This window comes from Ancylomarina longa, assembly GCF_003996985.1.
GTDB classification, from domain to species: Bacteria; Bacteroidota; Bacteroidia; order Bacteroidales; family Marinifilaceae; genus Ancylomarina_A; species Ancylomarina_A longa.
In genome coordinates this window covers 1-41,988 of record NZ_RJJX01000029.1, presented here as the reverse complement: position 1 = coordinate 41,988, position 41,988 = coordinate 1, and the positions used below count along the sequence as shown (strand labels likewise).

The 41,988-nt window shown below is 36.5% G+C and carries 35 protein-coding genes and 2 CRISPR repeat arrays; of the genes, 16 read left to right on the top strand and 19 right to left on the bottom strand.

Annotated features, from left to right (window positions below; all coding sequences use genetic code 11):
- Positions 1-617: 617 nt before the first annotated feature.
- A complete protein-coding gene (gene rlmD, locus DLK05_RS15040) occupies positions 618-2,027 on the bottom strand; it encodes a 23S rRNA (uracil(1939)-C(5))-methyltransferase RlmD (RefSeq protein WP_127344833.1) in 1,410 nt (469 codons plus the stop codon).
- A gap of 1,498 nt (positions 2,028-3,525) precedes the next feature.
- Between rlmD and DLK05_RS15035 the strand changes: the two genes are divergently transcribed.
- Positions 3,526-4,641: a hypothetical protein gene (locus tag DLK05_RS15035; RefSeq protein ID WP_127344832.1), complete on the top strand. Its 1,116-nt coding sequence runs from the start codon at positions 3,526-3,528 to the stop codon at positions 4,639-4,641.
- Between the two features lie 58 nt (positions 4,642-4,699).
- On the opposite strand, the gene DLK05_RS15030 is transcribed toward DLK05_RS15035, so the two are convergent.
- Positions 4,700-5,131, bottom strand: coding sequence for a hypothetical protein (locus DLK05_RS15030; protein ID WP_127344831.1), 432 nt, complete (start codon positions 5,129-5,131; stop codon positions 4,700-4,702).
- Positions 5,132-5,316: 185 nt separating this feature from the next.
- Between DLK05_RS15030 and DLK05_RS15025 the strand changes: the two genes are divergently transcribed.
- From DLK05_RS15025 to rlmB, 3 genes are all read left to right on the top strand, one after another.
- The gene (locus DLK05_RS15025; RefSeq protein ID WP_127344830.1) at positions 5,317-6,051 is read left to right on the top strand and encodes an AAA family ATPase; all 735 of its coding nucleotides are present in this window, start codon (positions 5,317-5,319) and stop codon (positions 6,049-6,051) included.
- 59 nt (positions 6,052-6,110) lie between these two features.
- Positions 6,111-8,048 (top strand): ABC-F family ATP-binding cassette domain-containing protein, encoded by a 1,938-nt coding sequence (locus tag DLK05_RS15020; RefSeq protein ID WP_127344829.1) that lies wholly within the window; start codon positions 6,111-6,113, stop codon positions 8,046-8,048.
- A 216-nt stretch (positions 8,049-8,264) separates the two neighbouring features.
- The gene (gene rlmB / locus DLK05_RS15015; RefSeq protein ID WP_127344828.1) at positions 8,265-9,008 is read left to right on the top strand and encodes a 23S rRNA (guanosine(2251)-2'-O)-methyltransferase RlmB; all 744 of its coding nucleotides are present in this window, start codon (positions 8,265-8,267) and stop codon (positions 9,006-9,008) included.
- A 42-nt stretch (positions 9,009-9,050) separates the two neighbouring features.
- Here the strand turns inward: rlmB and DLK05_RS15010 are convergent, their stop codons facing one another.
- The 5 genes from DLK05_RS15010 to DLK05_RS14990 form a co-directional block, all read right to left on the bottom strand.
- Positions 9,051-10,412, bottom strand: coding sequence for a 4Fe-4S dicluster domain-containing protein (locus tag DLK05_RS15010; RefSeq protein ID WP_127344827.1), 1,362 nt, complete (start codon positions 10,410-10,412; stop codon positions 9,051-9,053).
- Between the two features lie 354 nt (positions 10,413-10,766).
- Complete coding sequence (locus DLK05_RS15005) at positions 10,767-11,852, bottom strand: 3-oxoacyl-ACP synthase III family protein (RefSeq protein WP_127344826.1); 1,086 nt, start codon at positions 11,850-11,852, stop codon at positions 10,767-10,769.
- Positions 11,853-12,115: 263 nt separating this feature from the next.
- Positions 12,116-12,670: a chalcone isomerase family protein gene (locus tag DLK05_RS15000; RefSeq protein ID WP_127344825.1), complete on the bottom strand. Its 555-nt coding sequence runs from the start codon at positions 12,668-12,670 to the stop codon at positions 12,116-12,118.
- A gap of 156 nt (positions 12,671-12,826) precedes the next feature.
- The gene (locus DLK05_RS14995) at positions 12,827-13,120 is read right to left on the bottom strand and encodes a PQ-loop repeat-containing protein (protein ID WP_127344824.1); all 294 of its coding nucleotides are present in this window, start codon (positions 13,118-13,120) and stop codon (positions 12,827-12,829) included.
- A 32-nt stretch (positions 13,121-13,152) separates the two neighbouring features.
- A complete protein-coding gene (locus DLK05_RS14990) occupies positions 13,153-14,397 on the bottom strand; it encodes a mechanosensitive ion channel family protein (protein ID WP_127344823.1) in 1,245 nt (414 codons plus the stop codon).
- Positions 14,398-14,597: 200 nt separating this feature from the next.
- Here DLK05_RS14990 and DLK05_RS14985 point away from each other — a divergent pair, with 200 nt between their 5' ends.
- On the top strand, positions 14,598-15,875 hold the full coding sequence (locus tag DLK05_RS14985; RefSeq protein ID WP_127344822.1) for a M64 family metallopeptidase: 1,278 nt from the start codon (positions 14,598-14,600) through the stop codon (positions 15,873-15,875).
- 81 nt (positions 15,876-15,956) lie between these two features.
- Here DLK05_RS14985 and DLK05_RS14980 read toward each other — a convergent pair whose 3' ends face one another.
- Positions 15,957-16,295 carry a DUF6249 domain-containing protein gene (locus DLK05_RS14980; RefSeq protein WP_127344821.1) on the bottom strand — a complete coding sequence of 113 codons (339 nt, stop codon included), beginning with the start codon at positions 16,293-16,295 and terminating at the stop codon, positions 15,957-15,959.
- A 361-nt stretch (positions 16,296-16,656) separates the two neighbouring features.
- Here DLK05_RS14980 and DLK05_RS14975 point away from each other — a divergent pair, with 361 nt between their 5' ends.
- A complete protein-coding gene (locus DLK05_RS14975) occupies positions 16,657-17,232 on the top strand; it encodes an RNA polymerase sigma factor (protein WP_127344820.1) in 576 nt (191 codons plus the stop codon).
- 31 nt (positions 17,233-17,263) lie between these two features.
- Positions 17,264-17,695 carry a hypothetical protein gene (locus tag DLK05_RS14970; protein WP_127344819.1) on the top strand — a complete coding sequence of 144 codons (432 nt, stop codon included), beginning with the start codon at positions 17,264-17,266 and terminating at the stop codon, positions 17,693-17,695.
- A 120-nt stretch (positions 17,696-17,815) separates the two neighbouring features.
- Here the strand turns inward: DLK05_RS14970 and DLK05_RS14965 are convergent, their stop codons facing one another.
- The 6 genes from DLK05_RS14965 to DLK05_RS14940 all read right to left on the bottom strand — a co-directional run bounded on the left by DLK05_RS14965 (position 17,816) and on the right by DLK05_RS14940 (position 22,574).
- Positions 17,816-18,190, bottom strand: coding sequence for a DUF3127 domain-containing protein (locus DLK05_RS14965; RefSeq protein ID WP_127344818.1), 375 nt, complete (start codon positions 18,188-18,190; stop codon positions 17,816-17,818).
- Positions 18,191-18,211: 21 nt separating this feature from the next.
- Entirely contained in the window at positions 18,212-18,646 is a 435-nt protein-coding gene (locus tag DLK05_RS14960) for a peptidylprolyl isomerase (RefSeq protein ID WP_235832018.1), read from the bottom strand.
- A 258-nt stretch (positions 18,647-18,904) separates the two neighbouring features.
- The gene (bamJ, locus tag DLK05_RS14955) at positions 18,905-19,621 is read right to left on the bottom strand and encodes a BamJ family beta-barrel-assembly machinery protein (RefSeq protein ID WP_127344816.1); all 717 of its coding nucleotides are present in this window, start codon (positions 19,619-19,621) and stop codon (positions 18,905-18,907) included.
- Positions 19,622-19,654: 33 nt separating this feature from the next.
- Positions 19,655-20,257, bottom strand: a complete 603-nt coding sequence (bamJ, locus tag DLK05_RS14950) for a BamJ family beta-barrel-assembly machinery protein (protein ID WP_127344815.1) — start codon at positions 20,255-20,257, stop codon at positions 19,655-19,657.
- Positions 20,258-20,404: 147 nt separating this feature from the next.
- Positions 20,405-21,082, bottom strand: coding sequence for a tRNA (5-methylaminomethyl-2-thiouridine)(34)-methyltransferase MnmC2 (mnmC2, locus tag DLK05_RS14945; RefSeq protein WP_127344814.1), 678 nt, complete (start codon positions 21,080-21,082; stop codon positions 20,405-20,407).
- Entirely contained in the window at positions 21,057-22,574 is a 1,518-nt protein-coding gene (locus tag DLK05_RS14940) for an MATE family efflux transporter (protein WP_127344813.1), read from the bottom strand. The genes mnmC2 and DLK05_RS14940 overlap by 26 nt, the downstream gene beginning before the upstream one ends.
- A gap of 181 nt (positions 22,575-22,755) precedes the next feature.
- Here DLK05_RS14940 and dinB point away from each other — a divergent pair, with 181 nt between their 5' ends.
- The 4 genes from dinB (at position 22,756) to DLK05_RS14920 (ending at position 26,621) form a co-directional block, all read left to right on the top strand.
- Entirely contained in the window at positions 22,756-23,820 is a 1,065-nt protein-coding gene (gene dinB / locus DLK05_RS14935) for a DNA polymerase IV (protein WP_127344812.1), read from the top strand.
- A 158-nt stretch (positions 23,821-23,978) separates the two neighbouring features.
- On the top strand, positions 23,979-24,761 hold the full coding sequence (locus DLK05_RS14930) for a 5'-nucleotidase C-terminal domain-containing protein (protein WP_127344811.1): 783 nt from the start codon (positions 23,979-23,981) through the stop codon (positions 24,759-24,761).
- Positions 24,736-25,683, top strand: a complete 948-nt coding sequence (locus tag DLK05_RS14925) for a bifunctional metallophosphatase/5'-nucleotidase (RefSeq protein WP_209319904.1) — start codon at positions 24,736-24,738, stop codon at positions 25,681-25,683. Before DLK05_RS14930 ends, DLK05_RS14925 begins: the two co-directional genes overlap by 26 nt.
- A gap of 41 nt (positions 25,684-25,724) precedes the next feature.
- On the top strand, positions 25,725-26,621 hold the full coding sequence (locus DLK05_RS14920) for a cation diffusion facilitator family transporter (RefSeq protein WP_127344810.1): 897 nt from the start codon (positions 25,725-25,727) through the stop codon (positions 26,619-26,621).
- Between the two features lie 70 nt (positions 26,622-26,691).
- Here DLK05_RS14920 and DLK05_RS14915 read toward each other — a convergent pair whose 3' ends face one another.
- The 3 genes from DLK05_RS14915 to DLK05_RS14905 form a co-directional block, all read right to left on the bottom strand.
- Positions 26,692-27,051, bottom strand: a complete 360-nt coding sequence (locus DLK05_RS14915; protein WP_127344809.1) for a helix-turn-helix domain-containing protein — start codon at positions 27,049-27,051, stop codon at positions 26,692-26,694.
- A 506-nt stretch (positions 27,052-27,557) separates the two neighbouring features.
- The gene (locus DLK05_RS14910) at positions 27,558-28,484 is read right to left on the bottom strand and encodes a DMT family transporter (RefSeq protein ID WP_127344808.1); all 927 of its coding nucleotides are present in this window, start codon (positions 28,482-28,484) and stop codon (positions 27,558-27,560) included.
- A gap of 298 nt (positions 28,485-28,782) precedes the next feature.
- A complete protein-coding gene (locus tag DLK05_RS14905; protein ID WP_209319903.1) occupies positions 28,783-29,487 on the bottom strand; it encodes a LexA family transcriptional regulator in 705 nt (234 codons plus the stop codon).
- A gap of 232 nt (positions 29,488-29,719) precedes the next feature.
- Between DLK05_RS14905 and DLK05_RS14900 the strand changes: the two genes are divergently transcribed.
- From DLK05_RS14900 to DLK05_RS14885, 4 genes are all read left to right on the top strand, one after another.
- Entirely contained in the window at positions 29,720-31,360 is a 1,641-nt protein-coding gene (locus DLK05_RS14900; protein ID WP_127344806.1) for an acetolactate synthase large subunit, read from the top strand.
- A gap of 23 nt (positions 31,361-31,383) precedes the next feature.
- A complete protein-coding gene (locus DLK05_RS14895; RefSeq protein WP_127344805.1) occupies positions 31,384-32,775 on the top strand; it encodes an aldehyde dehydrogenase family protein in 1,392 nt (463 codons plus the stop codon).
- Positions 32,776-33,004: 229 nt separating this feature from the next.
- The gene (locus tag DLK05_RS14890) at positions 33,005-33,718 is read left to right on the top strand and encodes a pirin family protein (RefSeq protein ID WP_127344804.1); all 714 of its coding nucleotides are present in this window, start codon (positions 33,005-33,007) and stop codon (positions 33,716-33,718) included.
- 193 nt (positions 33,719-33,911) lie between these two features.
- Positions 33,912-34,931 (top strand): LacI family DNA-binding transcriptional regulator, encoded by a 1,020-nt coding sequence (locus DLK05_RS14885; RefSeq protein WP_127344803.1) that lies wholly within the window; start codon positions 33,912-33,914, stop codon positions 34,929-34,931.
- Positions 34,932-34,985: 54 nt separating this feature from the next.
- On the opposite strand, the gene rlmN is transcribed toward DLK05_RS14885, so the two are convergent.
- Both rlmN and DLK05_RS14875 read right to left on the bottom strand, forming a co-directional pair.
- On the bottom strand, positions 34,986-36,029 hold the full coding sequence (rlmN, locus tag DLK05_RS14880; protein ID WP_127344802.1) for a dual-specificity RNA methyltransferase RlmN: 1,044 nt from the start codon (positions 36,027-36,029) through the stop codon (positions 34,986-34,988).
- Between the two features lie 42 nt (positions 36,030-36,071).
- Positions 36,072-36,746, bottom strand: a complete 675-nt coding sequence (locus tag DLK05_RS14875) for a ferredoxin--NADP reductase (RefSeq protein WP_127344801.1) — start codon at positions 36,744-36,746, stop codon at positions 36,072-36,074.
- A 184-nt stretch (positions 36,747-36,930) separates the two neighbouring features.
- Here DLK05_RS14875 and DLK05_RS14870 point away from each other — a divergent pair, with 184 nt between their 5' ends.
- The gene (locus tag DLK05_RS14870) at positions 36,931-37,908 is read left to right on the top strand and encodes a DUF4097 family beta strand repeat-containing protein (protein WP_127344800.1); all 978 of its coding nucleotides are present in this window, start codon (positions 36,931-36,933) and stop codon (positions 37,906-37,908) included.
- A gap of 376 nt (positions 37,909-38,284) precedes the next feature.
- Positions 38,285-41,351: direct repeats of the CRISPR family, unit length 30 nt; unit sequence ATTTCAATTCCACTTTGGTACGATTGAGAG.
- A gap of 92 nt (positions 41,352-41,443) precedes the next feature.
- A CRISPR array of direct repeats spans positions 41,444-41,936; the repeat unit is 30 nt; unit sequence ATTTCAATTCCACTTTGGTACGATTGAGAG.
- Positions 41,937-41,988 lie beyond the last annotated feature (52 nt).

Below are 41,988 nucleotides of genomic sequence, written 5' to 3'. Positions count from 1 at the left end.
AATGCAACTTCTTTAGATTTGCGTCCACTTAAGCATAAATTCACAACCATTGTCTTGAACTCTTTATCATACTTCCTTCTAACTTTTCCTCTCATAACGTAAAGATAAGGGCTTAATTTAATGTCTAGTCAAATGTACCTATTCCAGGTTTTGTTATGAATACCAATAAGGTGAAGTTTATCTTTTTTCGAGTGATTGAAAATGCAAGCGGCTGTCCTAAATAACTATTTATAGATCCTGAAACAAGTTCAGGATGACGATAGAATAACTGTTTATAGATCCTGAAGCAATATTGTCCTATTATAATGGCGCTTCGACCAAAACCGAATATAAATAATAAACCCGTCAGGTTTTTGAAACCTGACGGGTTTTGTTATGAATACCAATAAGGTAGTGTTTATCTTTTTTCAAGTGATTGAAAATGCAAGCGGTTGTCCTAAATAAGTATTTATAGATCCTGAAACAAGTTCAGGATGACGGGAGAATAACTGTTTATAGATCCTGAAGCAATATTGTCTAACTAAATTGGCGCTTCGCCCAAATCCGAATATAAATAATAAACCCGTCAGGTTTTTGAAACCTAACGAGTTTTGTTTTGAATATCAATAAGGTGGAGTTTATCTTTTTTCCAGTAGTACAATATTCTCCACATGATGTGTGTGGGGGAACATGTCCACGGCTTGTACTTTGGTAATTTTATAGGCTTCGTCCATCAGAGCCAAATCGCGTGCTTGTGTGGCAGAGTTACAGCTCACATAAACAATACGCTTTGGTGCAGCGTGTAAAATGGTTTCTATCACATCGGCATGCATTCCTGCACGTGGCGGATCAACAATAATGATATCCGGAGCACCGTGCAACTCAATAAATTCGCGGGTAAGTACATTTTTCATGTCGCCAGCGAAGAATTTGGTGTTGGTTATTCCGTTGATCTCGGAATTTACCTTCGCGTCGGCAATGGCTTCGGGCACATATTCAATACCTATTACTTTCTTTGCTTGTTTGGCTACGAAATTGGCAATGGTTCCTGTTCCGGTATAAAGGTCGTAAACTACTTCATCACCTGTTAATGCAGCAAAGTCGCGGGTTTTGCAATATAAGTTGTAAGCTTGCTCCGAGTTGGTTTGATAGAATGATTTTGGTCCGATTTTGAATCGCAAGTCTTCCATTTGCTCAAAGATATGATCGTGTCCTTTGAAGAGTACTACTTCCTGATCGGTAATGGAATCGTTGGGTTTTTCGTTGATTACATACATTAGCGAAGTAAGATCGGGAAAAAGCTCAGACAGATGATTCAATAAGCCTTCGCGTTTTTCCACATCTTCGTGATAGAAGGTTACGATTACCATATTTTCACCTGTTGAGGCGGTGCGAATAATTAAAGTGCGCAAAAAACCTTCGTGATTTCGGATATTGAAAAAAGGAAGATCGTTGGCAAAGGCATATTCCTTAATAGCCAAACGAACCGCATTGGATGGTTCGGGTTGCAGATGACATTTGTTGATGTCGACCACCTTATCGAATAGTTTTGGTGCATGGAATCCTACAGCCGGAGTTTTATCCATATTCTCACCACTAGCAATTTCTGCTACGGTAAGGTAACGCTTGCTGGAGAAAGTGTATTCCAGTTTATTCCGATAGAATTTAGTTTTTTCGGAAGCTAAAATGGGGGCGATTTCCGGAAGTTCTACTTTTCCGATTCTTTCCAGATTATCTACCACTTCCTGTTGTTTGAATTTTAGTTGTTCTTCGTAGGGTAAGTTCTGCCATTTACAACCACCACAAACTCCAAAATGCTCGCAAAACGCATCAATTCTCAAGGAGGAATATTCGTGATAAGTTATGGGATAACCTTCCATATAGCTTTTGCGTTTTTTGGTAACCTGCACATCTACCACATCGCCAGGAATTACATTGGTTACAAACAACACTTTGTCATCTACCTTTGCAATAGCTTTTCCTTCGGCTGCTAACTTTTCTATTTTGATGTTTTCCAGAATTGGTTTTTCTTTTCTTCTTCGTCCCACAATTTCATTTTTTTAATCCGGGGACAAAGATACAATTTTCAGATTGTTGAGGTCTATGAGCATGCATTTTTAACAGGGCAATCGTAAGAATCTATTATATTTCGGTGCGCTGCACCTTATACTTCAAACAATAACAAGATTGCTATAAAGATTTAGGTACGCTGTACCTGGCATTTCTTCTCTTCAATTACAGATACAGCAACAGCGTTGCGTGATATTTATAGCCTGACATGCTAGGTGAATTGAAAGGTGCAACGCACCGAAATATTAAAAATGAAATTGCAACAAAATATGGTGCAAAAAATTGATGCGAGCCCCTGCCAATAGAGCGTGCCACGTGCTACTGAAGTTGATTTGGTAAGCCAAAGAGCTTTCTATTGGCTTGATTCTTTTGCTTACTTTTCTCATTTAAGGAGAAAAGTAAGAGCCAGTCCGGCTTGAGGACAAATAAAACCTAAGCAATGTCACCTGAATTAGAAATGATTGATAAGTTTTAATGAAATATTATTCTATTAAATTGACATTATTAAAGCTGCTGAGAAATTAACCTTTTATTTGTATACTATTCTATCCTCCAGCTAAAGCTGGGGGCAAGTAATATGCTATTTAGATTGCGAATGGCAGCATCCTTTTTCAAAATTGATATTCAATTACGCAGAATTGTATTAATTCACTCCTGCTTTAGTTTGAGGTATTGATAATAAACCAATACTGTCCTAATTAAATTGGCGCTTCGCCCAAACCCGACTTCATTTTTTGGCTTAATCCCAAAAACGGAAGCAAAAAAAATCAAGGCTACTTATTAAATACCTTTCTTATTTGTCTCAAGCTTAAGTGCGGCCGGGTTATTTTCAACTTGTTGAGGTATGTGAGCATGCATTTTTAACAGGGCAATCGTAAGAATCTATTATATTTCGGTGCGCTGCACCTTATACTTCAAACAATAACAAGATTGCTATAAAGATTTAGGTACGCTGTACCTGATATTTTTTCTCTTTAATTACAGATATAGCAACAGCGTTGCGTGATATTTATAGCCTGACATGCTAGGTGAATTGAAAGGTGCAACGCACCGAAATATTAAAGCTGTCCGATTAAAATTCAGACTGAGGTAGATAAAGATAATAATATTAGGTTTTTAAATTATATCACCACCTACGGGGCTCTCTTTATTGTTACGAATTTGGTTCTACTATACTATCGCTCCTAAGGGAGCTAAAAACAATCCCAGAGGGATGGAAGTATGGTAGATATCAATTTCTTGCAAAAGCAATAAGTACCGTAGGTACGACAGAAAATTTAGTAGAACACAATTTAACCGGACACCAGTGAAGAAATATCAATCTATTTTGAATTTTTAAGCGTTAAAATTATAGGAACAGCTTCAGCTTGCTATTTTTTTATTGTTGTTGGTTTGGTATTCATTCGGTGTAATTATCACTATTTGTCTATATTTACTGCGTATTCCAAAGCCCAATTTCATTTCTTAAAATATCGTATGAATAAACTATTTGCAATTTTTGCCATGTTTGTTTTGCTGTCGTGTGGGACAAAACAAACTAAAATACCATGTTTTGCATGGATGGGTGGTCCTGGTGAGGCCAGTGATGTTGAATTGTCCGAAACATTTACTGATTTAAAAGAAAAAGGAATAGATGGATTGCTCTACAATGGAGGACACGATCCTGCCGTTTATCAGCGGGTTGGTAAGATTGCGAAGAAGGCTGGTTTGGAATTCCACGCATGGATACCTACTATGGTTCAGGGGAAGGAAACCGGTTTATCTGCTGATTTGTATGCTGTGAATGGGAAAGGGGAATCGGCCTATGATAAGCCTGCTTATGTTGATCATTATACTTTCTTGTGTCCCAATCACGAGGAGGTATATCAATATCTGTCGGATTTGTATTCCCGCATTGCCGCCTTGCCCGAAGTGGATGGCATTCATTTGGATTATATGCGTTTTCCGGATGTTATCCTGGCTAAAGGACTATGGGATAAATACAATTTGGTGATGGATAAGGAATATCCGGCTTTTGATTATTGTTATTGCGATAAGTGTGTGGCTGATTTTAAAGCTAAAACGGGAATTGATATTAAAAAGGAAAAAGATCCTTCGCAGATTCAGGAATGGAAACAGTTTCGACAGGATTTAATTACAAAGCTGGTAAATCGTTTGGTGGAAGATGTTCATTTAGATGGCAAAGAAATTTCGGCTGCTGTATTCCCCGGGCCACATTCTCATGCGGTAAAAATGGTTCGGCAGGAATGGGATCGGTGGAATTTGGATGCTTTTTTCCCAATGAATTATAATGATTTCTATCTGGAAGGAACTGATTGGATTGGTAAAATGTGTAAGGAATCAGCAACTAGTTTAAATGGAGAAAGACCTTTCTACAGTGGTTTATTTATTTGTCCCAATCCCGATTCTAAAGCGAAGGAAGCTGATCCTGAAAATCATGGTTTATTACCAGATGAAATTGGAGCAGCCGTTCGGGAATCAATGGAGAATGGAGCAAAAGGAATTTGTCTGTTCACTCCGGATAGAATGACCAAAGCGCACTGGAAAGCTTTTGAAAAAGCAATTCACAAAAAGTATAGTCTTAAAAACTGATGTATGATGTCGGTTGATTTATTGTATAGAGAGTCTTGTAATAAGATTCTCTATTTTTTTATGCTGATTTTTTTCTGAAATTGCCCAGAATTTTATCTGCATCATCAAGACAAATTCCTGTACAAAGCCATGTTATAGCAGGTTTTATTGAACTGAAAATACGAATCTCGTGATCAGATTTTTCTGCTCCATCTTTAAATAGCATGGCTTGTACCACTTGATCGGGAGTATTTGTGAGGAATGCAATTTTTCGAATCTTTTCTTTGCGCTTTGAATTGGTAAAATATTGAATGTAATTCTGATTAGCTGCCAGATTAGTTTGTATGTCCCAATCACGAATGTCAATTAAAAGACTGTAATTGTTTATGGTGTCAACTTTTGAAGAAAATTTTTCATGTAGATCCAGAAAGCTTTCATGCCCATCTGCTTCACTAAAATACTCAATAAGGAGATCACATTTTTTTAAATAGTAAGATCTTGATTCGTTCATTTTTAACCTCTATCTCTCTTCTTTAATTCTGTCTCTTGGGTGCACTAAGGTTAAATTTTTATTGGGGTGTGCAAATGTAATTTATTTTTTAAAACTACAGCATGATCTTTTTCAGTTTTAGGATAAAGTGCTAGGTTTGCATCGGAATTTCCAAAGTTATTTTATACTGAAAAACAAATAGTAACATGAATCATCTCTTTATCCCAAACACTGGTAAGGTAGCCATAGCCGACATTGTTTTTGAAGCAACTTTAGCAGGACAAATTCATCAATTTTTAAGAGAATATGAGCATCTGGATATTTTGATGAAATATCATTTACCTGTTGTGAATAAATTGCTGCTTTTTGGAAAATCGGGTTGTGGGAAGAGTATGACCGCAAAGGCAATTGCTTGCAGTTTAGGGAAAAAATTGAAGACTATAAATCTTGGAAATATTGTCTCTTCCAAACTAGGGGAAACATCGAGAAATATTGCCTCGGCATTTAAGATGGCGGAGAATCAGGAAGCCGTTCTGTTTTTCGATGAATTCGATTCTTTGGGAAAGGAAAGGGACTACGACAATACGGACAGCAGTGAAATGAAAAGAGTAGTGAACAGCATGATTCAAATGATGGATAATCTGCCTAAAACTTCTATTATTATTGCTGCTACCAACCAGATTAATTTGATTGATGAGGCTTTGATTCGAAGATTTGAAATGAAGCTTGAGTTTCACAATCCAAGTCCGGAACATCTCGATCAGCTGTATGATCGCTTGATTTCAAAATTCCCACCTGAGTACCAACAGGTCAATCGTGTTTACGATATTTCCTTTGCCGAAGCAGAGAACATAGTAATGCAACAAGTGAAAGAAAATATTATTAGGTCAGAAATAAGGAAAAAGGAAGAAAGTCTCTCTGTGCACAGATCTGCCGTATAAGACTTTTTCCAATTTGTTTGTATTATCTTTGTCGCTTTAACGGAAAAATCAGAATAAGCATGATCTCTATAAACAATCTTACGGTTGAATTTGGTGGATTCACTCTTTTTAAGGGAGTGAGTTTTATTGTAAATACGCGCGATCGAATTGGTTTGGTTGGGAAAAATGGAGCAGGTAAATCTACTTTATTAAAGATTTTTGCAGGTTTTCAAGGTCCTACTAAGGGTAATGTTTCTGTACCGAATGATGTCAAAATAGGATATCTTCCTCAGCAAATGAACCATGTAGATGGGAAAACTGTAATGCAAGAGGCGCTTTTGGCATTTGATGAGGTATTGGAATTAGAGAAGGAGATTGCTAAAATAAATACTGAGATTGCAGAACGTACCGATTATGAATCGGAGTCTTATATGAATCTGATTCATCGCCTTACAGAGAAGAACGATAGATATCATATGATGGGCGGGGAGAATGTGGATGCCGAGGCAGAACGAACATTACTGGGACTAGGTTTTATGCGGTCTGATTTCACCCGCCAAACCAACGAGTTTAGTGGTGGATGGAGAATGAGAATCGAATTAGCAAAGATATTGCTTCGTCGCCCTGATGTATTTCTTTTGGATGAGCCTACCAACCACCTGGATATTGAATCTATTCAATGGCTGGAAGACTTTTTGAAAACCTATCCTGGTGCAGTGGTGCTGGTTTCTCACGACCGTGCTTTTTTAGATAATATTACCAATAGAACTGTAGAAATTTCTGTAGGTAAAATTTACGATTATAAGGTTTCCTATTCTCATTATGTGGAATTACACGCCGAGCGCAGGGAACAGCAGATGAAAGCATATACCAATCAGCAAAAGCTGATAAAGGATACCGAAGATTTCATTGAGCGATTTAGATACAAACCAACCAAATCGGTTCAGGTGCAATCCAGAATTAAACAATTGGAGAAATTAGATCGGATTGAGGTGGATGAGGAAGATATGTCCAAACTTAATCTGAAATTTCCTCCTGCTCCTCGTTCCGGAGATTTGGTTGTAGAAGCGAAAGTACTGGGAAAAGCATATGGCGATCATCAGGTGCTTAGCGATTTGGATTTTGTGATTGAACGAGGCGAAAAAATCGCTTTTGTTGGAAAGAATGGAGAGGGAAAATCAACTTTGGTGAAAATCCTCATGGGAGAGTTGGAACATTCTGGTTTGTGTAAGATAGGGCATAATGTAAAAATTGGATATTTTGCTCAGAATCAGGCTCAATTGCTGAATGAAAACAAAACAATTTTAGAAACCATAGATGATGTTGCTGTAGGAGATGTGAGAACTAAGATCCGTGATATTCTGGGAGCTTTCATGTTTCGTGGCGAAGAGGTGGATAAAAAAGTGAAAGTGCTTTCGGGAGGAGAACGATCCCGATTAGCAATGATTCGTTTGTTATTGGAACCAGTGAATTTGTTAGTTCTGGATGAGCCTACCAACCATTTGGATATGAAATCGAAGGATGTGCTAAAGGAAGCGCTATTGCAATTTAATGGAACTGTAATTGTTGTTTCACATGATCGTGAATTTCTGAATGGATTATCCTCGAAGGTGTATGAGTTCCGAAATCAGAAAATTAAGGAACATTTGGGTGGTATATATGATTTCCTTCAGGCTAAAAAGATGGAGTCGCTGAAGGAATTGGAAGTGAAAAAAGTGAGCCGTCAGGAGAAAGTTGCGGAGCCTGCATCAGAAAATAAACTGAATTATTTAGAGCGGAAGGAGATGAGCAAGAAGATTTCTAAGATGGAACGAAATGTTACGTCTTCCGAAGCTAAAATTGCAGATTTTGAATCTCGTATAGTAGAAATGGAAACCCTGCTGGCTAAGCCAGATCAGATGCAGGGTACTTCTCTTTTTTCAAAATATGATGAAACGAAAAAGCTACTAGAGGAGGAATTGTCCAATTGGGAAAACTTCAATGAAGAATTGGATAAATTAATTGCAGAAAAAGATTAATAAGCCTGGGAAAAAGAAGCTTTTTAAAAAAGTAAATTTGAAGTTGTTGGTGGACTGATTTTTACAACTAACTTTGTGGATTCGGTATGGACTTCTTTAGAAACCTATTTTACTTGATTTTAGAGGTGTATACTTTCTTATAGTTTGCGGTAAATTCTTCATAATTCCTGCAACTCTCAACAATGAAAATAAAATTATTATATAGCGAATAGATCAATGGCAAAACAAAGACAAGAAATGTTGTTCGGAATACGGGCAACTATGGAAGCAATAAAAAGTGGTAAGGAAATTGAAAAAGTATTAATCCGTAAAGGATTGACTGGACGTTTGTATCAGGAATTGTTTGATTTAATTCGTGAGGAAGAGGTGGATTATCAATTTGTTCCTGTTGAAAAAATCGATTCGTTAAATCAAAAAAATAACCAGGGTATAGTTGCCTTGATTGTACCAATTCCTTATCAGGAAGTTGAGGATGTCATTCCTCAGATTATGGCTGAAGGTAAGAATCCATTGATTTTGATTTTAGATCAGATTACTGATGTAAGAAATTTTGGAGCTATTGCTCGTTCTGCGGAATGTGCTGGTGTAAATGCTATCATTATTCCATTTAAGAATTCTGCTAAAATTACTCCGGATTCTATTAAGACTTCTGCTGGTGCTTTATACCAAATTCCGGTTTGTAGAGTGCAAAATTTAAAAACGATGGTTCGCGAACTTAAAAAAGAAGGAATTCGAATTGTAGCATCAACCGAAAAGGCAGAGAAAAATTATACGGAGGCCGATTTTAGCTTGGCAACGGCCATTATTATGGGATCGGAAGATACTGGTATTGAAGAAGCCTTATTGCGCCTAGCGGATGATCAGGTAAAGCTACCGATTCTGGGTGCTATAGAATCGCTAAATGTGTCGGTTGCCGCTTCACTGATGGTTTACGAGGCAGTTCGGCAACGAGGATTGTAGCACTAAAAATAGAAGAAGAGCGAACTTTGGTTCGCTCTTCTTCTATTTTTTATCTAAGATCCATTTTGGCATTTTTGCTGATTTAGGTTTTCTGCCATAAAAGAAATCATCCAATGGAACGGCTATTCTTCTGAATAGGGGGGAATGTTTGATTCCCCAACGAATGGAATTGTGCAATAGATTATCTGGATGGGAATAGGGACAAGTAGCCATACATCTTCCACAATCCGTTCCCGCTTTACACCAATAAGTGAAACAAGACTCCGAGTTTATCTGCCAGCGCTTTACTCCATTGATCTCTTTTGGGGGATTCCAGGATATTGATTTACTGGGACAAACATCTGCACACTTTTTACAGCGATTACAAAAATCCAACAGGCTATGGTTTTTATTCCATTTATGGACTGGAAATTCAAAATCAGTTGTGATGACTCCTAATCGTACTCTAGGTCCTTTTCTGGGAGTCATTAATAAGCCCATTCTTCCTATTTCTCCTAATCCTGCATCTCTTGCAACCAAAGGGCATACAACCTGGTAGTTGCCATCAATATGTGCTCGGGCTGGATATCCCAGGTTTCTCAGAAATTGTGCTATCTGAACTGCTATCCTACCAGCTTCGAGATATTGTTGTCCTGATTCCATAACAATAGAGGCTTGTGGTGCTGCTGTAACCATTTCCCGAGTCATTTCTACCGTAAATGCAATGGCATATTTATGATGATTGGTTATCTCTTTTCCGTATGTTTCGCCACGCCCTTTGTGGGAATAATAATGATAATCTGATAATTTGGTGAAACCAATCTCCATCGCTCCTAGTTTTTTTCCCCATTCCTGAAGAAAGGTTGCCATATATTTCGAGGATATATCCTGCTTCTCTGGATGAACCGTATCTTCAACGGCATTTCCTAACTGACTTATCGTATAGAAACTAGCATTTGCAGCAGCAAAGGCAAGCGTATTGTAAAAGATAGACCTTTTTGATGTGAGTCCTGCCTCCTTCCTGAATGCATCATCTAATATTTTTTTTTCGGGGTATTGTTTGTAGTAATCCTTATATCTATCACTCCCAGGTTCCAACTCATTTCTAGAGAACATGGTGTTTCGTTCATCGATTTGATGATTTGGGAAATCCTCTGTAATATTTTTAGATGTTGGAAATGGGAGGAAGAAGAGAATTGTGGTAAGCAGTAAATCCAGACTTAATATTAATGCAAGTATTTCCCAATTATAGATCCAGGAAAAAAGGTAGGGGAGAGGTAATATCACTGCGATAGCAATTGATTTGAGGGCAGCATTATTTTCCTTTTCACTCCAAAAGATCAAGCTGGCATAGAACATTAAAATGAAAAATATTGCGGAACTTAAAAGGCAAATTACTAAGGAGGTAGAATATATTAAATCCATATACTTATTGTTTTGGAGCAACAAGATAAAGTTATTTTTTTAGCTTATTTGATAGGAATACTAATTTGGAATCTTTCTCGGAAAAAGAAAAAGGGAGTGTAAAAAATTACCCGATTCAAAAAAATGAATCGGGTAACTGTTATAGTAATTTTAGGGTTAGAATGCAGTTTGAATAACAAATCTGAAATACTTCTTACTCTCCTCCATCTCCCTAATAATCTAGTCTGTATCAGATTTTGCTTTGCTAATTTAGAAAAATTATTTTTGAATTCAAGCTTTTTACAAATTTCTTTCCTTAAAATCCCATTTTTAAAGGCTATTGCCCATCTATTCCTGGGATTTAGGTATATTTAGCTACACTTTATAGACGAAAGAGTTGATATTCATTCCAGCACCAATGGATGTAAATACAACAAAATCACCCTTTTTTAATTCTTGATTTTCTACTTTCCCTTTTACAATCTGATCATAAAGAATTGGTACCGTCGCCACTGAATTATTTCCCATTTTTTGAATAATCATAGGCATAATATCTTCAGGATAACTTTTTTGATGATAAAGCCGGAATAATCTCTTTATAATAGCTTGATCCATTTTTTCGTTTGCCTGATGAATCAGTATTTTTTTAATATCCGAAATATCTAAACCGGCTTTATCAATACTTTCTTTTACTACACCAGGAACATTTGTAATAGCATATTCGTAAATTTTACGACCATACATTTTAATGAAATGGTTCGTGCTATTGCCTTCATATTCTTGGTTATCTGATTTGTCGGCTCTTAGGAAAAAGGCTTCATCTTTTGTATCTGTTCTCATCGCATGAGCAATAATTCCTGAAGGTTCTTCTCCTTCAAATCCTTCCAAAATTACTGCACCGGCTCCATCAGAATAGATCATGCTATCCCTGTCGAATGGGTCACAAACTCTGGATAGAGTTTCGGATCCTATCACCATTATACGCTTGGCATCTCCGGATTTAATATAGTAGTTTGCTTGAATCATACATTGTACCCATCCCGGACATCCAAAAAGAACATCGTAACAAATAGTATTTGGATTTTCTATTTGAAGATGATTTTTCACTTTTGCAGCTAAACAGGGCAATTGATTTGAAAGTGTTGAATTTGGTTGAACATCACCAAAGTTGTGTGCCACAATTATATAATCTAAGCTCTCCTTGTCAATCGCCGAAGATTCTATCGCATTTTTAGCAGCTTGATAAGCCAAATCTGATGATATTTGTTCATCAGTTGCATATCTTCTTTCTTCAATACCAGTAATTTCCTTGAATTTTTCAATTATTTCCTGATTTGGAGTTTCAATTTTTTGACCATTTGGCTCAAAAAAATCATGATTTAAGAAATGATCATTTTTTATTTTAACTGTTGGAATACAGCTGCCAGATCCAACAATTTTTGAAAATCTTTTGGTACTCATTATTCTTGTTTTTGTTTTACAAAATGATGTCTAGTTAATTAGACATAAATTTTATCTTTAAGAATCCAATTGCTTGTTGTTCGAAAGATTTAATGTAAAGTGTTCGTCATAACAGACGACGTATTAGGTATGTGGCTAAGGTAGGAAAAATAATGAAACGGTGAATTTATTTTCCCTAATTTAGATTCTTTGAAAGTCAGAAATAATAAAAGGGAATAATGTGATATGTACATATATTCCCTGGAGTATTTCTGTAAGCAATCTTATTTTAGCAGATTCTTTTTAAGATTTTTATCTGCTGGTTTATTACAAAGCCAGATACCAAAAAGTGCTTGTTTAAAAGGCAAACCTGCAATGCTGGTTTTTAAATCTCCATTTTTGTAAACCATCGTACCATCATTGGGGATATAAACAAATTCAAATATGTCCTTTTTATCAACACCTGTTTTAAAAACTGAGATAAAATCTTCGATTTCTGTTTTTATACTTTTAGTATTTCCTTTCGTAGCATTCTCAAACCCTTCACGAGTGGCTTTTTCCATTTTTTCAGAGGAAATTAATCTTGAAATTATTTCTAAACGAATACCCATGCTTTCATCTGAATTGATAATTTGTTCCGCCTGGTTCATGTCTTCGGTTAAATACAACCCCATTGCATACATATCCATCCAAAGTTTTACCCTAGTGCCTGAACCATGTAATTGCATCTGGTAATCTTTAATTACAATTTCATTTGGCAATTCCACATTCCCAATTTTTGTTTGAGAAAATGAATAAAAGCTTATTAATGTTAAGGCTAGTGTAAGTAATTTTTTCATTGGAAAGTTGTTTTATAAATAAGATGGAATTGCTTCTAAAGGTCAACGATGGATTTATATATTCAAGGAGCACCTACCAATATCTTCAATCCATATGTTTATTAAGATTTAGTATTTAAAATTTAAAAAAGAAATCATCTTTAGCAATTGATTTACTTATGCATATATTAATTTGGCATAGCACAAGTAAAAAGTAGCAAGGATGTTTACCATATAGTTTAACCATAAAGGGAACTGCTTTTTGCCCGATTTTAAATCTCCATGTACAATATAGATAAAAGTGAAGAAGACACCAAAAGCCCACATCAGTAAAAATGGCCAGTTAAAACTTCCCACATCGTGGGTTTCCCAAGTCTGAACTACTTGTGGAATAACACCAATGCTGAGTATGATATTTCCGAACCAACCGAGGGATTCAAAAAAGTCAAGTTTACTTAAAGCAGTTTTCATAGTATATTAGATTTAGTTTTTTTAATTTTTCATCAAAACGATTTTGTCAATTTTTGAAAATCGTCTCCGGTAGGATTTTGAAATACACTTAAATTAAATTCAGGAACAACCGCCAAAATGTGATCGAAAATATCCGACTGAATCGCCTCATAATTAATCCATTCCTGATCATTAGAAAAGACATAGATTTCTAAGGGCAATCCTTTTCCTGAGGCTTGCAGCTGGCGAACCATTAGGGTCATATTATTATGAATTTTAGAATGCGCTTTAAGATAGTATTCTATATATTTTCGAAAAGTTCCAATATTTGTTAATCTTCTTTGGTTGGTAGGAATCTCATTTTCGGGATTGGCAGAACGAATTTCTACCTTTTTTTGGGATATATATTCTTTAATCAATTTAATTTTCTCAAAATCAGATATTTCTTTTTCTGATAAAAAATGAATAGACTTTATATCAATATTGATGTGACGCTTGATTCTTCTTCCACCAGAATCCTCCATGCCTTTCCAATTATTGAAGGATTCAGAAACCAGGGCATAAGTAGGAATTGTACTAATTGTTTTATCCCAGTTTTGAACTTTTACAGTATTTAAACTGATATCTATTACTGTTCCATCAGCTTCTTTCGAAGGCATAGTAATCCAATCACCAATATTTACCATTTTGTTTGCCGATAACTGAATGGATGCAACAAATCCAAGAATGGTATCTTTAAAAACCAAAATAAGCACGGCAGCAAAAGCTCCCATACCAGCAATAATTTTAAATGGAGATTCATCGAAAAAAATGGCGATGATAGAAATAGTTCCCATCGCATAAAAAAATATTTTAACGATTTGCAGATAACCTTTAATTGGTCTGGTTTTGCTTACAGGTAAGGTATTGTAAATATCATTGCTGGCATTTAAAAAAGTATCAATGAGTAAAATGGATAAAATAATCATGTACACAAATGCTCCATTTTGTACAAAATTACTTAAGCCTTGATGATCTATCATTTCTGCACTTATATAAATGATAATTGCAGGAGCAAAATGGGAGATTTTGTTAAAAACTTTGCGTTCCAACAGGATATCATCCCAATGGGTTTTGGTTTTTCTCACCACTTTCGTGATAATAGAAATGATAACCTTCTTTGAGATTAAATCAGATAAGACTGCAATAATTAGAACAATAATGATGGCAATAATCGATTGTAAAATTACCGCCCAATAATTATTCAGTCCATAACTGATTAAAAATTCTTTTAATTGAATACCTAAGAGTTCTTTCATTCCTTCATTTCTTGATTTGGCAGTATTCTAAATTGGGATATGATATTTATCCTACTTATTGTTTTAATAATTTAGCTTATTTACTGCCGGGATTTCTGATTTAAAAATCTAAGATATCTATTCCTATGTTGAAAAGGAAAAGACAATTATTAATAATTTGTATTTTTAGACCTAAACATTTCAAAACAACTGACATGACTATGAAAACTTTATTGACAACCTTACTGATTCTACTAGCAGAATTTGGTTTTGGACAGAATCTATTCGAGAAGAATTTTGAGAATAAGACCTTGAGAATTGATTATGTGATGGGGGGAGATGCTGATACCCAAACAGTATTCCTAAAAGAAATGAAAAAGGAGCCATTTTGGGGAGGAAGTAAAAAAAATCTGATTGATCCTTTTGGATACGGGAATTTTAGATTCAAATTATTAGATGCTGAAAGTCATGAATTACTTTACTCAAAGGGTTTTAATTCTTTGTTTCAGGAATGGCAGACAACTGCCGAAGCAAAAGAATTGAAACGAGCTTTTTACCAGGTTAATGTTATGCCATTTCCTAAAAGACCTGTTTTATTCGTATTGGAATGGAGAAATAAACAAGGAAAAATGAAACAGATATTTCAGTATAGGATCGATCCGAAGAATTATTTCATTAGGAAGGAAGTACCGACACCTGTTCATTCAACGCTTGTGAGTGGGAATGGAGATCCATCTGAAAGTATTGACGTGGCTTTTATTGCTGAGGGATATACAGCCAATGAAATGGATAAATTCAAAGCAGATGTGAAGCGATTGTCTGGATATATTTTTGATGTTGCTCCTTTTGATAAATATAAGGATCGCTTTAATATTTATGCTTTAGAATCTATTTCCAAGGATTCTGGAACGGACATTCCCGGAGATAGTATCTATAAAAATACTGCGGTGAATACATCCTTTTATACTTTCGATATAAAGCGTTATCTAACAACCGTTGATATCAAAGCATTACATGATATCGCTGCCAATGTTCCTTACGATCAAATTTATGTGGTTATTAATACAGATTTGTATGGTGGTGGTGGATTTTACAATTATTATACAAGCTGTTCGGCAGATAATAAATTGAGTTACGAAGTTTCCAGTCATGAATTCGGACACGGTTTTGTTGGGCTTGCCGATGAATATTATAATTCATCTGTTGCGTATGATGGTTTCTATAATCCGGAAGTTGAACCTTGGGAGCCAAACTTGACCACTTTGGTTGATTTTGGAAAGAAATGGAAAAATTTGATGGACAAGGATACCCCGATACCTACACCCAGAACAGAAGCTTTTAAAAATAAAATTGGAGTTTATGAAGGTGGAGGATATGTGTCTAAAGGAGTTTATTCCCCTTATCAGGATTGTAAAATGAAATCGAATAAGATGAAGAAATTCTGCCCTGTTTGTGAAAATGCAGTGGAAAAAATGATTTTATATTATCTTGGAGAATAGGTATTTTTTTAGGATAGAGAAAAAGAAAATGCGCTTCTTCTGAGGCGCATTTTTACTTTTATAAATGAATAAGATCTTGGTTTACTCCAGATTCTCTCCTTGTCTTTTTGCTAGTCCGTAGAAGACCAAAAGAGCTAATCCACCGAATAGAAATATCATAGAAAAATAGGAGACTTCTTCGTTCAGACCGGTGTATGCGTCAAGAATATTTCCGATTAATATTCCAATTGCAAGTCCAATAAGCAATACTCCATATTTTAAACTTGATAGCGTACTACATTTTTTTTCTTCTACCAAAAGGCTAATGTCCAGTCCTTTTTCTATTAATGCTTTTCTTTCTCTATGTCGGTGTACCAAAAAAATGATCAAAGGAATTACACCAAATACAGAAATAATTGCAATTACACCAGTAATATCCATGTTCTTTATTTTAAAATGAAACAATAATTTAAATCTTATAAAAGCATAAATGCGAATTTATTTTGCTTTCACCTTTATGACGCCATTCGCAATAAATCGGTTACAAAAACTTTTAAGAAATTTTTAACGATCTAAATTGTTAGAATAAAAATCATTGCCATAAATTGTATCTGTCAGAAATATAAGTAATCGGCTAATCATTTTTTAGTAGAGCTGTAACCGATTCATAATTTGGTGCGTCTAAGAAGTAGAAGAATCTATTTTAGATATATTTTTAAATGGTAAGCAACATTTTTTGTTTCACTACTGTCTTTTAAAATGAGCTTTATTGATTTCTTTCAATTGAACACAAGACTCGGGTATGGCATATAGAAATGATAGTTATTATATAAGTAAAATAAGGGAAGGAGATCCTGGATCCTATTCTATTCTTGTGGATAAATATAAGAAAATGGCTTTTCATGTGGCGATGCAATTGATGGGGAATCGGGAAGATGCAGAAGAAGTTGCTCAGGATGCTTTTCTAAAAGCTTATCAGGCATTGAATTCGTACAAGGGAGATTCGAAATTTTCTACCTGGATTTATAGGATTATTTATAATACAGCAATTTCAAGATTACGGAAGAAGAAATTGAATATTACCTCGATAGATGATGATTATGCTGCTACAATCAATATAAAATCAACACAATCTACCTTGCAAAATTTAAGGAGTTTGGAACGGAAAAAGTATTTGCAGCAAGCCTTGGAACAGTTAAAGGGAGAGGATAGATTACTTCTTACATTATTTTACTTAGAGGAGAATTCGGTTGAAGAAATTATTACAATTACAGGATTAAGTCTTTCTAATGTGAAGGTTAAATTACATCGGGCACGTAGAAAGTTGTATGGGAAATTGGAGCTGATTCTTCAAGGAGAATTAAAAATGATATTATAGAGTTTGTTTGAACTGAAAATATAGAGTCACAATGAATAAGAAATTAGATTTTTATAAGGATGAATTTGTGAAAGATCTCTTTGGAGAGATTAAGCCAGAGGAACCATCAAATCAGTTCACTAATCGTGTGATGGATCGGGTTATGCAAGACTGGTTAGCGAATCCTATTGAGGTGAAAAAACCAATTTCACGAACTCAGTGGCTGATTAGTTCCGGATTAATTTTTTTGGTATGTATGATTTTATTGGCAACAGATGTCAGAACTTTAATTAGTAATATAGATCATCCCTTTTTTAATCAGCTGGATGCGGTTTTATTACAGCCTCTTCATCATATTTTAAATAAAGTATTTATCAGTTTGATAAATCTTCCGATAATAGTGTATGTGATTTTAATTGCAATTGCTTCACTTGCCGCTTTCGACCGTATCATTACCAAATTATTGCAATTCAGACATTATTGAAACACGCGCGGTTAATAGCCGAATTATTTTATACCTTTAAAATTCGCTGCTCTCCCTCTGGAGAGCAGTTTTATTGTACAAAAAAACCACTCGAGAGGAGTGGTTTTTGAAATCATATTTTTAGAAAGGTAGATCATCTTCCTCAGGAGCTGGTGGTATATCATCAGCTTTAAATTCCGGCATTTCAGGAATTGGTGATTCACCATTCTGGATTTTTTCGATTCTCCAGGCTTCCAAATTTGAAAAGTAACTTACTTTCCCATCTTTTTCCCATTTTCTTCCTTTGATGTTGAAGGAAACTTTAATTTCTTCGTAAAGAGAAACAGTTTCCAAAAGATCGCAACGATCTTGAGTTAGTTGAAATTTGATAAAATCATTCCAATCTGAATTTCTTTCATTTTCAACCTCAATAACAAATTCTCTTTTTTTAAAGCGATCGCTAATTTGTTGGGTTTCGTCTTTAACGATTACTTTTCCATTAATTTCAAAATTCATAATATTCTCTTGATTTTAGCTTTATTCTTTAATAATCACAATTTTTTCAATCTTATCACCTGCGCGGATATCATCTACAATATCAACTCCTTCTACTACTTTTCCAAAGCAAGTATGTTGGCGATCGAGATGTTGAGTGTTTTCCCTATTGTGGCAGATGAAGAATTGTGAACCACCAGTGTTTCTTCCGGCGTGAGCCATAGAAAGTACTCCTCTGTCGTGATATTGATTGTCCCCTGTAAGCTCACAATCGATAGAATATCCAGGACCACCAGCACCAGTTCCATCCGGACATCCTCCTTGAATTACGAAATTGGGAATAACACGGTGAAATGTTAATCCATCGTAAAATCCGGATTCAGATAGATTTACAAAATTTTCTACTGTTTTAGGGGCATCCTTTTCGTAGAATTCAACTTTCATTACTCCCTTTTCTGTATGAATCTCAGCGTGCATGATTATTTCTTTTATAAGTTAATGCTCGATTACTAATCTTGTCAATTTTTAAAGCAAGATTTTAAATTTACAACATTGCTAATGCAGTTGCAAAAGAATGCAAATCTAAAAAAAGATATCCGGTTAAAAAAAGGAAAAAAGAATCCCCTCTCCGAAATTTCCGGGAGGGGATTCTTATGTATTTTATCTAAACGAAATTATTTAGAATGAACCAAATTCATGCACTAAAGGACAGGAATTAGTCATTCATTTTTCGTATTATTTTTTTGTTACTTCCTGTTTTTTAACATCCTTAACGATATCCAATAATTCAACATCGAAAATTAAAGTTTCGTTAGGACCAATGCTTCCACCTGCACCACGTGGACCATATGCCAATTCAGCAGGAATAAACAATTTGTATTTTGAACCAACGCTCATTAATTGCAATGCTTCAGTCCATCCTTTAATTACACGGTTTGCAGCAAAAACAGCAGGTTGGTTTCTTTTGTAAGAAGAATCGAATTCTTTACCATCAAGAGTAGTACCACGATAATTTACTTTAACCTTGTCAGTTGCAAGAGGTTTTGCTCCAGTTCCTTCTGTAATAACTTGATATTGTAAACCGCTGGCAGTTGTTACGATTCCATCTTTTGTTTTATTTTCTGCTAAGAACTTATCACCTTTTGTTTTGTTTGCTTCGCCAATTTTTTGTTTTTGCTTACGAAGGTAATTGTTGATAATAGTATTGCCTTCACGAGGCTGAATGGTTAATGAGTCTTTTTGTATCGCAGCATTTAATGCAGCAAGAAAAACATCTTCATTTATTTCTGTTAAACCATTACGCTCCAGATTTGTTCCAAAGCTAGCACCCAAGCTATAACTAACAGAATCCATGGTAGTGTTTAAAGAAACGTCTTTACTTCCTTGTTGAGAACAGGAAACAAGTGTCATTGCGCCTAATCCTAAAGCAATAAATAATACTTTTAGTTTCATCTTATTTTGTTATTATGATTATTAATTATGTAATTATACAATTTCAAGTAATTCAACTTCGAAAATCAATGCAGTGTGTGGGCCAATTAGATTTCCTGCGCCTTGTGCACCATAAGCCAAATCAGAAGGAACGTACAATTTCCATTTTGCACCAACTGTCATAAGCTGTAGTGCTTCAATCCATCCTTTTATCACACCGTTTACCGGGAATACAGCTGGCTCACCTCTGTTTACCGAGCTATCGAAAACAGTCCCGTCAATTAAGGTTCCGTGATAATGACATTTTACACTATCTGTTCCCTTTGGAGATTCACCATTACCTTCTGCAACAACTTCGTATTGAAGACCGCTGGCTAAACTAACTACATTTTCTTTCTTTGCATTCTCTTCCATGAATTTTTTTCCTGTTTCAATGGCTTTTCCTGCTTGTTCTTCCTGAACTTTTGTGAAATATTCCTGTAGAATTTTGTTGGCTTCCTCAGGCGAAAGTTCCGGCATTTTACCATTAAAGGCAGCATCAAGGGCTTCCGTAAATGGCTCAACATTAATTGTTTTTACTCCGGATGTAATTAGATTACTTGCAATACTCAATCCCAGGCAATAGCTTACCTTATCTTGTTCTTCTGTGTACTTCATTAAGTTTGAAATATATTATGAATTTATTATTTAGATTTATGATCAGTTTTGTCATAAAGACCGACTAATGTAAGGCTTTTCTGATAGAAAATCTATAATCCCTATAAAATTAACTTTTTTTAGCAATTGTCCGGACTTATAGATTCTTTACTCCTTACTTATTCTTGTTGCTCTTAACATCTGATGCTTGCCGGGTGGGCCAGGTAATCTTTTTACCTCAAAGCCAGCTGCCCGCAAGGCTTGCTTCACAATACCTTTAGTAGAATAAGTCGTCAATATGGCATTCGATTTTGTGGATTGATATAGTTTATCAAACACATCCTTCGTCCATAGTTTTGGTTGAATATCCGGTGCGAAAGCATCAAAATAGAGGAGATCGTAGTGATCGGTGAAGGCATACTCAAGCAGATCTCCCTTTATCTTCTTCAGGTAAAAATTGCTTGAAATCTCAACTGTTTTATCCCAATCTGCTTTATGAATAGCAGCAAAATATTTCTCGTATTCCTGGTTCGCTTGAGCAGCATAATTTAGTTTTTCCACCTCTTTCTGCTCCAATGGATACAACTCTATAGAGTGGTAATTAACTTTGCGTTTTTGTTTCATTGCTTCAATCAGCGTAAGAAAACAATTAAGTCCGGTACCAAAACCAATCTCCAAAATATGAATAGGATCTTTGTCGCTATAATTAAAACCGGCATTAATATAAACATGTATGGCTTCCTGTATGGCACCGTGAGTGGAATGATAGTGTTCTCCTAATTCGGGCATATAAAATGTGTGAGATCCGTCTTCGGTAGTTTTAAGCTCTCTTTTTAATTTCTTCATTTTCCAATGGATTGATAATTATAGGAGATTGACGCAATCTGCTTGGGATTAAGCGAATCCAAAATCTTTGAAATGGTAATGGATATTCATTCTCGGGATGTTGATACAATAAGACTAAAAACCAAATAAACAGGAGGCTTCCTTTCAGAATACTGGATAGCGTAATTCCCCACCAAACTCCTGTTACCGAAACAGAATCAGCTTTAATCCATTCCTGAAAGGCTGGCAAATAATCGATTAAAGTATAGCTGAAAAGAAAAGCAAAAGGAATGCGTAGAATATTTCCTGTTATTCCTACAATGGCTGGGGGAATAGCTCTTCCAATTCCATTGAATGCTCCAGTAGTTGTTATTTCAATACTCATAAATATTTGCGAGAAGCTAAGAATGATTAGATAAACAATCCCGAAGTGTACAACCTCGGTTTCATTGTTTGCCAGGAACAATCCAAAAATTTGTTTGCCTGCAAAAAAGAATAGTAATGTACTAATAAGGCCTATAAAACCTGCAATACCCAGGGTAATAAAAAAGCCTCTCTGAATTCGACCCCATTGTTTGGCTCCGAAATTCTGACCGGTAAATGTACCTAGTGCTGTAGAAAAGCCAGAAGCAGTCATCCAGGAAAGTGCTTCTATTTGTGCACCTATGGATTGAACCGAGAAGGGGATTTCATTTCCTTTTGCAATATCATTCATTACTCTCGCCAACACCATCGCAAAAAATGCGAAACATACGGATTGAAGTGCAACCGGACCTCCAACTTTTAGGATGGGTGTAAAAAATTGTTTCTGTATTTTCCCTAAATAATTTTTGACTTTTAAAGGGTTTTGTCGGAAATGTAAATAATAAACGAAGATGAGAAAAACTGTGAGTTGCGAGCTAACGGTAGCTATGGCTGCCCCATTTGCACCCATGCCAGGAATTCCTGCCCATCCAAAGATGAGAATAGGATCCAGTATCATATTCATCACCAATCCGATGGCATTAACTAGAAATGGAATTCTGGTATTCCCAACTCCATTATAAATACCGGCCATGGTGATATTGCAAAAAGCAAATGGCATTCCAATGGCAACAATCCTTAAATAATTAATCGCCGTAGCATTCACCGAAGCAGTTTGAATATTAAAAGCACCAATGATAGGTTGTGCAAAGATCCAGATTCCCAAAGCAAACAAGCATGCGATGATTACGGAGATACTAAAAGCATTTTTTGCAAATGCCTGTGCATCTTTCAGATTCTTTCTTCCAATGGATTGAGATATACCTACCTCAGCCCCTATTTTAGGAATAAACATTAATGAAGAGCCAAACCACACCAAGTACAAAGCCATTCCAACAGCACTAACTGTGGAACTCCCGACATGACCTAGCCATGCCATATCTGTCATGTTATAGGCCATTTGTACAAACGAAGTAGCTATAATTGGGATAGCCAACTTTATTATTTGGGAGAAAATATTCCCCGAGGTTAAATCTTTGATCTGATTCACTAGCTTAATTACTATCTGTGTTAATAAATGGCAGGTTTCCTACTTTCTTAAGATGTTCTGTTTTATTAATTTGTTAGAATCATAAGACCTTTTAGTGGAAACAAGCGTGTAAAATTACGAAAAATCGGGACGATAAATTTTTGAAACCGCGTGTAATATTTAAATATTTGCCACATAGAATATGGAGGAGATTCGCAAGATAATACACATAGATATGGATGCATTTTTTGCATCTGTAGAGCAAAATGATAATCCGGAATTACGCAATAAGCCTGTGGCTGTTGGTGGAGGTGGTGATAGAGGTGTGGTTGCTGCTGCCAGTTATGAGGCAAGGAAATTTGGGGTTCGATCGGCTATGCCATCCAAAATCGCAAAAAAAAGATGTCCTTCATTGATTTTTGTTCGGGGCAGACATGAGCGTTATAAGGAGGTTTCCAATCAGATCATGAGTGTATTCTTTGAATTTACCGATCTGGTAGAACCCTTATCCATTGATGAAGCTTTTTTGGATGTAACGCACAATAAAAAGAATCTGCCTTCTGCGACCTTGATAGCTCGTGAAATTAAAGCCAGAATTAAGGAGGTAACCGGATTAACAGCTTCGGCAGGAATATCAGTAAATAAATTTCTGGCTAAGATTGCCTCTGATTATAGAAAACCGGATGGATTATTTGTAATCACTCCGGAGGAGGTAAACGACTTTATTGAAAATCTGAATATTGATAAATTTTTTGGAGTAGGGAAGGTTACAGCAGATAAAATGCACCGTTTGGGAATTTTTAAAGGTCGTGATCTTAAAACTCGTAGTCTGCCGGAATTGATTCGTTTGTTTGGAAAAGCCGGAGCTTACTATTTTCAAATTGTACGGGGAATAGACAATCGACCGGTGAATCCCAATCGGATAAGAAAATCAGTAGGAACAGAACATACCTTTTTAAAAGATCTGGCGGAGAAGTCCGAAATTATAAAAGATATGGAGCATACAGCCAAGGATCTGTTGAAACGCATCGAGCGAAGCGGATTTCGGGGGCGAACCTTGACTTTAAAAGTGAAATACAGCAATTTCGAACAAGTTACACGCAGCAAAACCATTGTGCAGGAAATCGACCATTATGATCTGATCATGAACATGGCATTAGATTTATTGAATCAGATTGATTTAAAAATAAGTATTCGCTTGATAGGCTTGTCTGTATCCAATCATATTGATGATTCTGAACCATTACAGCTTACATTCGATTTTTAAATTTGGCTATTATCCCTGTCAGAATTAATGTTCCCTATTAATTTATTAAAATTCAAATCACCTATCGTAGATCTTCCGTCGGATTTTACAGATATATTTATACTTTTACAATCCTTAAAAAAGATAAATTTGTATTTTATTCTCTCAATGCCTTGATAATGAAAAGAAAATTTGATTTCGCTATACGCTTTCTGCTTATACTATTTTTATTTTCCGCTTGTTCCGGAACAAATAATAGCAATAAGCTGGAATATAAAGCCCATTACGCTGTTGACTCCCTTTGGGATCAGGCATCTCAATCGGATACCGCATTTCAGCATGTAATAGCTAACTATAAAGTTCAATTGGATGATCAGATGAATAAAGTGCTTGGCATTTGCGATAAGGATATGATTGCCAGAAAACCCGAGAGCGATTTGTCCAATTTTGTGGCAGATGCTATGCTCGAAATCGGCAAGACCTACTGTGAGGAAAATCATTTGTCTCATTCTGTGGATATTGCCGTGATGAATCAGGGAGGAATCCGTACTGCCTTAGCAAAAGGGAAAATCACTACCGGAAGAATTTTCGAAATGTTACCCTTTAAAAATAAATTGGTAATTGTATCGATGGATGGCAAACAGTTAAAAGGCTTGCTCGATCAAATTGCGAGCTTTGGAGGCGAAGGTATTGGTGGAATGAAAATGGGAATGAAAGAGAAAAAGGCTGTCGAGATTAGTATTGATGGAAAGCCTTTGCAGGAAGATCATATCTACTATGTGATTTCAATAGATTATCTGGTGAATGGAGGCGGTGGCTTAACGGCTTTTGCCAATCGAAAAACTTTCCGTCATCTGCATCAAAAATTACGAAATGAAATTATAACTTATCTCCTGCATAAGCAGGAAATAGGAGAACATATCACCGCTAAATTAGATGGGAGACTTTATCATGTGGAATAGAAGAGATTTTTTAAAGAGCTTTGGACTTGGCGGCTTATTATTGGGAACAGGATTGGTAAGCAAATCAGCCTTTGCGTCGAAAAATAAGATGCAGAAAATATGCTTACTTCATACTAACGATCTACATAGTAGAATTGAACCTTTCCCGAAGGAAGATCCTCAGTTTGGTGGATTGGGAGGCTTTGCACGTATCCATGCTATGGTGGAAAAAATTAGAAAGCAGGAAGAACAAGTACTCCTGCTCGATGCTGGTGATGTGTTTCAGGGAACTCCCTATTTTAACTTTTTTCAGGGAGAAGCGGAATTTAAATTGATGTCAAAAATGAAATATGATGCCGGAAATATCGGTAATCATGAATTTGACAATGGCGTGAAAGGAATTAGCAGCAAACTGAAATATCTTAATTTTCCATTACTGAATGCGAATTACGACTTTAGTGGTACGGATTTGGAAGGAAAAATTCCTCCTTATAAAATATTTCAAAAAGGGGATTTGAAAATTGGTGTTTTTGGCGTAGGAGTTGACTTAGAAGGATTAGTGGAGCCTCAAAATCGCGAAACAATCGTTTATCTCGATCCTGTAGATGTTGCCGATAAAATGGTGCATATCTTAAAGAATGAGCAAGCCTGCGATTTGGTTGTTTGTCTTTCTCATCTGGGCTATAAAAGTAATATTGGAGAGATGTGTGATATAGATTTTGCCAAAAAATCGAGCGGGGTAGATGTGATTATTGGCGGACATTCTCATACCCTGATGGAAACTCCCGATCGTTTGCTGAATAGAGATGGAGAGGAAGTAATCATCAATCAGGTGGGATGGGCAGGTATTGCCCTCGGGCGAATCGACTTATATATCGACAAAAAGGAGAAAACTAAAATTGCATCCTCCAAATTATTGCGGGTAGAGGCATCTATTGCTTAATAATCATTATCTTCCTACTTCCTAAGTTTGAAAGGACTACTATGAAGAATTCTAGATGGAAACTCGATAAATCGAATTGGGCTTATGTGGAAGGTTGGCTTTCCATAGCTGGTAATGTTCTACTCTTTGCACTTAAATATTGGGCAGGTCTGGCTACCGGTTCTATTGCCATTATTGCCGATGCCTGGCATACCCTTTCGGATAGTTTAAGCTCTGTAATTGTGTTGATTGGTGCGAAAATTTCGAAAAAGCCTGCCGATGAGGATCATCCTTTTGGACATGGAAGGGCCGATCTCATTAGTGCTTTTATTATTGGAATATTGCTCTTGCTGGTAGCTTTCGAATTTATCATGCAGTCGTACGAAACGCTGATAAATAGGGAATCTACTACCTTCGGAACACTTGCTATTGTGGTAATGATTGTATCCGTAGTCACGAAGGAATTGCTAGCTCAGTTTGCCTATTATGGTGCAAGAAAAACTAATTCTAAAGTATTGCGTGCCGATGCCTGGCATCATCGAAGCGATGCCATTTCCTCCCTGGTTATTTTAGTGGGAATATTTCTGGGAAATTATTTCTGGTGGATTGATGGTGCATTGGGGATGATTGTAGCCTTGTTAATTGGTCATGCCGCCTATCAAATAATTAGCGATTCTATTCATTCCCTGCTTGGCGAAAGTCCTTCGGCTACCATGATTGAGGAGGTAAAACAATGCTGTGTAAAGCTACACTCGGATACATTAGTACCCCATCATTTTCATGCACACACCTATGGAGATCATACCGAACTTACTTTCCATATCTGTTTACCAAATGATATGCCAATTCAGGATGCTCATGAAATAGCAAGTAAGCTGGAAGATGGTATTCGCGAAGAATTCGGCTATGTCTCCACAATACATATCGAGCCCTTGGAGTATGATGAAATAAGGGAATAATAATTCGAAATGGGAGACCTTCTGCTTTCGGTCACTGTATTAAAATACAATAGAGATTTTTTGGCCGCTTTTACTTCTTGCCTTGCAATCCAATTACTTCTTTTAGCAAATCCCGCTCTTTTTTTAGGTCTTGCACTTCCTTTTTTAAGTTTTCAATTTCTTGATCTCTGGATAGAATTGCCGGATCAATCGGATCATCAATTCCTATTTCGTTCGCAATTTGTCGGAAAATATTAACCTGTAATACTTCGCAAATAGACCACAGCCTACGAATCTGCATCCCCGGATTTTTTAACATGTAATGCGCCGATGACAAATGCACTTGTAGTAGTCTGGACAAATCGGTATATACAATTCGTTTCTCATTCATTGCTTTTAATATCAAGGCATTGGTATCAATAGGCATGGACATATTTTTCTTAGTATTCATCTCTTTTATTATCTTTTTTCGGTTTGATTAAACTTCTCTTTAGCTGTTAGTCTGCTACCAACTGTACCTATTGGCTTACAGATTGTTTTACATCCTTAAGTTCTGATTTTTTTTCGAGTTTATCAAGAAAAAATACTAAAAAGACTTAATAAAATCAGTAAAAGACTGTTCAAAAATATATCAATACTAAATAAAAGTATAGTAATACTAGATATTGTAATTAAAAAACTTTATAAATATGCTAAGTATTACAATATTGATGTGATATATTTGAATAAATGCAGTGAATTCCACAATATTTATGATGTATATTGCATTGCTAATAGAGGAAGTTACGACTCTTATAATGTTTCTTGCATTCCTTATGAAGGCTATTACAACTCTCGTGATGATTTCTACAAGTCTTGTATGGAATATTACATCTCTGATAGAGACTTATACAAGTCTTATGATGGAATACGATAGGCAGTCTTGTTTTTATTGGGAAAATAATCCTTCGAAGCTAGCTAAGCTTTTTGCTTTCGTTTCGAGAAGTAAACGGCAGTTATCGCTCCTCCAATTACCAATGCCGCTCCCAGAAAGGAGTACAGACTTAGGTTATCGGCTTTGATCCAATTCACTTCTAAAATGGTTAAAACAGCCATAGTTATTAAGGTAATGATGGGATTCATGGTAACAATAATGCTTACTTTATATGCTTCGGTATATTTAAAGGCAAGGGCAATGCTGCCATAAGCAACCAAGGTATTCACTCCCAAAAAAATTACGATTAGCCATCCCGATAAGGAGAGATTGGCGAAAGCAGAAAAATCAGCAAAAGGAATATATAACAAGGCCGGAATGCCATAAAGCACCATATTTAGTAATTGTGCAGGATGATGCTGAACGAGTGTTTTTTGTAAGGCGGCATAGATTACCCAGGTAACTGCTCCCAATTCTACCCATAAAAATCCCGTATTAAAGGCATTGGTATCCTGAATAAATGTTTGTAGCTGATTGTGATAAAAAAGGAATAAGCCTAATCCGGCTATGCCAAATCCTATGGTTTGTTTAAAATTAATTCGCTCTTTAAAGACAATGAATCCAACTAATGCCAATAAAATAGGACCAGTTTGTATGATGATCTGAGCATTACTCGGACTAGTGTAATTTACGCCTTGTAAAAAACCAAGATAGTTGACTCCAAGCGCAATGGCAGCTAAAACCAGAAGCATCGGCGGCCGCTTGATGATTTTAAGTTGGCTTTTATCAGTGATCAGATAGTAGATAAACAACACTAAAAAGGCAAAGGTGAAACGAAACCAAACAATAGTCATGGGTGGTATTTCTTCTAATGATATTTTTAGAAAAATAGGAAGGAATCCCCACAATAATGCGGTTAGCATGGCATATAAAACGCCTTTGGTATTGGTGTTTATTGGTGCTGAGTTCATCGGTTTCCCAGGCGTAAAAATGATTATTTAGAATGATTAAATGCAGCCAAAAGTAGAAAAAAAATAATACAAAGCTCATTGCTTTCTAATTAATTCACCCTTAATCTCAAAAGCTGTTTTTTGGTGGGAAATTGAATCGTTTTGGTCGTTAGCATTTTTGATCCGAAAAGAATCAAATGTTTATAGCCCTCCGGGTAAGAATAACATGTGGAAAATCGACGCACGCACAAAAGCTCAATTGGAATACCGACCTAGCTTGCGCCGAAACCAACTAAGCCAAATTGTTGAAATATGAATTCTACAATTTATCAGGCAAATTAAAACTCATAAAACCAAGCGCCTTCCAAACTTCCCTTACCTCATTTACATTCACTTCAAACGACAAATAATCCGGATTATCAGAATTCAGGATTAATTGATGATTGGTAAAATCTTTTTTCACGCGCTTGTAAACGATACCATCTTCGGCTGTAATTACAATATGGCAAGTATCGTTTTGTATCAATTCCCAATCCTGAACATACTCGCAGATAATATACGATCCGGCAGAAACCGGTAGCATGCTTTCCCCTTCGATCTGAAAAGCACGGTAGGTTTTATTCTCCGAAAGTTCGTTAAAGGGTAATCTGAAATTGGGCAATTCGCTGATAAACGCTGCATCCGAATATCCTTTTAAATATCCGGCGGCAGCCTTCACGGGAACCAGACTAATCATTTCTTCATTTTTTGGATCGACCAGAATGGGTAATATCCGAAGCTTTTCGCCTTTTACATCCTGCTGGTTTATTAAATCTGTTTTACTGATATCATCATTTACCAACTCATCCAGATTGCGTTTGAAATAACGGGAATACTTTAAAAGACTGTTGATCTTAGGTACACTTCGTCTTTTTTCGTAGGCACTAATCGAAGAGGCTCCAATGCCAATTTGAGAAGACAATTTCTGTTGAGATAATCGCTTTCGTAGTCGTAGATGTCGGAGGTTTTTATTTAGATTTTCCATGCTTTGCTCTTGTGTGAGTGATTTTTTAAGGACTGCAAATGTACAAGTTTGTTTGATCTTTTCGGAAATTGAAAAGTACATGTCAAAAGAATATTTGTCCATTTATAAAAACATTCGAACCAACTAATTTTAATTGAGTAAATTAAGGGGAATCAATTTTGCACAGGTATAATTAATATCCTTATAAAATTGATTTTAAATAGGTGGAGCATAACGATAAAATTGATAGGATATGAAAGCATCAGATTTAATAGTAAAAGCACTGGAGAACGAAGGAGTGGAATATGTTTTCGGGATTCCTGGTGAAGAAAACCTTGATTTTTTAAACTCCCTGAGAGGATCGAAAATTAAGTTGATTTTAAATCGACATGAACAGGCAGCTGGATTTATGGCTGCCACTTATGGCAGACTAACCGGGAAACCTGGGGTTTGTTTATCTACCTTGGGACCAGGAGCTACAAATTTGGTGACTCCTGCTGCTTATGCGCAATTGGGAGCCATGCCCATGATCATGATAACGGGTCAAAAGCCAATTAAGAAAAGCAAACAGGGACGTTTTCAAATTTTAAATGTGGTGGATATGATGAGGCCCATCACCAAAATGACAAGGCAAATTGTGAATGGTAATAATATTGCCTCTTTGGTGAGGGAAGCCTTTCGTCTTGCCATGGAGGAGCGGCCGGGGGCAGTTCATTTAGAGTTGCCCGAAGATGTGGCGGCAGAAGAGGCTCCGGATACAGTGTTTGAACCAAACACGATTCGCAGACCAAACCCGGAGACTAAATCCATTAAGAAAGCGGTGAAAATGATTGAAAAGGCCAAAAGACCATTGCTTTTGATTGGTGCCGGTGCCAACCGAAAAAGAACCTCGAAAGCCTTGCTTGATTTTATAGAGAAAACCGGGATTTATTTCTTTAATACCCAAATGGGGAAAGGGGTGGTGGACGAAAGACATGCTCAATACCTGGGGACGGCGGCTCTTTCTGATCATGATTATTTGCATTGTGCCATAGCGCGTGCCGACCTCATTGTAAATATTGGACACGATGTGATTGAGAAACCTCCCTTCTTTATGGAACAGGGTGGGAAAAAGGTGATTCATGTGAATTTTTTTGCAGCCCAGGTGGATGAGGTTTATTTTCCGCAATTGAATGTGATTGGTGATATTGCTTATTCGATAAAAGAAATAGGTAAACAGATTCAAGTACAATCGGATTGGGATTTTGAGTATTATGCCAGAATTAAAAAAGAAGTGGATCATCATATTGCTACGAATTCTGATAACTCTAAATTTCCATTGATTCCTCAGTTTTTGGTTTCGGCGGTGCGAAAGGCCTTACCTGAAGATGGCATTCTCACGTTGGATAATGGTGTTTATAAGATTTGGTTTGCCAGAAATTTTCCGGCCTATCATCCCAACACCATTCTTTTGGATAATGCTTTGGCAACCATGGGTGCCGGCTTTCCATCGGCAATGGCTGCTAAAATGGTATATCCCGATAAGGCCGTAGTCAGTATTTGTGGCGATGGTGGATTTCTGATGAACTCACAGGAAATGGAAACCGCAGTGCGATTGGGTATCGATCTTGTTATTATAGTTTTGAATGATAGTGCCTATGGCATGATTAAATGGAAGCAGGCAGCTTTAAAGTTTGAAGCTTTTGGTTTGGACTACGGTAATCCTGATTTTGTGAAGTACGCAGAAAGCTATGGTGCTATTGGTCATCAGGTAGATTGTCCGGAGAATTTTTCCAAAACGCTGGCGCAATGTATCCATGCCAAAGGGGTGCATTTGATTGATGTTCCTGTAGATTATTCCGAAAATCATAAGGTCTTAAACGAAGAACTTTATGCAAAAACCTGTATTTTGTAATATCAAATTTAGAAACTTATACGATGAACACATTACAAGTAAATTCCCCATACGACGGAAGTCTGATCAAAGAAATACCAATGCTTAACGCGCAGCAGGTAGAAGAGAAAATATCCAGAGCTTATGCTTTATTTCAGGATCGCTCGAGATGGTTAAAACCGTATCAGCGAATAGAAATATTGGAGAAAACCAAGGTCATCATGCAATCGGGGGTGGAGGAACTTAGCAAAATTGCAGCTTCGGAAGGGGGAAAACCTTATCAGGATAGTAAGGTGGAAATTCTGCGTGCCATTAATGGGGTGCAATTGGCAATTGAGCACATCGGTCAGCTTAGAGGAGAGCAAATTCCTATGGGCGCAACTGCTGCCTCGGTAAACCGATGGGCATTTAGCCTGCGCGAACCCATTGGTGTTGTGCTGAGTATTAGTGCTTTTAATCATCCTTTGAATTTGGCGGTACATCAAGTGATTCCAGCTTTTGCAGTTGGTTCTCCTGTTTTGATAAAGCCTGCTAGTGCAACTCCCTTATCTGCAATAGAACTAGTGAATATTATGAAACAGGCAGGAATGCCGGAGGATTGGGCAGAGGTAGTGGTTTGTGATCGCCAGAATGCCGAAAAACTGGTTCAGGATGAACGAGTGAACTATCTTTCTTTTATCGGTTCGGCAAAGGTAGGATGGTCATTGCGTTCGAAATTGGCCGCAGGAACTCGCTGTGCCTTGGAACATGGAGGGTCGGCTCCGGTGATTGTAGAAGCCGATGCAGATCTTCAACAGGCAGTTCCCTTACTCGCAAAAGGAGGATTTTATCATGCCGGTCAGGTTTGTGTTTCTGTGCAACGTGTATTTGTTCAGGAGCAAATTGCCGAATCTTTTACAGCACAATTGGTGAAGCAGGCGAAAAAACTGAAGGTAGGCGATCCTATGAATCCGGAAACGGAAGTTGGTCCATTGATCGAAAACTATGAGGTGGATCGGGTAGAGGAATGGGTGAACGAAGCAACTGCAGAAGGAGCAAAATTGTTATGTGGTGGCAAGCGAATCTCGAATTCATGTTATGAGCCTACGGTATTATTAAATCCATCTTCAACTTCGAAGGTGAGTCAGTTGGAGGTGTTCGGACCAGTTATTTGTGTGTATTCGTACAAAGACTTGCAGGAGGCTATTGATCGCTCTAATGCCTTGCCATTGGCATTTCAATCTGCGGTGTTCACCTCTAATTTAGATCATGCCATGGATGCAGTGAATCAGCTGAATGCCTCTACGGTAACAGTGAATGATCATACCGCTTTTCGGGTAGATTGGATGCCATTTGGTGGTCGGGATGCTTCGGGAATCGGAACAGGAGGAATCCCCTATTCTATGCACGAAATGACCAGAGAGAAACTCATGGTTATTAAATCGAAAGTATTATAGATCGAAAGTATTATAAAAAGGAAGTGGAGATTATTTCTCCACTTTTTTTTTGAATGAATTTAAAGAATCTGTGATTTATTACCTGGATATCCGTTTCTTGAAAAAGATGAAGTATCCCTCTGAAATACAAGTGTAAATCAATAAAAAGTACATAGTAAACGTAAATCTGTCCATTTATCCTTTATCTGCTCTAAGCTAAATTTGTATAAAGTAAAAACAGGAGGATAAAATGAAAAGAATTTATCATGCGGCAGATTCCAGAGGCAGCTCAAAATTAGATTGGTTGGATAGTAAACACAGCTTTAGTTTTGCAGACTATTATTGCCCCGAAAGAATAAGTTTTGGCACTTTAAGGGTGTTGAATGATGACATCGTAAAGCCAGGAATGGGCTTTGGTACTCATCCACATCAGGATATGGAAATTATTTCAATCCTATTGGAAGGTGCGATGGTGCATAAGGACAGTTCTGGACATGAGGAGATATTGAAGGGGAATGATGTTCAGGTGATGAGTGCCGGCACGGGAATTATGCATTCTGAATTTAACGCCTCTGCTGTGGACGAAGTGCATTTTTTGCAGATATGGATTTTTCCGGATAAAAAGGGTTTGGCTCCCCGTTACGATCAAAAGACTTTTGATGACTTAGGTATGGATAATAGCTTCCAATTGCTGGTAGCCCCAATGAATTCAAATAATAATGCGCTGAAAATAAATCAGAATGCTTTTGTATCCAGAGCAAGGTTACAGAAAGATGAATTTTTGGATTATCAGCAAAATATTTCAGATAATGGCACCTATATTTTTGTGCTGGAAGGAGAAGTAGTAGTCGGTGAACAATTACTGCAAAAAAAGGATGGATTCGGAATTTTTTGGGATGCAAAATTTAAAGTAGAATGCACAGAAGATGCTCAGTTGATTTTTTTGGAAATTCCTATGTGTTAAGTTATTGTTAGCTTATTGTAATTCTTGTGTAAGTGTCTTAAAATATCAGTAATACGGGACAAAAAGTGCAATTCTTTAGAGAGAAGCTGTCTAAATTATATTATCTTTGTGTGATTCCGGATTACTGATAAAAGTCATTGTATTTTATATTATAGTCCTGAAAAACGGAAAGTAAGAACCTAAAATTATTACTATGGCCAACCGACCTGTTACCATTAAAGACATCGCTGAAAAATTAAATATTTCGGTATCAACCGTCTCTCGTGCATTAAAAAACAATCCTGAAATTAGCTTACAAACCAGAGAGAATGTTCAGAAATTAGCAAAAGAGCTGAAGTATCAGCCAAATCCTTTGGCAGTTGCTTTAAAGACAAAGAAGTCGAATACAATTGGTGTTGTTGTTCCTCAAATTGTTAGTTCCTTTTATGCATCTGTAGTGAAGGGTATTGAACAGGTTGCCGATGAACAAGGTTATCAGGTTTTTGTGAGTTCCTCTAATGAGAAAATGGAGAAGGAGGAGAAGAATGTAAATGGATTCTTGAATATGAGAATGGATGGAATAATTTTATCCCTATCTCGAGCAACAAGTACTTACGATCATATTCATAAAATTCAGGACATGGGAGTTCCTATGGTCCTTTTCGATAGAACTTCTAAGGAACTGGATGTGTCAAAGGTAGTGGCTGATGATGCTGCTGCAGCTTATACTGCCGTGAATCATTTAATTGATTCCGGAGCTAAGCGAGTTGCATTTTTAACGGGTATGGAGTATATGCTTTTCGGTAGAAACCGTATGAGAGGATATAAAAAAGCTCTTGAAGATAAAGGATTCAGTCTAGATAAAACTTTAATTTCCCGCTGCGATTTTACTGTTGAAGGTGCTAAAAAAGCCGCAATGGAACTATTATCCAGATCTAACCGTCCGGATGCCTTTTTTGCAATAAGCGATGATTTAGCAATTGGAACAATCGCAGCAGCCAAGGAATTAGGTTTGAGAATTCCTGAAGACGTAGCTGTTGTTGGTTTCTCTAATAGTCGCCGTTCAAGATATATGGAACCATCCATTTCGACTATGGATCAAAATCCAAAACAGGTTGGTCGCGAAGCAGCTAAATTACTGTTCGATCAAATGGAAAATAAACCAAATGCCAAAGATGTAAAAGAAGTAGTTGTTACTGCTGATTTAATCGTTCGCACTTCCAGTGATAAATAAGTTATCTATGATATTATAAAAGAAATCCTGCTTGGTAGAGCAGGATTTCTTTATTTAATAATCTTCGTTTTGTCGCTTTATGAGTTCTTTCGTGGAGAGCATTCCACAAGCAGCAAAAATATCAAGTCCTCTGGAACGTCTGATCGTTGTGGTAATCCCTTTTTTGGTAAGTTGATCTTTGAAGTATTCCATGGTCGCATCATCCGATCCATCGAGAGGCGTGTCGGGAATAGGATGGAAGCGAATCAAATTGATTCTGCATCTTATTCCATCAAGAATCCGGCAAAGTTCTTTGATATGATCTGCTGTGTCATTGATTCCTTTAAACATGATATATTCAAAAGAGACCCTTCTTTGTCTTCCAAAATCAAAATTCCGAACTATCTCGAGAACATCTTTTATTGGATACACATTTTGGACAGGCATTAATTTTTTTCTTTCCTCATCAAAAGGGGAGTGAAGACTAACTGCCAAATGACATTCGCTATTGTTTAGGAATTCAATCATCCCCGGAATAATGCCAATAGTGGAAACTGTAATTCTTCGCGGACTCATAGCCATTCCATATTCCGAAGTAAGAATTTCCAGTGATTTCATTACTTCCGGCACATTATCCAAAGGCTCGCCCATACCCATGTACACAATATTGGTCAGACTTTCTCTTTCGGGCAAGCTGCGAATCTGATTAATGATTTCACCACTGGTGAGTTGTCCCTGAAAGCCTTGTTTTCCTGTCATGCAAAACAAACAACCCATTTTACATCCAACCTGCGAGGAAACACATAAAGTATTTCTATCCCTATCTGGAATATAAGCCGTTTCAATAAATTTGTTTGGCATATTAGAAGGATACAGATATTTTTTTGTTCCATCCACCGAGCACTGCACTTTCGTGGAGCTAATATTGCCGAATATGAATTTCTCTTTAATGATTTCTCTGGTTTTCAGAGAGAGATTACTCATCTCATCAATACTGGTAATATCTTTCTTGTACAACCAATCGGCTATTTGTTTGGCCGTAAACTTTGGGAGTTTAAGATCCAAAACAATCTGAATTAACTCCTCCAGAGTTTTGCCTAATAAAATATCTTTATTCATTATTTAATTTTATTTGCCTATCATTTTATGCGAGAAGTAAGCCTAGAAGTATATTTCAGCAACAATTCTGTTGTATTCAATACCGCGTTTTATCAAAAGGTCACGTACTTCTACTACCATTTCGGGACTTCCACACAGAAAGAATCGATAATCCTTTGGTAGTTCCTTAATGGTCTGCAAATATCGTGTTAATCTTCCACTATACAAACCTTCTGATTCTTCTTGAGAACAACAGCGAATATAGTTGCTGCCTAAAGCCTGGCTAAATTCTTCCTCAAAATAAAAGGAGTGGGTGTATCTTCCACCGTGAATTAAGGTTTTATTTTTTCTTAAGCCTGAGCGGAACATAGCGTAAAATGGGGCAATCCCAGTTCCCGAAGCAATCCACCATGCAGGAGTGTTATCATCAATAAAATCACCATCAGGATTGGTAACATAGAGCTTCGAACCTGTTTTTATTTCACTAAGGCGCGGTGTCAACCAACCATCATCCTTAATGTTGTAAAGAATTTGAACTTCGTCGTCGTTTATCCCACTTGCAATAGTGTATAATCTGGGAGTTACCTCTAAATCCGTAGTTAATCCAATATATTGACCAGCTTTAAAAGCCTTAGTTTTTTTGTATTTCAGAACGTAAACACCAGGTGCGATTTCTTTATTTTCAAGAATTGTTGTGGTATTTAGCTTATTTTTTATTTGATTCGTTTTTGATTCCATATTTTTTCATTAGTACGAGGGCAAAGATAAGAATTAATTTAAAAAGATTCTAAATAGCAAGATACGAATACTTGCCTAAAGACTTGAATTAGTGCAATTATTAAATGTTAGTAACTTTTCGCTTAAATTAAGCGTCATATAGATGATTTACTTACAAATATGAAATTAATTAAACTCGGAATTTATGAAAATTCAAAATTTATTAAAGGTCTGTTTATTGTTATTTTTACTCTTCCTAACTCGCGGATTGTTTGCGCAAACCATTTATGCTAATGAAAAAGCTTCCTATGATAGTGTTGATAAACTTGAGATAGAAGGTGCTTTTTGCGATGTTGAAATAATTGGTGAAAATAGATCTGATGTTCAGTTTGAAGGAATTATCCAGGGAACATCTGGCAAATCTAAGGGTTATATTATTCATCATAAATTAAACGGAAAAACTTTAAATATATGGATTGATTCTCCAAATAGATTCTGGGGAAATATCAAAGGAGATTTGAAGTTTATGGTTCCTCAAGAAATCAAAATTGATCTTAAGAATACTTCAGGGGACGTGTTTTGTTCAGGAATAGTGGCAGAGTATTTAAAGTTTAAAGCATCTTCCGGGGATATTAATATTAGAAAGTTAAAAGGGAACTTAGATTTGCTTACTACTTCCGGGGAGGTTACAGTTAAAGAACTCGTTGGGAATGCTCATATTGTATCTTCCTCTGGGGATCAGGAATTGAAATTTATTAATGGGGATATCGAATCTAAAGCTACTTCTGGTGATTTGAAATTTACAGAGATACATGGGGATGTAAATTCTCGTACATCTTCTGGCGATATTGATATTGAAGGTTTGGTAGGAGTTTTTAGAAATGTATCGACTTCTGGAAATGTTAATATTAATAATTCGAAAACAGCTCTTCATCTAACGGCAAGCTCGGGTGATATCGAAGGTGAAAATATTATTCTTGTAGGGGAATCTTATTTTACTACAACTTCAGGAAATGTTTACTTGAATTTGAATAATAATTTTGAACAATTAAGTTTTGATTTGGTGGCTTCCTCCGGTGATTTGAGAGTTGGAAATCAAAAGACAGAAAAAAAATTGTATCATGAAAATGGTGATATCTGGATTCATGGAAAAAGTAGTTCCGGTGATCAGGTTTATCGCTAATAGTAATAACGTGTAGAAATTCTTTTTTACCGTCCGAAAACGAACATACTTTGTGATGCAATCGGACACTTTAGAATAGGAATAATATTAGCTGAGTTGACTAAGTTGTCTGTTTTTGAGTTGTTTGTATTTTTTGGTCTGGTGCTTGTAATTAATCGTGCGAAATCATTTATTAATGGTTTCCCAAATATTGGGAGTGGTGTCCCGGGATTTTGGTTTTAATAGCATAATTAATTGGTTTTCTTTGATAAAGGGTCTTGTAAGGCTCTTTATCTTTTTTTAAGATTGCATTCATTGTGAATCGATACAGATGTGAAAAATCCCAATCTATAAAAAGAGATTGATAACAAGGCTTAATTCCCTCTATTGGTGCTACATTTCAATTCCACTTTGGTACGATTGAGAGTAGCTTTCGCCACAACAATTAATTGGTCTACAACCTATTTCAATTCCACTTTGGTACGATTGAGAGCCTATAATAAATTCAAGGGCCACACCCAGCAGCCCTATTTCAATTCCACTTTGGTACGATTGAGAGTTTAAACTTTACTGCTATTTAATTCTGATAAATAAATTTCAATTCCACTTTGGTACGATTGAGAGATATCCCTCGATGAATGACGACGAAGAAATATCCTTATTTCAATTCCACTTTGGTACGATTGAGAGATTCATAAAATTAAGATAACTAACAAACACAACATTAATTTCAATTCCACTTTGGTACGATTGAGAGTTCGGTGCCATCAACGGTTCCGCCTGGCGAATCTATGATTTCAATTCCACTTTGGTACGATTGAGAGATTCGAAAGATGTTATTACAGGTGCATCTATTCAGGTATTTCAATTCCACTTTGGTACGATTGAGAGTTGGGCCTCCAAAGTAAATCTCGAAGCTGAAGATATATTTCAATTCCACTTTGGTACGATTGAGAGGCTCTTTCTTTAAATGCTTTGTATGCTTCAATGTTGATTTCAATTCCACTTTGGTACGATTGAGAGGATTTGATAATAACGGTAGACTTACATGGGATACAGAATTTCAATTCCACTTTGGTACGATTGAGAGCCTTTTAAAATTTTCTCGCATATTTGCTGATACTTGATTTCAATTCCACTTTGGTACGATTGAGAGGTCGTCTTCACTCAATTTGCAATATATATTTGCTATATTTCAATTCCACTTTGGTACGATTGAGAGTCTGTAAAACACCGGCACTATCGCCTTTAATTACAATATTTCAATTCCACTTTGGTACGATTGAGAGATATAACAGTATCAGAGGAAGCCATTGCCGTAGATGAATTTCAATTCCACTTTGGTACGATTGAGAGAAGTGTTTTTCTTTTAGAAACTTCACAGATGACAGAATTTCAATTCCACTTTGGTACGATTGAGAGAAAATAGAATAAGGCGTTTCCGGCGGCGATTGTTCTATTTCAATTCCACTTTGGTACGATTGAGAGCATGCCTTCATTGGAAGATGCAACTGTTGTTTTTGTATTTCAATTCCACTTTGGTACGATTGAGAGTGTATCGTTCGTAATAGGCACAGATTTAGATTATTTATTTCAATTCCACTTTGGTACGATTGAGAGATAAATTCATAAAAAAGAGAGGCTACCTCTTGATCTATTTCAATTCCACTTTGGTACGATTGAGAGTTCTGAATTTGATGCCGTAAAGTTAAAGGTAAAGATATTTCAATTCCACTTTGGTACGATTGAGAGTTAGCCAATTCCTGAGATTTAGCTTCATCGAAGTCTCATTTCAATTCCACTTTGGTACGATTGAGAGTGTGCTTCTCTCTGAAGTTTTTCAAAGCTGTCTTTATTTCAATTCCACTTTGGTACGATTGAGAGTTTGTGGTATAAGGTTGCTGATCCTGCTGTCTTAACATTTCAATTCCACTTTGGTACGATTGAGAGTCAGGCAGCACAACCATTTATGCGCCCGGCTTACGAATTTCAATTCCACTTTGGTACGATTGAGAGATCGGTAGATTTCCTTGTACGTGCTTTTACTGTATTATTTCAATTCCACTTTGGTACGATTGAGAGAGTAGTGTTTACGTAGTCATCCCGATTTCGGTCGGGAATTTCAATTCCACTTTGGTACGATTGAGAGAAAATATTCGGCCAATAATATCGATGTGGGTATTGTATTTCAATTCCACTTTGGTACGATTGAGAGTCCTACGCCAGATATTTCAACATAGGCTGTAAATGAATTTCAATTCCACTTTGGTACGATTGAGAGGTTCGTTATCCTTGTCAATGTCAAAGCTTTTACCTTCATTTCAATTCCACTTTGGTACGATTGAGAGAAGCTAAACCAACCTACGGCTGCAAGTATGGTAGCTGATTTCAATTCCACTTTGGTACGATTGAGAGAACGAGATAGACTCGGTTACTTTGTCGTTATCTTTATTTCAATTCCACTTTGGTACGATTGAGAGATTATGGTGCATTTTACATGCTCGTTTTGTACTTTTATTTCAATTCCACTTTGGTACGATTGAGAGGTAGCCTGATAAGTTGCCAAAGGTTGGAGAGGTTAATTTCAATTCCACTTTGGTACGATTGAGAGGTTTGTGGTTGAATACAATAAGGAATACGATCGTTTATTTCAATTCCACTTTGGTACGATTGAGAGAGTTTGGGACACGGCAACATCTACTTCATTAATTGGATTTCAATTCCACTTTGGTACGATTGAGAGCAGGTTCAATCGGAGGATTATACATTGACCCATCAAGATTTCAATTCCACTTTGGTACGATTGAGAGTAACGGTAAACGGTAAGCGGAAATATTACTATGAATTTCAATTCCACTTTGGTACGATTGAGAGAAAATCAATTTAAAACGATTCTTTATTTGGTTATCATTTCAATTCCACTTTGGTACGATTGAGAGGACGTTACATTACTATTTACGGCACCGGAGGAGTAAAATTTCAATTCCACTTTGGTACGATTGAGAGATTATTAATGATGATGATAATTGCATTCGCCATTCCATTTCAATTCCACTTTGGTACGATTGAGAGTTTGAAGAATTTGAGAGCTTGGAAATGGGTATACGATTTCAATTCCACTTTGGTACGATTGAGAGTATCGCTTACCTCGGAGCAAGCCGAAGCGGTTGACACATTTCAATTCCACTTTGGTACGATTGAGAGTTTGTAGTTGGAAAATGATAACATTTTATTACATTTGATTTCAATTCCACTTTGGTACGATTGAGAGATTATTGTTTAAAATTAATGTAACTGCTCTGGAGGAATTTCAATTCCACTTTGGTACGATTGAGAGGGATGATGCCGAAACTACTAAGTCTTATAAATTTCAATTCCACTTTGGTACGATTGAGAGCTGGATCATCGGAATTGTCTCGTTCAGACAGCCTCATATTTCAATTCCACTTTGGTACGATTGAGAGAATGAGTCTTTTATAATTACATCAGTTTGTTGTGAATTTCAATTCCACTTTGGGAGCTGGATCATCGGAATTGTCTCGTTCAGACAGCCTCATATTTCAATTCCACTTTGGTACGATTGAGAGAATGAGTCTTTTATAATTACATCAGTTTGTTGTGAATTTCAATTCCACTTTGGTACGATTGAGAGACTATTCCCTTTTGTTCTACGTAATATTCTTTTCCATTTCAATTCCACTTTGGTACGATTGAGAGCTTAATTTCTGGCCAATTTTCCTTACTGTATTTAATATTTCAATTCCACTTTGGTACGATTGAGAGAACAGGACACCGAACCGAGAAAAGCTTTTATAAATATATTTCAATTCCACTTTGGTACGATTGAGAGCCAACAAAAGAAAGCTCCATTCGATGCCGTAATAGTCATTTCAATTCCACTTTGGTACGATTGAGAGTGAATTTAAAGAGGTAAATGGCTTACTTCCTAATTTATTTCAATTCCACTTTGGTACGATTGAGAGTGATGGGATGAGTGGTAATATAAAAGTAACACAAGAATTTCAATTCCACTTTGGTACGATTGAGAGTGTTGAGTTGGCAAAAAGATAGTTTAGGTCTTAACTATTTCAATTCCACTTT

Excerpts from the sequence above, each read along its gene's own strand:
- DLK05_RS15025 (WP_127344830.1), top strand. The coding sequence starts at position 5,317 with ATGAATCATCTCTTTATCCCAAACACTGGTAAGGTAGCCATAGCCGAC.
- DLK05_RS14925 (WP_209319904.1), top strand. The coding sequence starts at position 24,736 with ATGGGAGACTTTATCATGTGGAATAGAAGAGATTTTTTAAAGAGCTTT.
- bamJ (WP_127344815.1), bottom strand. The coding sequence starts at position 20,257 with ATGAAGTACACAGAAGAACAAGATAAGGTAAGCTATTGCCTGGGATTG.
- DLK05_RS14885 (WP_127344803.1), top strand. The coding sequence starts at position 33,912 with ATGGCCAACCGACCTGTTACCATTAAAGACATCGCTGAAAAATTAAAT.
- DLK05_RS14890 (WP_127344804.1), top strand. The coding sequence starts at position 33,005 with ATGAAAAGAATTTATCATGCGGCAGATTCCAGAGGCAGCTCAAAATTA.
- DLK05_RS14900 (WP_127344806.1), top strand. The coding sequence starts at position 29,720 with ATGAAAGCATCAGATTTAATAGTAAAAGCACTGGAGAACGAAGGAGTG.
- DLK05_RS14910 (WP_127344808.1), bottom strand. The coding sequence starts at position 28,484 with ATGAACTCAGCACCAATAAACACCAATACCAAAGGCGTTTTATATGCC.
- DLK05_RS14920 (WP_127344810.1), top strand. The coding sequence starts at position 25,725 with ATGAAGAATTCTAGATGGAAACTCGATAAATCGAATTGGGCTTATGTG.
- bamJ (WP_127344816.1), bottom strand. The coding sequence starts at position 19,621 with ATGAAACTAAAAGTATTATTTATTGCTTTAGGATTAGGCGCAATGACA.
- DLK05_RS15035 (WP_127344832.1), top strand. The coding sequence starts at position 3,526 with ATGAATAAACTATTTGCAATTTTTGCCATGTTTGTTTTGCTGTCGTGT.
- DLK05_RS14990 (WP_127344823.1), bottom strand. The coding sequence starts at position 14,397 with ATGAAAGAACTCTTAGGTATTCAATTAAAAGAATTTTTAATCAGTTAT.
- DLK05_RS14980 (WP_127344821.1), bottom strand. The coding sequence starts at position 16,295 with ATGGATATTACTGGTGTAATTGCAATTATTTCTGTATTTGGTGTAATT.
- rlmB (WP_127344828.1), top strand. The coding sequence starts at position 8,265 with ATGGCAAAACAAAGACAAGAAATGTTGTTCGGAATACGGGCAACTATG.
- rlmN (WP_127344802.1), bottom strand. The coding sequence starts at position 36,029 with ATGAATAAAGATATTTTATTAGGCAAAACTCTGGAGGAGTTAATTCAG.
- DLK05_RS15020 (WP_127344829.1), top strand. The coding sequence starts at position 6,111 with ATGATCTCTATAAACAATCTTACGGTTGAATTTGGTGGATTCACTCTT.
- DLK05_RS15000 (WP_127344825.1), bottom strand. The coding sequence starts at position 12,670 with ATGAAAAAATTACTTACACTAGCCTTAACATTAATAAGCTTTTATTCA.
- DLK05_RS14930 (WP_127344811.1), top strand. The coding sequence starts at position 23,979 with ATGAAAAGAAAATTTGATTTCGCTATACGCTTTCTGCTTATACTATTT.
- DLK05_RS14995 (WP_127344824.1), bottom strand. The coding sequence starts at position 13,120 with ATGAAAACTGCTTTAAGTAAACTTGACTTTTTTGAATCCCTCGGTTGG.
- DLK05_RS14905 (WP_209319903.1), bottom strand. The coding sequence starts at position 29,487 with ATGGAAAATCTAAATAAAAACCTCCGACATCTACGACTACGAAAGCGA.
- DLK05_RS14870 (WP_127344800.1), top strand. The coding sequence starts at position 36,931 with ATGAAAATTCAAAATTTATTAAAGGTCTGTTTATTGTTATTTTTACTC.
- DLK05_RS14960 (WP_235832018.1), bottom strand. The coding sequence starts at position 18,646 with ATGCACGCTGAGATTCATACAGAAAAGGGAGTAATGAAAGTTGAATTC.
- DLK05_RS14985 (WP_127344822.1), top strand. The coding sequence starts at position 14,598 with ATGAAAACTTTATTGACAACCTTACTGATTCTACTAGCAGAATTTGGT.
- DLK05_RS14975 (WP_127344820.1), top strand. The coding sequence starts at position 16,657 with ATGGCATATAGAAATGATAGTTATTATATAAGTAAAATAAGGGAAGGA.
- DLK05_RS15010 (WP_127344827.1), bottom strand. The coding sequence starts at position 10,412 with ATGGATTTAATATATTCTACCTCCTTAGTAATTTGCCTTTTAAGTTCC.
- DLK05_RS14895 (WP_127344805.1), top strand. The coding sequence starts at position 31,384 with ATGAACACATTACAAGTAAATTCCCCATACGACGGAAGTCTGATCAAA.
- DLK05_RS15030 (WP_127344831.1), bottom strand. The coding sequence starts at position 5,131 with ATGAACGAATCAAGATCTTACTATTTAAAAAAATGTGATCTCCTTATT.
- DLK05_RS14915 (WP_127344809.1), bottom strand. The coding sequence starts at position 27,051 with ATGAATACTAAGAAAAATATGTCCATGCCTATTGATACCAATGCCTTG.
- mnmC2 (WP_127344814.1), bottom strand. The coding sequence starts at position 21,082 with ATGAAGAAATTAAAAAGAGAGCTTAAAACTACCGAAGACGGATCTCAC.
- DLK05_RS14970 (WP_127344819.1), top strand. The coding sequence starts at position 17,264 with ATGAATAAGAAATTAGATTTTTATAAGGATGAATTTGTGAAAGATCTC.
- dinB (WP_127344812.1), top strand. The coding sequence starts at position 22,756 with ATGGAGGAGATTCGCAAGATAATACACATAGATATGGATGCATTTTTT.
- DLK05_RS15005 (WP_127344826.1), bottom strand. The coding sequence starts at position 11,852 with ATGAGTACCAAAAGATTTTCAAAAATTGTTGGATCTGGCAGCTGTATT.
- DLK05_RS14965 (WP_127344818.1), bottom strand. The coding sequence starts at position 18,190 with ATGAATTTTGAAATTAATGGAAAAGTAATCGTTAAAGACGAAACCCAA.
- DLK05_RS14875 (WP_127344801.1), bottom strand. The coding sequence starts at position 36,746 with ATGGAATCAAAAACGAATCAAATAAAAAATAAGCTAAATACCACAACA.